The organism is Pseudomonas sp. I8001, from assembly GCF_013385345.1.
In the GTDB taxonomy this organism is placed as follows: domain Bacteria; phylum Pseudomonadota; class Gammaproteobacteria; order Pseudomonadales; family Pseudomonadaceae; genus Aquipseudomonas.
The window spans coordinates 1-42,493 of record NZ_JACAQC010000065.1 but is presented as its reverse complement, the minus strand read 5'-3'; the positions used below and the strand labels follow the sequence as shown (position 1 = coordinate 42,493).

At 61.1% G+C, this 42,493-nt stretch carries 31 protein-coding genes; 9 read left to right on the top strand and 22 right to left on the bottom strand.

Annotation, left to right across the window (positions count from 1 at the left end; translation table 11 throughout):
• Window positions 1–67 precede the first annotated feature (67 nt).
• The 3 genes from HX839_RS31175 to HX839_RS31165 are packed head-to-tail and all read right to left on the bottom strand — an operon-like array spanning window position 68 to window position 2,526.
• Entirely contained in the window at window positions 68–619 is a 552-nt protein-coding gene (locus tag HX839_RS31175) for a GNAT family N-acetyltransferase (RefSeq protein ID WP_087694381.1), read from the bottom strand.
• A gap of 4 nt (window positions 620–623) precedes the next feature.
• Complete coding sequence (locus HX839_RS31170) at window positions 624–1,085, bottom strand: LEA type 2 family protein (RefSeq protein ID WP_003214086.1); 462 nt, start codon at window positions 1,083–1,085, stop codon at window positions 624–626.
• Between the two features lie 13 nt (window positions 1,086–1,098).
• Window positions 1,099–2,526 (bottom strand): nucleobase:cation symporter-2 family protein, encoded by a 1,428-nt coding sequence (locus HX839_RS31165; RefSeq protein ID WP_177068203.1) that lies wholly within the window; start codon window positions 2,524–2,526, stop codon window positions 1,099–1,101.
• Window positions 2,527–2,761: 235 nt separating this feature from the next.
• On the opposite strand from HX839_RS31165, the gene HX839_RS31160 reads away from it, so the two are divergent.
• Window positions 2,762–4,387 carry a methyl-accepting chemotaxis protein gene (locus HX839_RS31160; RefSeq protein ID WP_177068202.1) on the top strand — a complete coding sequence of 542 codons (1,626 nt, stop codon included), beginning with the start codon at window positions 2,762–2,764 and terminating at the stop codon, window positions 4,385–4,387.
• 148 nt (window positions 4,388–4,535) lie between these two features.
• On the opposite strand, the gene HX839_RS31155 is transcribed toward HX839_RS31160, so the two are convergent.
• From HX839_RS31155 to HX839_RS31135, 5 genes are all read right to left on the bottom strand, one after another.
• On the bottom strand, window positions 4,536–5,513 hold the full coding sequence (locus HX839_RS31155; protein ID WP_177068201.1) for a D-glycerate dehydrogenase: 978 nt from the start codon (window positions 5,511–5,513) through the stop codon (window positions 4,536–4,538).
• The gene (locus HX839_RS31150; protein ID WP_003214078.1) at window positions 5,513–6,808 is read right to left on the bottom strand and encodes an MFS transporter; all 1,296 of its coding nucleotides are present in this window, start codon (window positions 6,806–6,808) and stop codon (window positions 5,513–5,515) included. Before HX839_RS31150 ends, HX839_RS31155 begins: the two co-directional genes overlap by 1 nt.
• Window positions 6,809–6,863: 55 nt before the next feature.
• Entirely contained in the window at window positions 6,864–7,808 is a 945-nt protein-coding gene (locus tag HX839_RS31145) for a sugar kinase (RefSeq protein ID WP_087694383.1), read from the bottom strand.
• The gene (locus tag HX839_RS31140) at window positions 7,801–8,583 is read right to left on the bottom strand and encodes a sugar phosphate isomerase/epimerase (RefSeq protein ID WP_177009633.1); all 783 of its coding nucleotides are present in this window, start codon (window positions 8,581–8,583) and stop codon (window positions 7,801–7,803) included. The genes HX839_RS31145 and HX839_RS31140 overlap by 8 nt, the downstream gene beginning before the upstream one ends.
• Before the next feature lie 88 nt (window positions 8,584–8,671).
• Complete coding sequence (locus tag HX839_RS31135; protein WP_003214073.1) at window positions 8,672–9,730, bottom strand: LacI family DNA-binding transcriptional regulator; 1,059 nt, start codon at window positions 9,728–9,730, stop codon at window positions 8,672–8,674.
• 276 nt (window positions 9,731–10,006) lie between these two features.
• Between HX839_RS31135 and HX839_RS31130 the strand changes: the two genes are divergently transcribed.
• The 3 genes from HX839_RS31130 (at window position 10,007) to HX839_RS31120 (ending at window position 16,670) form a co-directional block, all read left to right on the top strand.
• Window positions 10,007–11,995 (top strand): hypothetical protein, encoded by a 1,989-nt coding sequence (locus HX839_RS31130; protein ID WP_177068200.1) that lies wholly within the window; start codon window positions 10,007–10,009, stop codon window positions 11,993–11,995.
• 144 nt (window positions 11,996–12,139) lie between these two features.
• Window positions 12,140–14,170, top strand: coding sequence for a hypothetical protein (locus tag HX839_RS31125; RefSeq protein WP_177068199.1), 2,031 nt, complete (start codon window positions 12,140–12,142; stop codon window positions 14,168–14,170).
• A gap of 232 nt (window positions 14,171–14,402) precedes the next feature.
• On the top strand, window positions 14,403–16,670 hold the full coding sequence (locus tag HX839_RS31120) for an autotransporter outer membrane beta-barrel domain-containing protein (RefSeq protein WP_177068198.1): 2,268 nt from the start codon (window positions 14,403–14,405) through the stop codon (window positions 16,668–16,670).
• Window positions 16,671–16,737: 67 nt separating this feature from the next.
• Here the strand turns inward: HX839_RS31120 and HX839_RS31115 are convergent, their stop codons facing one another.
• The 9 genes from HX839_RS31115 to HX839_RS31085 all read right to left on the bottom strand — a co-directional run bounded on the left by HX839_RS31115 (window position 16,738) and on the right by HX839_RS31085 (window position 31,710).
• A complete protein-coding gene (locus HX839_RS31115; RefSeq protein WP_177068197.1) occupies window positions 16,738–20,604 on the bottom strand; it encodes an Ig-like domain-containing protein in 3,867 nt (1,288 codons plus the stop codon).
• Window positions 20,605–20,729: 125 nt separating this feature from the next.
• On the bottom strand, window positions 20,730–21,329 hold the full coding sequence (locus HX839_RS31110) for a LysE family translocator (protein ID WP_177068196.1): 600 nt from the start codon (window positions 21,327–21,329) through the stop codon (window positions 20,730–20,732).
• 188 nt (window positions 21,330–21,517) lie between these two features.
• A complete protein-coding gene (locus tag HX839_RS31745) occupies window positions 21,518–23,965 on the bottom strand; it encodes a YncE family protein (protein WP_256344781.1) in 2,448 nt (815 codons plus the stop codon).
• A gap of 42 nt (window positions 23,966–24,007) precedes the next feature.
• Window positions 24,008–24,937: a hypothetical protein gene (locus tag HX839_RS31740; protein WP_256344780.1), complete on the bottom strand. Its 930-nt coding sequence runs from the start codon at window positions 24,935–24,937 to the stop codon at window positions 24,008–24,010.
• Complete coding sequence (locus HX839_RS31735; protein ID WP_256344779.1) at window positions 24,915–25,715, bottom strand: hypothetical protein; 801 nt, start codon at window positions 25,713–25,715, stop codon at window positions 24,915–24,917. The genes HX839_RS31740 and HX839_RS31735 overlap by 23 nt, the downstream gene beginning before the upstream one ends.
• Window positions 25,716–25,840: 125 nt before the next feature.
• On the bottom strand, window positions 25,841–26,680 hold the full coding sequence (locus tag HX839_RS31100; RefSeq protein WP_008431232.1) for an AraC family transcriptional regulator: 840 nt from the start codon (window positions 26,678–26,680) through the stop codon (window positions 25,841–25,843).
• An 82-nt stretch (window positions 26,681–26,762) separates the two neighbouring features.
• On the bottom strand, window positions 26,763–27,404 hold the full coding sequence (locus tag HX839_RS31095) for a DUF1345 domain-containing protein (RefSeq protein WP_003214055.1): 642 nt from the start codon (window positions 27,402–27,404) through the stop codon (window positions 26,763–26,765).
• A 43-nt stretch (window positions 27,405–27,447) separates the two neighbouring features.
• Window positions 27,448–30,540, bottom strand: coding sequence for an efflux RND transporter permease subunit (locus tag HX839_RS31090; protein WP_003214052.1), 3,093 nt, complete (start codon window positions 30,538–30,540; stop codon window positions 27,448–27,450).
• A gap of 12 nt (window positions 30,541–30,552) precedes the next feature.
• A complete protein-coding gene (locus tag HX839_RS31085) occupies window positions 30,553–31,710 on the bottom strand; it encodes an efflux RND transporter periplasmic adaptor subunit (protein WP_177068195.1) in 1,158 nt (385 codons plus the stop codon).
• Between the two features lie 305 nt (window positions 31,711–32,015).
• On the opposite strand from HX839_RS31085, the gene HX839_RS31080 reads away from it, so the two are divergent.
• The 4 genes from HX839_RS31080 (at window position 32,016) to nudC (ending at window position 35,892) form a co-directional block, all read left to right on the top strand.
• A complete protein-coding gene (locus HX839_RS31080; RefSeq protein ID WP_008430287.1) occupies window positions 32,016–32,717 on the top strand; it encodes a response regulator transcription factor in 702 nt (233 codons plus the stop codon).
• A 3-nt stretch (window positions 32,718–32,720) separates the two neighbouring features.
• Window positions 32,721–34,016 carry an ATP-binding protein gene (locus HX839_RS31075; protein WP_003214046.1) on the top strand — a complete coding sequence of 432 codons (1,296 nt, stop codon included), beginning with the start codon at window positions 32,721–32,723 and terminating at the stop codon, window positions 34,014–34,016.
• Between the two features lie 223 nt (window positions 34,017–34,239).
• On the top strand, window positions 34,240–35,052 hold the full coding sequence (locus tag HX839_RS31070) for a crotonase/enoyl-CoA hydratase family protein (protein WP_177068194.1): 813 nt from the start codon (window positions 34,240–34,242) through the stop codon (window positions 35,050–35,052).
• A gap of 6 nt (window positions 35,053–35,058) precedes the next feature.
• Entirely contained in the window at window positions 35,059–35,892 is an 834-nt protein-coding gene (gene nudC / locus HX839_RS31065; RefSeq protein WP_008430294.1) for an NAD(+) diphosphatase, read from the top strand.
• On the opposite strand, the gene HX839_RS31060 is transcribed toward nudC, so the two are convergent.
• The 3 genes from HX839_RS31060 to HX839_RS31050 all read right to left on the bottom strand — a co-directional run bounded on the left by HX839_RS31060 (window position 35,860) and on the right by HX839_RS31050 (window position 38,719).
• Complete coding sequence (locus HX839_RS31060) at window positions 35,860–36,639, bottom strand: TSUP family transporter (protein WP_177068193.1); 780 nt, start codon at window positions 36,637–36,639, stop codon at window positions 35,860–35,862. The genes nudC and HX839_RS31060 overlap by 33 nt on opposite strands.
• A gap of 288 nt (window positions 36,640–36,927) precedes the next feature.
• The gene (gene pcsA / locus HX839_RS31055) at window positions 36,928–37,644 is read right to left on the bottom strand and encodes a phosphatidylcholine synthase (RefSeq protein WP_003208507.1); all 717 of its coding nucleotides are present in this window, start codon (window positions 37,642–37,644) and stop codon (window positions 36,928–36,930) included.
• A gap of 148 nt (window positions 37,645–37,792) precedes the next feature.
• The gene (locus tag HX839_RS31050) at window positions 37,793–38,719 is read right to left on the bottom strand and encodes a class I SAM-dependent methyltransferase (RefSeq protein WP_102369233.1); all 927 of its coding nucleotides are present in this window, start codon (window positions 38,717–38,719) and stop codon (window positions 37,793–37,795) included.
• Window positions 38,720–38,910: 191 nt separating this feature from the next.
• On the opposite strand from HX839_RS31050, the gene mdeB reads away from it, so the two are divergent.
• The gene (mdeB, locus tag HX839_RS31045) at window positions 38,911–41,589 is read left to right on the top strand and encodes an alpha-ketoglutarate dehydrogenase (protein ID WP_177068192.1); all 2,679 of its coding nucleotides are present in this window, start codon (window positions 38,911–38,913) and stop codon (window positions 41,587–41,589) included.
• 124 nt (window positions 41,590–41,713) lie between these two features.
• Here mdeB and HX839_RS31040 read toward each other — a convergent pair whose 3' ends face one another.
• Together HX839_RS31040 and HX839_RS31035 are read right to left on the bottom strand one after the other, a co-directional pair.
• Window positions 41,714–42,202: a DUF1289 domain-containing protein gene (locus tag HX839_RS31040; RefSeq protein WP_003208512.1), complete on the bottom strand. Its 489-nt coding sequence runs from the start codon at window positions 42,200–42,202 to the stop codon at window positions 41,714–41,716.
• Between the two features lie 52 nt (window positions 42,203–42,254).
• A partial coding sequence (locus HX839_RS31035; RefSeq protein WP_177067331.1) for a ribonucleotide-diphosphate reductase subunit beta occupies window positions 42,255–42,493 on the bottom strand: 239 nt, incomplete at its 5' end.

Below are 42,493 nucleotides of genomic sequence, written 5' to 3'. Positions count from 1 at the left end.
AGCCGCTGTAAGAGCGGAACCCCTATCAGCCGTTACCCAAATAACGGATATACACCCAAAACCCACCTCAGCCCCGCCGACTCCCCAGCCATTCCTCCCGGGTAATCTCCCAGATATCCTTGGGCAAACTCCCAGCGACAAACTGCCCCTCATCGGTCCTGACCAACCGCATCCCCGTCCGCTCGGAAATCCTGCGAGACGCCACGTTCGGCGCCGCCTTGGGCACGCGCATCACGGGCCGCTCCAGCACCTCAAACCAATACTCAGTCACCGCCGCACTGGCCTCGGCCATCAACCCCTGGCCCTGCCACTGCGGCGCCAGCCAAAAGCCGCGGTTGTTGTCCACCTCATCCATCAGGCTGACATTACCAATCAACACCCCAGGCGCGCTTTTCAGGCGAATCGACCAATGCCACTCCTCACCCCGAGCCATCGCCGGCAATGCAACCTGCTCCAGATAGCTGCGCGCACCGTCCGCCGGGTACGGCCAGGGCACCAGGGCATTCAGGTAACGCACCACTTCCCAGTGCGGAAATTGCTGCTGGACACCCTCGGCATCCTCCAGCGTCAACGGCCGCAGGATCAGCCGTTCGGTATACAGCGTAGGTTGCGCATCCATGTCGTTACCAAGTGGCAGTGTTGGGAAAGTCCAGGGTCCCGCGATCCACAAAACGCATGGTGCCGAACAGGCCACCTGCGAGTTTCCCGCGCAACACGTACGGCAGGTTATTCAAACTCTGGGTCTGGCTCAAGCCAAGGGTCTGGCGCAAAACGGAAAACGCCGAAACGCTCACCGGCACCGTCAGCACCGTCTCCGAAAAGCGTGGGATCGAGCCACCCTGGTCACTCACCCCGGACGCCAGCGGCCGGCCATTGACCTCCAGGTCCAGGGCCACGCCGCTGTAGTCGATGGCGGTTTCATTCGGATTTTGTATCCGCAGCTTCACCGCGAAACGCACTTCCAGGTCCTGGCTCTGCAGCGGCTCGATGCCCACCACGTTGATGTTCACCGGGTCGCGATTGGGAAACAGCGCGCACGCGCTCAGGGTGAGTAGCAGCAGTGACAAAACCATGAGCTTGCGCATAAAACGGGTTCTCCTATTTCGTGACGTCCGGGTCCTGCATCACTTTGAGGGTGGAGGCTTCCGGATCAAATTCATCTTCTTCCAACTCTATGAACTCCTCAGGCAGGAAGATGTTCAGCACGATAGCGCAGAACGCCCCCACGGTGATCGGCGACTCGAAGATGTTGTGCAGTGCCTTGGGCAGCTCGCGCAGTACTTCCGGCACTGCCGCCACACCCAGGCCCATGCCCAGGGAGATCGCCACGATCAGCACATTGCGCCGGTGCAGCCCGGCTTCGGCGAGGATCTTGATCCCGGCCACGGCCACGGTGCCGAACATGATCAGCGTGGCGCCACCGAGTACCGGCTTGGGCATCAGTTGCAACACCGCGCCGATCATCGGGAACAGCCCCAGCAGCACCAGCAGCCCGGCAATGAAGTACGCCACATAACGGCTGGCCACGCCGGTCAACTGGATCACCCCGTTGTTCTGGGCGAAGGTCACCATCGGCAAGCTGTTGAAGGTGGCCGCCATCACCGAGTTGAGGCCGTCGGCCAGCAGGCCGGACTTGATGCGCTTGATGTACAGCGGGCCCTTGACCGGCTGTTGCGAGATCATCGAGTTGGCGGTCAGGTCACCGGCGGCTTCCAGGGGCGAAATCAGGAAGATCACCGCCACCGGGATAAACGCCACCCAGTCGAACGAAAAACCGTACTTGAACGGCACCGGTATGCTGATCAGTGGCAACTGGGGCAGGGCGCCCAGGTCGACGCGGCCCATCCACCAGGCCACCACAAAACCCAGGGTCAGGCCGATCACGATCGAACCCAGGCGCAGGAACGGGTTGTTGAAGCGGTTGAGCACCACGATGGTCAGCAACACCAGGGCCGCCAGGCCCATGTTGCCGGCGGCGCCCAGGTCGCTGGCGCCATAACCGCCGGCCATGTCGGTGACGGCCACCTTGATCAGCGACAAACCCATCAAGGTAATGATGGTGCCGGTGACCACCGGGGTGATCAGCTTGCGCAGCTTGCCGATGAACTGGCTGAGCACCACTTCGATAAACGCCGCGAAGAAGCAGATGCCGAAGATCGTCGACAGGATCTCATCGGTGCCGCCGCCCCGGGCCTTGACCATGAAGCCGGCACTGAGGATCACGCTGATAAACGAAAAACTGGTGCCTTGCAGGCACAGCAGGCCCGAACCCACCGGGCCGAACTTGCGGGCCTGCACAAAGGTGCCGAGCCCGGACACAAACAACGCCATGCTGACCAGGTACGGCACTTCGCTTTCCAGGCCCAGCACGCCGCCGACGATCAGCGTCGGGGTGATGATCCCGACAAAGCTGGCCAGCACGTGCTGCAGGGCGGCAAATATCGCCGCGCTGAAGTGCGGACGGTCGTCGAGGCCGTAGATCAGGTCGGATTTATAACGGGGGCGAGGGGTTTGAGTGTCAGACAAAATACGGGCCCGGGTAGGAAAAAGGAGGCGCAGGATGCCAGAAAGTGCCAGTTGTCAGAAGTGTGAAAAAAAATTTCGAAACATCCCCCATTAAATCCTCAAGCCGGCCGATACCGTTTATAGGCCCACATACCTATTACAACAGTGGCGCCAGCCGGTCAGAGCGGCGCGTTGACGCCCACTGACCGTGTCGCGGCAGGGATGCTCGCAGCCACTACTTCTAAGAGCGCCCCCTATGTCCCTTCGTAACCTGAATATCGCACCTCGAGCTTTTCTCGGTTTCGCCTTCATCGCGTTGCTTGTCGTTATTCTTGGGGTGTTTGCGGCGAACCGCATGACTCTGATTCGTCAGGCATCGGTCGACATGGGCTCCAACCAACTGCCCAGCGTCGGGTATCTGGCGACCATGACCGAAAACGTCCTGCGCCTGCGGATTCTGTCGTTTCGCGTGTTAGTGAACCGTGAACCGGCGGCCTTGCAGGAAGCCCAGACCCGCATGGGCGTGCTGGAAGGCAAGGTCAAGACCGCCCAGGCGGCTTATGCCACCATGCCGGCGGGGGATGAAGAGGCGGCGCTGTACAAGACGTTTGCCCTCACGCTCGACAATTACCTCAAGGCTCAGGCCGAGATGGTGAGCCTTTCGCAGCAGAACAAAGTGGAAGAGATGCGCGCCCTGATCAACAGCCGCATCAAGGACGGCACCGACCAGATGGGCGAGCAGTTGAATAAACTGATCGCCATCAACGCTGCTGACGCGAAGCAGGCCGACACCGAGGCCGGGCAAAGTTATCAGGATGCAATCACTGGCATCATCGCAGTCTCCGTGATTGCTGCGTTGATGACCGTAGTGCTGGCCTGGCTGCTGACGCGCAGTATCGTGACGCCCTTGCGCAAAGCGCTGGAGGTTGCTGAAACCATCGCTGGCGGTAACCTGAGCAAAGCGATCGAAGACGACGGCAAGGACGAACCGGCCCGCCTGATCGGCGCCTTGGCCGCGATGCAGAACAACCTGCGCCAGACCATCCAGCACATCGCCGGCTCAGCCACGCAGTTGGCCTCCGCCGCTGAAGAGCTCAGCGCCGTCACCGAAGAAGCCTCCAAGGGCCTGCAACAGCAAAACAACGAAATCGACCAGGCCGCCACCGCGGTCAACGAAATGACGGCCGCCGTGGAAGAAGTGGCGCGCAACGCGGTGTCCACCTCCGAGGCGTCCAGCCAGTCCAACCAGGCTGCGCGGGAAGGGCGCGACCGAGTGGTGGAAACCGTCGGCGCGATCCAGACCATGACCCAGGACGTGCAAAACACCTCGGTGCTGATCGAAGGCCTGGCCACCCAGGGCCGTGATATTGGCAAGGTACTGGATGTGATTCGCGCGATTGCCGAGCAGACCAACCTGTTGGCCCTCAACGCGGCGATTGAAGCGGCGCGTGCCGGTGAAGCCGGGCGTGGTTTTGCGGTGGTGGCGGACGAAGTGCGGGCCCTGGCCCATCGCACGGCGCAGTCGACCCAGGAAATCGAGAAAATGGTCGCCGGCATCCAGAGCGGTACGGGTGAAGCGGTGCAGTCCATGCAGCAGAGCAACCAACGCACCCAAAGCACCCTGGAAATGGCACGTGCCGCCGGGGTGGCCTTGGAGCAGATCACCCAGTCCATCAGCCTGATCAACGAGCGCAACCTGGTGATCGCCAGTGCGTCGGAAGAACAGGCTCAGGTGTCCCGCGAAGTGGATCGCAACCTGGTGAACATCCGCGACTTGGCGACGCAGTCGGCGGCGGGTGCCAATCAGACCTCAGCCGCCAGTCACGAACTGTCGCGCCTGGCAGTGGATTTGAACGGGATGGTGGCGCGCTTCGTCATCTGACCTGAAATACGATCAAAAATGTGGGAGCGGGCTTGCTCGCGAAAGCGGTGTGTCAGTTGATGCATTCGGTGGCTGACACACCGCCTTCGCGAGCAAGTCGAATCGTCGCACCGCCGCTCCCACATTGGCTTCTGTGGTGCTTCAGGAATCAGTGTTTCCAGGCCGCCGGATTCACCAGGTTCTTCGGCTTTTCACCGGCCAGCGCCGCCAGCAGATTGTCCACCGCACACTTGGCCATCGCCTCCCGCGTCTCGTGAGTCGCTGAACCGATATGCGGCGTCGCCACCACATTGTTCAAACGCAACAACGGCGAATCATGCTGCAGTGGCTCCTGCACAAACACATCCAGCCCCGCCGCACGAATCGTGCGCTGTTGCAACGCCTCGATCAGGGCCGCCTCGTCCACCACCTTGCCTCGGGAGATGTTGATAAAGATCGTCTCCGGGCCCATCAGCGCGAACTCTTCGGCACCGATCAAACCTTCGGTTTCAGCCGTCAGCGGCAAGGTCAGGCACACAAAGTCGGCTTCCCGGAGCAGGTCCGGCAGGCTGCGGTATTGCGCGTCAAACCGCGCCTCCACCGCAGGTTTTGGCGAGTGGCTGTGGTAGATCACCGGCATGCCGAATCCGAAGTGCCCACGCTGGGCCAATGCTTCACCAATCCGGCCCATGCCGATAATGCCCAGGGTCTTGCCATGCACGTCGCTGCCGAAATGCAGCGGGCCGATGTTCTGGTTCCAGTTGCCGGCACGCACCATATTGGCCAGCTCCACCACTCGCCGGGCGGTCGCCAGGATCAGGGCGAAGCCGGTATCGGCGGTGGTTTCGGTCAGTACGTCGGGGGTATTGCTGAGCAGGATGCCGCGCTCGGTCAGGTAGTCGATATCGTAGTTGTCGACACCGACCGACACGCTGGCCACCGCCTCAAGGTTTGGCGCCAGATCCAGCAGTTTGGCATCCAGGCGCAAGCTGGCACCGAGCAAGCCCTGAGCGGTCGGCAAGGCTTCACGCAGTTTGGCCAGGCCGCTTTCATCCAGCGATTCAATAAGCGTGACCTGGGCCTGTTCATGCAGGCGGGCCATCAGCGGTGCAGAGAGTTTCTTGTAGAGCACGACAGACTTTTTCATCAGGTCTTTACCTTCAATTCAAGGGATTGCAGCGGGGCGCGTTCGCGGTCACTGGCGCCGGGCTTGAGAAAGATCGTCAACACCACCGACACCAGCAGCGCACCACTCATCAGCAAGTACGAGGCGCCGGGCGATCCGGTGCTGCTGTTGAGGTAGCCCACCAGGTACGAACCGCCGAACGAACCGAGGGCGCCCATGCTGTTGATCAGCGCCATGGCGCCGCCGGCGACGTTGGCCGGAAGGATCTCGGGGACGATTGCGAAAAACGGCCCGTACGGCGCGTACATACAGGCCCCGGCGATCACCAGCAGGGTGTACGACCACCAGAAGTGTTCGGCGCCGAGCACGTAGGACGCATAAAACGCGATGGAGGCGATCAGCAACGGTGGCCACACAAAACGTTTACGTTTTTGCAGTTTGTCCGAGCCCCAGGACACCGCCAGCATGCCGATCACCGCCGCCAGGTACGGCAGCGCCGAGAGCCAGCCGGCCTCGACCATGTCCATTTTCAGGCCGGCCTTGAGGATCGACGGCAGCCACAGCACGAAGCCATACACGCCAATGCTCCAGCAGAAAAACTGCAGCGCCAGGATGATCACCTTGGGTGAGCGAAAGGCCTCGGCGTAGTTCTTTACCGCCTTGATGCCCACTTGTTCTTCGGCGAGGGCGGTTTCCAGGTCTTTTTTATGCTGGGCGCTCAGCCATTTGGCGTCTGCGGGTTTTTCATCCGCCAGCTTCCACCAGATAAACGCCCACAGCACCGCCGGCAAACCTTCGATGATAAACATCCAGCGCCAGCTGAAATGCTGTACCAGGTAGCCCGAGACCACCGACATCCACATCATGGTCACCGGGTTGCCGAGGATCAGGAAGGTGTTGGCCCGCGAGCGTTCCGCACGGGTGAACCAGTGACACAGGTACACCAGCATCGCCGGCATCACGGCGGCTTCGACCACCCCGAGCATGAAGCGGATCACGATCAGCATGTAGGCGTTGGACACCATGCCGGTCAGGGTGGCCAGGCCGCCCCACAGGATCAGGCTGACGAAAATCAGCTTCTTCACGCTGCGTTTCTGCGCGTAGATCGCACCGGGCACCTGGAAGAAAAAGTAGCCGAGGAAGAACAGCGCGCCGAGCAATGACGACATGCCCGGGGTGATCATCAGGTCTTCGGCCATCCCGGAGGCGGCGGCAAAACCGTAGTTGGCGCGGTCCAGGTACGCCAGGCTGTAGGTGATAAACACGATGGGCATGATGTACCACCAACGGCGGGTGGCGAGTTTCAACGGTTCCATAAGGTTGCTCCTGAGCTTGTTGTAGTTGTGGCAACAGGTAACTCGGTGATGCTGATTAACCGGCTTTCTGGGTGTGGGGCAGATCGGTCCTGAACGGCAAGCCTTCCATGTCGCCACGGCTCTGCACCGCGCGGCTGCCGATCCAGTTGCCGCGCTGCACGGCTTCGCTGAAGCTCAGGTTTTCCAGGAGCGCGCTGATCATGCCCACGGCAAATCCATCGCCGGCGCCGACCGTGTCGACCACCTTGGCCACTGGCACGGCGGCGACAAACCCCTGGTCCAGCTGGGTGCGGTAATACGCGCCGTGGGGCCCGAGCTTGATGGCCACGGCTTCCACGCCCTGGTCCAGGTAAAACGCGGCGATGTCGGCCGGGTCTTCAAAACCGGTGAGCAAGCGGCCTTCGCTCAAGCCCGGCAACACCCAGTCCGCCAGGCAGGCGAGGGCGTTGATTTCGCTGATCATGCGTTGCTCGTTCGCCCACAGGGACGGGCGCAGGTTCGGGTCGAAGGACACGCTGCGCCCGGCCTCGCGCATTTGCGTCATCAACTGGCGCGACAGGTCGCGGGTGGCGTCCGACAGCGCCGGCGGAATGCCGGTGGCGTGCAGGTGCCGGGCTTGCAACAGCTCAGGCTTGATCGCCTCGACCGACAGATGGCTGGCGGCCGAGCCACGGCGGAAGTACTCCACCTGCGGATCATCGCCGGCTTCCTCGCGGGACTTGAGTTGAAAGCCCGTGGGGTGCAGCGGGTCCACCGCCACATGGGTGCAGTCCAGGCCTTCGTTCTGCAAGGTGTCCACCACAAAGCGCCCGAGGGAATCGGCACCCACGCGGCTCAGCCATGCGACGTTGAAGCCCAGGCGTGACAGGCCGATGGCGACGTTGCTGTCGGCGCCGGCAATGCGCTTGTGAAACTGGGCAACCTGGGCCAGGTCGCCGGTCTGTTCGGCGACAAACATCGCCATGGTTTCACCAAACGACAGGATATCGATCTCAGACATGTGCGTTCTCCACGCGGGGCTGGCCGAGGACGGCGAGGGTGGCGACCTGCTGGGCGGTGACCGGCACCAGGTCATTGCCTTGCAGCGGAAATTCCACGGCCCGGGTAATACCTTGAGTCATGTGCTTGAGCAGTTGTTCCCACAGATGCAGGTCGGCGGCGCCCGGCGGCAGGGCCACCAGCTTGCCGTCGGCGCGGCGGGCCACGGCCTTGCAGTGCAGGTAGTCCACATGCCGGCCCAGCAGGCGCGCGGCGGTGGTCGCGGATTGGTCCTGCCATTGCCAGTTGCCGATATCGAAGGTCATTTTCACCGGCACCGCCAACCGTTCGATTTCGTTGAAAAAGCGCTGCATCGGCTCGATGCGCCCGCCGTGCAGGGTCTGGTCGTTTTCCACCAGCAGCTTGACCGGATGCCGGTTGAGCAGGGCGCTCAAGCTGTCGAGGTCGTTGGTGTCGGTGAAATAGCCCAGGGAGACTTTCAGCCAGCGGGCGCCGAATGCCTGGGCGCGGTCGAGGGTGACGGCCAGTTCGGCATTGGGCTGTGAGCGACCGGCCACCCAGAGTTCCAGGGGCGATGAGAACACGCACTCCAGGCCTTGATCGGCTGCAGCTTGCGCCAGCTCATGGGGTTGTTCGGTGGTCAGCAGCTCTTCGCGCCATTCGATGCGTTGCGCGCCGGCGGCAGCCAGCACCTCGACGAAACTCAACTGGCCTTGCTGGCGGACCAGGTCGGCGCCGTAACTGGAAAGGCTGATGGAGACGGGGTATTTATGCATTGTTGTGGACCTCTGAAACCGGTTTCATTTTTATTCGCAAAATAAACGTGTGGGAGCTGGCTTGCCTGCGATGGCGGCGGTCAGCCGCCTACTGCTTCGCCGGAGAAACCGTTATCGCAGGCAAGCCAGCTCCCACAAGGGATTGGGTCGAGCCCCGGATAATCAGTTGTGGCAAGAAATCCAGGGTGCGTGGGGGCTGGCTATCGCCGCGCAAACGCTTGAGTAAACAGTCAAACGCACTGGCGCCAATGGCCTCGGTGGGCTGGGCGAGGGCGGTGATGCCGTTGCCCACCAGCGGGTACCAGTCGAGGTCATCCAGGGCGATCAGGCCCACGTCATCAAACAGGTCGCAGCCTAGATTTTTCAACGCGCGGGTACACGCCAGTGCCGCGATTCCGTTGGCGCAGAACAACGCCTTGGGGCCGGATTTGCCTAGAAACTTTTGCAGACGCTGTTCCAGTTCGCCATCCAACTCCAGTACGGCGCCGGTCAACGTCGGACGGTTGGTCATCTCCGCCTTGAAACTGTCCAGGCGCTCAAGCCGCGAGCTGGTGCCGTCGGTGGCTTCAGTCACCAACAGCAGGTCGCGATAGCCTTGCTGTTCCAGATGCTCCACGGCCATGCGCACCGCCACCGGGTTGTCCAGCCCTACCAGGTCGCTGTGCAGCGGTTCGACCTTGCGGTCCACCAGCACCAGGGGCATTTCCCGTTGCAGTTCCAGCAATTGGTCCAGGTGATGGCCGAGGGTATTCACGATCAGCCCTTCGATATTGTAGGCACGCAGTGCCGCCAGGTGCTGGCGCTCCTGCTCGTCATCGCGGTCGGTGTTGCACACCACCAGGCTGTAGCCGTGCTGGCGGCAGGCGGTTTCCACGCCATGCATCACGGCAATCGAATAGGGGTTGCGGATATCGGCTACCAGCATGCCGATCAGGCGGGTGCGCCCGCGTTTCAGGCCGCGGGCCATCTGGTTGGGGCGATAGCCCAGCTCATCGATGGCCTGCTCGATGCGCAGGGCGATGGCATCGGAGAGCAGGGCACGGTCGTCGCCGATAAAGCGCGACACGCTGGCCTTGGACACACCGGCGCGCTCGGCGACGTCCAGCATGGTCACGCGGCTGCGTTGGGCGGCGGAAAAAGTAGTCACGGCGGCGGGCCTTTCTTATTGGATTTATCTGGGTTCCAAGGCGAAACCAATCGCTGAAACCGGTTTCAGGAAACACCAAGTAGGAAATTTCGTCAAGCGCTGCTCAGTAACCGCCCTGACAGCAAGGCCGAGCAAAAGCGACGAATGGAGGGGTCTACCTGTTAATTCTGACAGTATCCGGACGAAGGAATCGGGCGCTTAATTCTCTCAACGCCACTTGGTATACACACGCCGCCTGCCGGCAGGCCACTGTCCACCGTGTTGAGGATTAAACCCATGTCTGACGTCTCTGAATCCACTTACCTGATCAAACCCTTGGGCGCAGACGACGGGGGCACTGTGTTGCTGGACCCGATGGACATACCCGGCGTCGACAGTGGGGACCCCCGGGGCCTGATCCCGCGCTCGCGCCTGCAGGGCCCGCTGCAGGTCAACATCCCGATGTGGAACCCGCGCCCCGAGGCGCTGGATGAGCCGCACACCGTGCGCCTCCACTGGGTGTGGGCGGGTGTCGATGAGGTGGTTGATTCGCGGCAGGTGTTTGGCCCGCCACCCCCTCTGCCTGCGGTGATCTCACTGGAGGTGCCCCTGTCACGATTGACTGATGAGGGCTCCGGCACCGCGCAACTCTACTACACGGTTGAGGACTCCTTTGGCGGCGTCGGTGTGTTGAATCCCAGGAGAACACTCACCATCGATCTGGACTCGCCTGAGTTACTGAACCCTCTGGATACTGTGGGTTTTGTAGTTGCCCCGACCCCGAACGTCGATGAGCAATACCTGCTCGATAACGTGCCGCTGGCGTTCAATATTCCGTTCTACACCGTGCGCTCGGACAAGGACCGGATTGAATTCTACCTGTCCAACCGGGATAACCCGCCGCTAAGCGCGGCGGACGCCGAGTACGTGATCGCGTTAGCCTCAGACCCGCTGGTTGCTTACGTGGACCCCGATATTTTTCGCAGGTTGAACAACGGTGACGCCTATATTTTCTACCGCATTTTTGACGAGGCAGGCAATTTCAGCAGCCAGAGTGCCGGACTGCTGTTTCAGCTGGCACTGACGCCGTTGCCGAGCAACTTGCCGCGTCCGCAAATTCGGCCACCGGCATACGACGACGGCCTGATCAAGCGCGATGATGCACGTCGTGGCGTGTTCATGCGCATTGACCCCGCCTACGACGATTGGGCGCCGGGGGACCAGGTAATCGCCTATTGGAATGCCCGTCCGACAGTCCCGCAGCCGGTACTGGGCTTCCCTTGTGATGTGGAAATTCCATGGCTGACCCTCAGGGGGCCTGCGCCTGTACCGGTTCCCGAAGCGGCGGTGGTGCGCTACGAAATCATTCGCGGAGCCCTGCCTCCATTTCGTTCCTTATCGGAACGGTTCAATGTCGACCTGACGATTGCCGGCCAGGACCATCCCAATGCGCCCGCATTGCTTAACCCGACCCTGGCCAGCGTCACGGTGATAGGGCGCGGCTCCAGGACTCCCAATCAGCTCAATCATCTGGATCGTGGGCTGGCTGCCCAGGCATATGTTCCTTTGTTTGCAGATCCGGTTGCGGGTCAATTGCTCAGTCTGTTCTGGAACGGTGTTGGCCCGGTGGCCAGCCATCCCGTGCAGTTGGGGGAGGTAGGAGGGCAGTTGGTGTGGTTTACCGATATTCCCTGGAATCTGATCGAGGGGACGGTCAATCCACGTCTGCCGGTCCATTACCTCACCAGTAATGGTGTCAACGAACAACAGTCGCCGCCAACTTTTGTGAATGTCGATGTGACGGCGCTGATTGATTTTACTCCTCCGCAAGTTCAGCACACCCTGACTAACGAGTATGTGACCTGTTGTTCTTCGCCTTCGCCTTTATATGGCGTGCATTGGTTGATTCCGGGCAATATCGGCCTGCAACTTAACGACGAGGTGCGTTTTCACTGGCAAGGCTATGCGCGTAATAACTGGGTTGATCCTATTGCTGGCACTGAATACGAAGAAACCATCCAGGTGCTGCAACCCCATATTGATAACGGTATTAACGTTGTGGTGGAACCGTTCGACCGGACCCTGGAGCCTATGCGCGAATACGGTTCAGCTGTCGCCAGTTTCGAAGTGTGGCGCAACCTGGGCAAGGTGGGTGACTCCCGGCCAGACGTCAAGGGGAGCGGACATATCCGTGTCGACCTGACCTTTCCAACGGGTGGGTTTTGTAAACCCGGGGATGTCATTAGTTGCACTAGTGATGGAAAGGCAACGTTGGTCAAAGATTAAAGGACTGGGTGAATTTGTTGTTGTGCAGGGAATAGTCGGCGTGTGATAGGCGTGCAAGCGCTTTGTCTCGCGACGCGAACGGCTACGTCAATGGTAGGGAAGTGTGGGTGAGATGTAATTCGTCTTAATATCTGGAGACACGTAATGAAAAAGGACACGATCGACTTTATCCGTAACTATGCGAAGAATCGAAGTGCCAATACGACTGACGCCTTGCCTGATGGTCTTCTTGAAGGTGAGGTGCCTGGCTACCCTGGATTGCTTTCACGGGAGTACAACCTGCGTGAGAATTTGAATTTCTCTATTCCACTATGGCCTGACGCCGATACCCATCCGTTTCTTGACGATCTTGTCACTGTTTGGTGGAAAAATTTCGATGACACCGAGTGGGGCGCGCCCATTTATAGTTTCACCGTTGTTGCCCCAGGGCCTGAGACAGTGGTGAACATTGCTCAAGGTCGGCGGCCCGCGGGGCGGTACCAAATCAAGTACGGAATTAACGTACGTGGCGTTGACAACTATTCCGAATCAGATCCGCAGACCGTTGTCGTTGACCTGACACCACCGTATGCCATTTCCCCCGATGCACCGCCGGCACCGATTCCGCCTGCCGACCTGCCGACACCTGCCGACCGCGACTACTTTGAAAGCAAGCCCAATGAGTCTGCAGTGTTTACGATCCCGGATTATGTGGCGCATGGTCGGGCCGCGGGCGATTGGGCGTATCTTTACTATAATGGCTCCGATACGCCCTATGCACCCAACCCGCCCGATCCTTCGCCACGCTGGAATCTGCCTGCGGACCTGAGCTTTCCATTGCCATTATCCGTGGTTGACGCCAATCCGGATGGCCTGCGCAATTTGCGGTATGAGTTGTTCGACGCGGCAGGGAATTGGGCGCGGCTTTCGACTGCCTACGAGATGGACGTGGGCCTGTTTCCAGCGCCCGAGAACCTGCTGGCCCCCCTGGTTGACCGAACCTCACCCCCCGGCGATGTATTGATTGATCGGGCGGACGTTGCGCTGGACGGCGGCATGATCGTGCGTATTCCTGAATATACGAACTTTCTGCGCGGCGTCGATGGAGATGAATTCCTCGTCACATTGAGGACAAGCATCACCACCGTTAACTTGGAGGCCCAGCCACTGGGCAACAGCCGTTTCCCGGCGGAGGTTTACGTTCCGTACAGGGTGCTGGAAATCCTGTATGGCGCCACTCGAGGGCTATTGCCGTTGACCGTTTCCTATGTGGTGCGGCGGCGGTCTGTCAACAACCCGGCGACACCGACCACCACCGTCAACCTGGACCTGTTTGTTGTCGGCCCCACTCCCATTGGCCCGGACCCGATCAACGATGACCTGCTGCCCGTAGTCGTGAAGGGGGTGGACGCAACCGGTACCGAGGGCCCCGACGACGAGCTGGAGCGCGACCACGCCAACCGGCCTGCAATTGCTCGGGTAACGTTATGGAGTACCGCACCCACACCGGATGCCAGCGACTTTACGATCCGCCTTTACTATTCGGGCGAACTCGTTGCTACCCAACCGGTGACCGGCGCCTCGGCTGGTCAGGTGATTCCGCTCTCAATCCCGTGGAGCTTCATTGAGCGTCATGGCAATGGCCGCAAGACGGTGTTCTACACCATTGCCCAAGGGGCCAGCACCAACCGCCAGTTTTCCCCTGAAACCACGGTGACGGTGAATGCCAACTTCAAAGAGCTTGCCCCGCCGGTGGTACGACATCTGTCGGACGCAGGGGCGATCAACTGCACTACGTTCAGGCCTGAAAATCCTCCCGGAAACGTTGTGGTGTTTATCCCGTCTTCGGAGCACTTTGAACTGAGGATGGTAGTTACGCTGCACTGGCAGGGCTACAGCGACAATGCAGGAATGGTAGCGGTCCCGGCAGCAGTGGGTCGAGTGGACTCCATACCGCTCACGCAAGCCATGATCAATTCTGGGTTCGAGTTGCTCCTGGGGCCCTATGAGACCATCTACAAACCCATCCAGCCCAACTCGGGTGCAAGGCTGGCCGGCTCCGCGCGGATCTGGTACACCATCAACCTGCCTGAAGGACCATTACCTTCCGATGAAGCGCATCCTCTTGTTCGCGGGGTTCGGATAGGTGGAACGAATGGCTTTTTCTGCGACGGTACTGCCGTCCCGCTTCCTTGATACTTGTTTGAGCCCTATTGCCAAAGAGGAGCCTTGCTCCTCTTTGGCATTTTTGCCCTTGGGTCGACTACAAACTGCATTCACTTTCAGCACAGCACCTTGGGATTAGTCCTACAGATGTTGGGAACAGCTCTGGGTACCTTGGGCGCCGCTTGATTGGCAGGGTCCACACGCTTTTCGGAACCGGCCAGTTTTTTTCCGTAAAGGAACGCCAACCCAGAGGTCCGTAAAGATGTCAGCTCCATTCAATTTCAAACCAACTCCCTTAAGCCTTGCCTTCAAGGCCAAGGCCGTCACACTGCTGATGCTCATGGCGCAGCTGTCCGAAGCGCGTGTCGTGACCGGCCCGGATGAAATGGCGGGGCCTGGCCCGCGCCCTGACACTTTTGAATTGCGTGCAGGTTCCCGCCTGACGGTTCTGGGAGTGCCCACCCTGCAAATCACTGCCAACTCCGCAACCCTGCTTGTCAATGCCGGCAGCAGCACCCGGGACATTGCCGCAATCAACTCCGACATCCGCATCGATGGTTCGGACGTCGTTGCGCGGGATTCGGCAAGGGCCGGGGTTCATGTCACGGGCAGCAACGTGCTGATCACCAACAGCAACATTACCCACAACAACGGAACCGGGCTGGCAGCGGCCCGTTCCCTGGGCGCCACCAATGGTTCCAGCGTCACGGTCGTCAACAGTCACATCACCGGCAGCACCCGCGGTGCCTCGGCCAGTGCCCACAGTGTGCTGGACCTGACCGATTCGCGTGTCGAGGCGACCGCAGATGATGGCGTGGGTATCGAACTGTTCAATGGCCAGGCCCGTGCGTTCAATACCAGCATCGTTGGTGGAGACATTGGCGTGAAGATGGGCGTGGATAACGACCCGACTTTGGCCAGCAGCCTGATCCTCGACCGCTCGAGCGTCGAGGGCAACACCGGTTCGGCGATTCAGGTCGGCTCGTTCAGGCCCGGGGAATCCACCCTTGCTGATATTCATGTACTCAATGGCTCCACGCTGACCGGCGCAAACGGTGTGCTGCTGGAAGTCATGAACGGCGCCACCGCCAACATGAACGTCGACCGCAGCTTCCTGGTCGGTGACGTGGTGGTCGAAGACGGCAGCACCGCCAGGTTGCAGCTCAACAATGGCTCCTGGCTCACCGGCAAACTGCAGAACGTCGCCGAGTTGAGCGTCAATTCAGCGTCCCACTGGATGCTGGTGGATGACAGTTCAGTCGGCGACCTGATCATGGGCGGCGGCACCGTGCACTTTGGCGGCGCCGATGAGTTCTTCCAGTTGGACGTCAACAGCCTGTCGGGTGACGGCAGCTATGTGATGCACACCGACTTCAGCACCGGCCAGACCGACTTGCTCAACGTCAACGGGGTTGCCACGGGCAACCACAGCCTGCTGTTGGCGGCGACCGGCTCCGAGTTGGCGAGTGCCTTGCCGATTCGTGTGGTGCACACCGAAGGTGGCGATGCGCACTTCTCGCTGGACGGCGACACCGTGGATGTGGGCGCCTATTCCTACGGGCTGAAGAAGGAAGACACCGACTGGTACCTCGACCCTAACCGTCGTGGCACCAGCAACAGCACCAAAACCGTGATGGCGTTGTTCAACACGGCCCCCACCGTGCTGTACGGCGAGATGTCCCTGCTGCGTACCCGCATGGGTGAACTGCGTTTCAGCGACGGCCAGAGCAACGGGTTCTGGATGCGTGGCTACGGCAACAAATACGAGGTAGCCGGGAACAAGGACGGTGGTGGCTACACGCAAAACCAGCGTGGCCTGAGCCTGGGGGCCGATGCGCCATTGTCGGGCGGAGATGGCCAGTGGATGGCCGGTGTCATGGCGGGTCACAGCACGTCCGACATCAGCGCCAACACTTCCGGCAGCGGCAAGGTCAACAGCTACTACCTGGGGGGGTATGCCACCTGGATCGACGACGAGAGCGGGCTGTACTTCGACGGCGTGGTCAAGCTCAACCGCTTGCACAACGAGGTCAACGTGACCATGAGCGACGGCAAGCGTGCCAAGGGCAACTACACGCAGAATGCCGTGAGCGCATCGGCGGAAGTCGGCCGGCATATCAAGCTCGACGATGGTTACTTTGTAGAACCGTACTCGCAACTGAGCACAGCGATTATCCAGGCGCAAAGTTACGAGCTGGACAATGGCCTGCAGGCCAAGGGTGATCGCACCGCCTCCGTGGTGGGCAAGCTCGGCGTGACAGGTGGCAAGAATATCCAGCTGGAGAGCGGCGGGGTGCTGCAGCCCTACCTGCGTACAGCGTTGGCCCATGAGTTCAACCACAGCAACAAGGTCAAGGTGAACGACCAGCGCTTCAACAACGATGTGTTCGGTTCGCGTATTGAAGTGGCAGCGGGCGTGGCGATGTCGGTGTCGAAGAACGTCAAGCTGCACGCTGATATTGAACATGCCCAGGGCAAGAAGGTGGATCAGCCGTGGGGGGTTAATGTGGGAGTGCGTTACGACTTCTAGGAAACAGGGGTAAAGAAAAAAGGAAGCCGAGGCTTCCTTTTTTTGTGGGGTTACGTATCTTGATTTTTTAATAGGGAGTCATACACCACGCCGACATGTTGTAATGCCCGCGCACAGCCACCCAGTATAGCGGTCCGGTTCCTATCGTTATGAAGTTGTACCAACCACCATTGAATGAACAAAGTCCATACTCTCTGAGTCTTGGAGGAGGGTTGTATATAGAGCTTAACGCGGAAATTATCGATCCATTTCCGCTGTTGCCTATTACAAGTGGGCGTCCTCCTATTGAGTTCATCCAGTTAATAGCAGCAGTAGGAGACTGGTGTGTTTCATTGACTTGTAGTTGGAAGATGTTAGAGACAACGACCGTATAGGACCGCGAAATATTATTTCTGTCTCTCGCGGTGATCGTGGCCGTACCATTACGATTGCCTGTTACTTTTCCCGTGGTTGAGTGTACTGAAGCAATAGTAGGTGCGCTGGAGGCATAGGAATAAGAACCAACCCCTCCGCTGGCTACTCGTGTCTGCGTATTGCCCGCCCAATCCCTCCCGGTTGCGGGCCAGTTGGTGAGCACCCTTGTACCGTTCAAGTTCATTTGACTCTGATCAATCCTCAGCGAAGTGATTACCGTATAGGTCGCAGTGGGGAACGTAATGGCCGTGGATTCAACGCTGCTGCCATCAAACGTTACCTTGCACGTTACGGTGATGATGCTGTTGTTAGGCAGCCCGTCCAGCCATGTGCGCAGTACCGCCTTGTTCACCAAGCCGGTCGATACTTCTCCCGCCAGCAGGCTGTAGTTTGTCAGCACATTCAACGGCGCGCTGCCCGCCCTGGTCAGTTGCACCCAGACCTTCTGGCCCGTTTCGGCCAAAGGCCAAGGGGCAACACTCAAGGTGGCATTGGTGCTGAAGTTATTGAGGTTCAACTCACCGCCTGTAGGGACGCCATTGATCAGCGGCCGAGGCAGCGCCGAGGACGGAACACGGTTGACGGTCAGCTTCTGTGTTTCTGACGGGACAGTAGTCGTCCCTATCGTCGCCATATAACGGAGCTCAATCAATTTGCCCGCGCTGTTGGCGAGGATGTCCCGGCTGATCTGAAAGTCGACGCGCTTATTGGTGTTACCGTTCTGCGCCGGGATGGTCGCCATGGTGCCGTTCGGGTAAATCCACTCGAGGGCGATGCGGTGGGCCGCGGTCATTTCGTTATAGGCCACCGCCACATAGGCGTTGTTCTGCCAGTCCTGTGGGTCGATGGTCAAGGTCGCGCCTTGCAGATTGGCAAAGGCCGGGCGCGGCAACGTGGCGGGGATCGACTGGATAATATGCTCGCGCACACCAAACAGTACTGCGGTGTTTTTATCAGTGCTTTCGGCCAGGCTGACCCAGAAGCGAATGGTCAGGTGCGACTCATTTTTGAGGCCTTGCAGCTCCGCCAACGGTATGGGTTGCGAGACACCCAGGGTGGCGCTTTCTCCAACGGGGGCGGCGATAAAAGTGTCCAGGTTGAACGCACTGCCGTCGGTGTTGGTACCCGTGTATTGCAGCCACATGAACTGCTCTTCAAAGGCCAAAGGCCAGGCCGCCACACGGATGCGGGCTTGAGCGACGAGCTCGTTCGTCGGCAGGATCACGCTGTTGCCGACCCCGTCGATGGTTGGTGTGGGTAACCCACTCAACGGCAGCAGGTCCAGGTTCAGAATATCCGAGTCATGGGGAAACCCGCTGCGGGTAAAACTGTATTGCACACTGATGCGGTTACGCTCGTTGCGAATGCCCTTGGCAATGGTACGGGCCTCTATCGGCACGCTAACTTCATTGGTGTCGGGGTTGCCCCAACCCGTTTCGACGGTGCTGCCCAGCAGATCGGCCGTCACCCATTTCACCGAAAACGATTCGCTCTCGCGCATGCGCCGGTATTTCACCAGCACCGTTGCTCCCGATTGAGCCGCCAGCGGGTCAAGCCGGTCAGGGTACTGCTCGGCTTCCACGACTTCAGGCGCATCCAGTTCCACGCCACGGCCCACGGTCAGGAGGGTTGTAAACGAGCGCAAGGTGAGTTTCGGCAGCGGGGTTTCGCGTTCCAAGCTGTAGGTGATGCGCAGTTGGCCATCGAAGTTGTTATCCAGCACTGCACGGCTGACCTGCAGTACCAGTGGCTGGCCCTGTGTCGCACCGTTGATCGTCACCGAACCGCTGGCGGAACCGCCTGTGCCCGTGCCCACAATGTTCCATTGGATATGGTCGCGGCTCCTGGTTGCCGTATAGGGTAGCGTCAGCAGCACGCTGTCGCCCACTACGTCAACCGGGTCAACGTTGTCGTCAATCGCGCCCTGCAGGGTGGGGGCAGGCATGGTTTCGAGGCGTTCGTCGATGCGTACTGTCAGCACCCGTGATTTGCGTTCAATCAGCGCACCGTAGGCATGCAACTGGGCATCCGCGCCGTCGTCGACAAGGTAATACACTGCGACGTCACCCAGCCCCTTGAATTGTTGAAGCGCTTCACTGGGCACGCGGCGAGTGCCGCCCTGGTCTCCGGCCAGTTGCGGGTCGGAATAGCGAATTCCACCGCCCCCTGGAACAATTTGCTCGATGACCAGGGTTTCCAGCGAGTCGTAGGCGTGGGGCTGGTAGGACGGGATGCTGATAAAGGCATCATCGTCCGGGTTGATCAGGCCCAACTCGCTCGGGGTCACGGTCACTGCCGGCATCGAGGTCGGTGTACCCACCACCGTCACGGTGACACTGCCAGACTGCCCGAGGTGGCCACCGGTGGCGGTGTGCCAGACGAATGAAGCCCTGAACGAGCCGCCGATGACGCGCTCGATCAAATCGCGGTCCACCGGGAAGATCTCTTCCCGACCGTTCCTGACTTCGACAGGATCAAGCACCAGTTCTTCGATCGTGCCGTCCGCCAGCGTGGCCGTCAGGGTAATCGTGACCTGATTTGGGGGCAGCGGGGCCGGTGTCACCCGTGGGGTCTGCAACAGGATTTCGAACAGTGAATTACTTTGCGTGTCGTAATCGATTTGCCGGCTTTCCGCGTCATCCACCAGGAAAAACGGCGCGCTCATCAAGCTGGGGTCCAGTTCGGCGACCAGTCCATACGGCTTGGAGTACTGGTATTTTTCCCCTGAGTAATTCTGAACCACATCGAACACCCTGAAGCGCAGGGTGAGTGCGCCGTTGAGGCCGCCCTTGAGAATATTTTCCTTGCTGATAAATACCCTGATCGGCTGGATACCGCCAGCCTCGGCGGCCGTGACCAGGTGCCTGATCTCAATTCCGTCCCAATAGAACTCAATGGTGTCGTTCTTGCGCACGTTCGGATAGGGCGCAATCACGGCGTATAACCCGCGACTGATCGTGTCCATGTTGATCGTGCTGCTTTCGGGCAAACCGTCGACACTCAGGCTGAGTTTACTGTGCCATTTGTCGTCACCATTGTTCTCAATCCCGCCGGGACGGGTGGTCTTGATCAATATGCTTTGCGGCGGCGAGGTGCTTTCCTGGCCGCTGCCTGCGCGCACTACCCGCGCGCGCACTTGAACTTCACCTTCAGGCATGCGTTCGGCGATGACGTACATGCCATAACGATCCTGGTCCATCTCGACGACACCAGATACCTGAAGATCGTTATTGAGGTACAACTCAAAGGCGTCGAAGATGGCCCAGGTGTGCCATTTTTCCAGGACGAAATACGCATAGGGCTGAACATGCCGAATGCCCAGGCCATAGGCGTAAGGTTCATCGGGATACCGGTCAAGCGAGACCGGCGGGAACGCCGAATAGGGTGGGGCCAGGTCTTCAGCCGTGATCACCGGCAGGGGCGCGGGCTCAAGGAGGGCCAGGGGGCTGTCGGAAACAGGTACACCTGGGTCGTCAATGACCGAGGCATTGTCATCGGGGTCGATCGGTTGGTTGGGCATGCTGACCACTCCTTGCTGGAAGTCACGCACAGCGCTGGCTGTGCATATAGGCAAGGGAAATCAAACACCCGCAGCCCCGATAGCGGATAGCTGTGAAAACTGACAGTGCCGACGAACGGTTGTGTCTACACCCAGACGCTCAGCCAGCTTGAGACCAGCAACAACACCGCCATGCAGCGGTTGAACCGTTGCATGGCCTTGGGCGAGCGAAACACCCGGCTGCTTCCAACCCCCAGCAATGCCCACGCGCCGAGGCATGGCAAGGCGATCACAAAGAACGCCAGCGACAGGTACAGCACATGGCTCTGGCGTTCATCGCCATCGCCGGCAAACACGCTCACCACCGCCAGGGCCATCATCCAGGTCTTGGGGTTGACCAGTTGCAGGCTGGCGGCGCCGGCCAGGCCCAGGGGTTTTTGCACGGCAGCCGGGTCGATTGACTCGGCGGGGGCGCTGAAAATCTGCCAGGAAAGGTAGCTGAGCCAGGCGACCCCCAGCCATTGCATCGCTGCCTGCACCCGGGGCCAGTGCGCCAGCGACTGGCCAACGCCGGAGCCTACCAGCAGCACAATCCCCGCCGCCCCCGCGCATGCGCCCAGCACGATAGGCAGTGCGGCTTTGAAGCCATACCGTGCGCTGTTACTCAGCACCAGGATATTGGTGGGGCCAGGGGTGATGGAGGCTACAAAAGCGAATAAAAGGAAGGGCAAGAGGGTAGGGAACATGGTGGGGCGACTCCGTAAGTGGGGCGATGGAGTCGATGGTTGCAGGGGCGTGGTGGCGTGTCTGGAAGGTTTGAGCAGGGGCGTGCGGACACGGGGAGGGGATAGTGGCGGGAGAGTTATAGGGGACAAAAAAAGGGACAAGTCCATGGTTTAGATGCACCTGTCCCGGTTATACCTCGGTTAGTTAATTAATAACGCATGACGTAGAGTCCTTGCGAGTCACGGCTGGTGAAATAAGCTTTTGAACCGTTTGGTAGTACTGCAATAGCGGCAGAATCAAACTCAATATCCACGGGTACAGTCGCTATAAGCCTGTCCGTATTTGTGTCAAATATGTTGAAGGCCCTGTACCCTGCCGTATAGGCATGAGGAAGTACCGGGTTGACTGCAACCGACGTTCCCGATCCCGCCTCAATCACGGTCACCAAGCTGTTGGTGTTGGTGTTTATTATCCCCAAGCCATCACCTCTCGCAAAATAGAGGCGAGGGGTGTTGGTACTTAAAGCCATCGGCCCGCGCGTTCCCTGAATGACAGTCACAACACTATTGTTTGCAGTATTGATAACAGTCGTATCAACCGGGTTGAAGCCGCCGCCATAGGTCGTCAGATAGGCGCGCGTATTATTAGGTGAGCGGGCGATGAAGTAAGACTGACCCGCTATTTGAGCTATCCGATTGCCGGTGGCGGCGTCGTAAGTATAAGCACCGCTCCTCGCAGTGACATATAGCCGAGTGCCTGCAGTATTGATCGCCATGTCCACTATATGTTCATTTCCGGTGGCATAGGTCGCAACTCTGGCGAAGGAGGTTGTACTGATTACCGCTATACCGATGTAGATTAGGTCCAAGTAGAGTCTTGATCCGTCCGGGTGAATTGCAAGGTGCCCACTGGACTGAATGTCATACGAAGCCGAGTGAATAATGGCGTCCGTTGCTGTGTCGATAACGTAAATCGCAGTTCTACCACCCCCGCCAACAGCGACATAAACGCGGCGCCCGTCAGGGCTGACGACGACCCCGTTTGATGAGTGGAGGAGGATAGGAATAAATTTGACCTCCGCTAGCCATGTCACGGTATAGGTACTTTGCAGGAGCGGGATGGCTTTTGACTCATCGTCACTGCCGTCATACGTCACTTTGCAGGTCACCGTGAACGTAGTGTTTTTCCCCAGGCTTGCCAGCCAGCTGCGGGAGACAGCTTGGTTGGTGATGCCGTTGGCCGCTTGAGCAGCAGTAATGGCGTGTGCCCTCAGCACCGACAAAGGTTCTACACCTGCCGCCTCCAGCGTGATCCATACACGTTGACCTTGCTTGCTCAATTCCCATTTGGCTATAGAGGCGTGTGCATCCCCGGTGAACGCCTGGAGGTCCAGGGTTGTGCCGCTGTTCATGTTATTGATTCGCGGTTGTGGCGGTCTTCCCGCCGGGATCCTGGCCACTGTCAATACCTGCGTTTCTGAAGGCACCGGGCTGCCATTGATGGTGGCGACATAGCGCAACTCAATGGTTTTGCCGACGCTGTCTGCCAGCACTTCATTGGTAATGACGAAATCCACACGACCGCCGTCCAGGCCGTCCTTGGCGCCAATATCCGCAACACCGCCATCCGGGAAAATCCATTGCAACTGGATGGAATGGCTTGGATTCATGCCGCCATACGCCACCGTGACACTGGCGTTGTCTACGTGGTCCAGCGGCTGAATGGTCAGCGTTGCCCCGGGCTGGTCGTTGAACCGTGGGTGCGGCAGCACGGCGGGCAGGGTTTGCACACGGTGTTCACGCACGCCAAACAGCACGGCGGTGTTCTTGTCGGGGCTTTCTGCCAGGCTGACCCAGAAGCGGATGGTCAGGTGCGAGCCATCCATCAAGCGCTGCAGTTTGTCCACTGGCGCGGGTGGCGAGATACCGTTGGCGGCACCGTTTTCGGTGACCAGGTTGGCGGTGTAGGTGTCCTCGCGGTACGGGCTGCCGTCGGCAAACGTGCCCTCCCAACTCATCCACATAAACTGCCCGGCATCGATAAACGGCCAGACGGATACACGGGCGCGGGCCTGGTCATTGAGTTTCGACAGGTCGAGCAGGGTGCTGTCGCCAATGCCGTCGATCGTCGGTGTGGGCAGCCCGGTGAGGGGAAGCAGGTGCAGGTCGACAGTGTCCGAAGGGTACGGAAAGGCGCCACGGTTGAAGTGGTATTGCACGCTGATCTGGTTGCCACCGGGGCGAATACCCCTGGCGATGGTGCGCGCCGGGATGGTCACGAATACTTCGTTGGTGGACGGGTTGCCCAGGGTGTACTCGGTGGCACTGCCCAGCCCGTCGCGGCTCAACCAGTCGACCTTGATCTGGTCGGTGGCCTGCATCGGCCGGTATCTCACGATGACCTTGGCGCCGCTCAATGCGGCCAGGGGGTTGAGTGCGTCGGGGAACAGGGTGGCGCCGTCGATAACCGGACGGTCCAGTTGCACGCCGCGGCCCACGGTCAGGTTGAGCACCTCGGAGCGCAATACCAGGCGTGGCGGGCCGCTGCGTTCGAGGCTATAGGTAATGCGCAGGCTGCCATTATTGTTGTTGTCGAGGATCGCCCGGCTCACCGGGAAAACCAGGGGCTTGCCTGCCGTGCCGCCGTTGATGCGCACAACGCCACTGGCCGAGCCGTCAAGGCCGGAGCCGATGGCGTTCTAGTGGATCAGGTCACCTTCTTCGGTCTGCCCGTGCGGGGCGGGCAAGGTCAGGGGCAGGGTCAGCAGCAAAGTGGGCGTGGTCACATGGCTGGGGTCGATGTTGTTGCCCAGGGCGCCTTCCAGGTGTGCAGTCGGCATGTTGCCGATGCGCTCACCCACGTGGGCGAACAGCTCGCGAGACTTGCGAATGGTCAATGCGTTGCCGTCCAGGACGTGTCCGGCGCCATCGTTGACCAGGTAATAAAATGCGATGTCGCCCACGCCTTCAAACTGTTTCAGGTGCTCTTTGCTGACGTAGCGCGTGCCGCCCTGGGCGCCCGCCAGTTGTTCTTCCTCGTAGTCTTCGCCGCCGCCGCCCGGGCGGATATGTTCAATCACCAGGGTTTCCAGCCAGTCCGGGTTGTGGGGTTCGTAGAAGGGGATCTGCACGGTGATGTCCTGATCGGGCTCGATCAGCCCCACCTCGATCGGTGCGACCGTCACTGCCGGCATCGCCACCGGCGTGCCCACCACGCTGACGGAGGTACTGCCGGATTGCTCCACGCGGCCGTCGTTTTTCAGCCACTGGAACGAGACCCGGAAGGACCCGCCCACCAGTTGTTCGATAATCTCGCGGTCGACGGTGACAAATTCAACGCTGAGGTTTCTGTCCACCACCGGGGCCAAGGGGAACACCTGGGTCGAACCGTCGCCCAGGGTACCGAACAAGGTCACCGCCAATTGGTGCCGCGGCAGGGGCGCCGGGGTTTGCCGAGGCACCGTCACCAGCACTTCGAAGGTTGCCTCGCTCTGGGTATCGAAGTCGATCTGGGTCGCCTCTTCGCCATCCACCAGGAAGATCGGTGCAGAAAGCAGGTTCGGATCCAGCTCGCTGTCCAGGAAGTAGGGTTTGGAATACTGGTATTTATCCCCGGAGAAGTTTTGCACCACGTCCGAGACCCGAAACCGCAGGGTCAGCTTGCCGAAATGCCCCCCCCTGCAAAATGATGTCCCTGGAGACAAAGACGCGAATCGGCCCTGAACCCGCGACTTCGGCCGGGCTGACGATATGCGTGACTAAAACCCCATCCCACGACAGCTCGATCTGGTCATTCTGGCGCAGGTTTTCATAGCGCTGGATCAGGCACCAGACCCCGCTGTTGGCATTATCTATATTAACGGTGGAGCCCTCAGGCAGGCCTTCCACCGTCATCACCAAGCCCGGGTGCCATTTGCTGCCGGGGTCGTTATCGCGGCCACCGGGGCGGGTGGTCTTGATCAGGATGGTTTGCAGCGGCGACGTACTCTCCTGGCCGCTGCCGGCCCGCACTACGCGGCCGTATATCTGGACGTCGCCTTCGGGGATGAATTCTTCGGGGACGAACAAGTCGTAACGGTCCCGGTCTTCAAGCGCAATATCGGCGGCGACTGCATTGACCAGGTCGTTGAGGTAGAGGGCGTAGAAGTCGTAATTGAAGTTGAACCAGCGTTCGAAGGTCCACTGGGCAAAGGGGCGCACGTGGCGGATGCCCAGGCCGTAGACCCCTCTTTCAGGATACAGCGTGGCATCCAGCGGGACCGACGGATAGGCTGACTTGGGCGGGTCGAGGTCTTCGACGCGGCGCGACGCCAGGCCTGACGATGGGTTATGCAGCACGAGGGCGTTGCCGGGCGGGTTGTTGTCGCCCAGCGGCGCATTATCCGGGGCTATGGGAAAATTGGGCATGGACAGGCTTCCTTGAATGAGGCGCGGCCCTGAGTGGCCGACTGCTGACAAGGAGATCAAACACCTATCGGGGGGCGTGGCGAACCTGTGAGAATTGACAGTGCCGACGAGTGGTGGTGGCGCAGCTAGCGCTGCAAAACGCTTGAACACCGCTTGCGATACGCCGCCGGCGTCAGGCCATACGCCCTCACGAACCAGCGCCCCAGGTGACTCTGGTCGGCAAAGCCCAGGGCAATCGCTACGTCGGCGGGTTGCTTGCCGTTGGCCAGCCAATGCCGGGCGCGGGCCAGGCGCAGTTGCACCAGGTAGGCATGGGGTGGCAGGCCGAAGGCGCTCTTGAAGGCGCGGGTAAGGCGAAAGCGATCGACGCCGCAGGCCAGCGCCAGTTCATCCATACCCACATCTTGCTGCAGGTGCGCATGCAGGTATTCCCGGGCCTTGTGCGCCACCCGTGGCAGGCGAGGGTCTTCATGGTAGCGGGTGCGCCAGTGCAGTTGCGCAGTGAGGCGTTCGAGCAGTTGGTCCATCGCCTGTTGCCGCACGATGCGCAGCTCACCTCCGTGCAAGGTCTGGAAGGCCCGGCTGGTGGCCAGGGCCAGGCGCGGGTCGCTGGCCAGGGTGCTGGCAAACCCCAGCTGGCTGTCGAGCGGCGCTTCTTCGAACACTGCGCTGACTTCCCGCGCCAACCACTGCGGGTCGAGGTAAAGCATGTGGTAGGTAAAACCGTCCGCCGTGGGCGCGTCGCCGTCGTGCAGCTCGCCGGGCTCCACCAGGAACACCTGGCCGGGCACGCTGTTATGGCGGGTGCGCCGGCAGTTGAACTGCTGCACACCTTGTTCCGTGACGCCCACCAGGTAGCTGTCGTGCCAGTGCGGGTCGTAGGCGTGGCCCTCGAAATGCGCGCGCAGGGTCTCGATGCCGGTGTCGGCGTCCTGAGCCAGGTCGATCCAGTTGTGGGCGGCCATAAAATACCTATGGGGTAAAACACTGCAAGAGCGAACAAGCTCGCTCCTGCAGGGGCTTAGCGTCTAGAAGGTTTGTGCAGCTTCATCCAAACAATCCGGCGGCGATGTTGATCGAGAACCCCAGGATCGCCGTGTTGAACAGAAACCCGATCAACGATTGCCCCAGCACCACCTTGCGCATGGTACGCGTGGCAACCCCGACATCCGCCGTTTGCACCGCCACGCCGATGGTGAACGAGAAGTACAGGAAGTCCCAGTAATTGGGCGTGCGTAAATCCTCGGCAAAGCGCAGTGCCGGCTCGGGGCCGTCCCAGGTGTAATACAGGCGCGCATAGTGCACGCTGAAAATCACCCCGATCAGCAGCCATGAGCCAACCACCGTCAGGCCGGTGAAGCCGTAATGCAACAGGCGCTGGCTATCGCTCAGGTCCTTGGTGCCCACCAGGTTCAGGGTGATGGTCGCCAGGCTGGCAATCGCTGCGATGCACACCATGAACAACACCAGGCCGGCGTTTTCGTCCTCGATCTCGGCGATGCGTTTTACGTCGTCGGCGCGGGAGTGGCTGGTGAGCCACAGCATCAGCACCAGGTAGGTCCAGACCCCGGCGTTCCAGCCGATGAGGATTTTGCTGATGATCGTGTCGGCGGGAGCCAGGAGCCCCACCGCCAGGCCCAGGACGGCGGCGGAGGACAGGCGAGGGTGGGTGCGTGCGAGGAAGGGCATGGCGCTCACAAATCAGGGATGTGTAAGCACCATAGCGCATTTATTACGTGTGGCGCTTGCGCACCAGCTTCATGACCACGACGAAGAACACCGGCACAAACACCACCGCCAGCGTCGCGGTAATCATGCCGCCGATCACCCCGGTACCGATGGCCTGCTGGCTGGCCGAGCTGGCGCCCGTGGCAATCGCCAACGGCACCACGCCGAGGATGAACGCCAGGGAGGTCATGATGATCGGCCGCAGGCGCAGGCGTGCGGCTTTCAACGTGGCGTCGATCAGGTCTTCACCCTGGTCATACAGGTCCTTGGCAAACTCGATGATCAGGATCGCGTTCTTCGCCGACAGCCCAATGATAGTAATCAGGCCGACCTTGAAGAACACATCGTTGGGCATCCCGCGCAAGCTTACGGCCAATACCGCGCCGAGCACGCCGAGGGGCACCACCAGCAGCACCGAGGTCGGAATCGACCAGCTCTCATACAGCGCCGCCAGGCACAGGAACACGATCAGCAGCGACAAACCGAGCAGCAGCGGTGCCTGGGAGCCGGACAAGCGTTCCTGCAACGACAGGCCAGTCCATTCCTGGCCCAGGCCGGCGGGCAGTTGGCTGACCAGGCGCTGGATTTCCTCCATCGCCTCGCCGGTACTGTGGCCCGGTGCCGATTCACCGGAAATCGCGATGGCCGGGTAGCCGTTGTAGCGGGTCAACTGGGCGGGGCCCTGAATCCAGCGCGCCTCGACGAAGGCCGACAGCGGCACCATCTTCCCGGCATTGTTGCGCACATGGATCTTCATCAGGTCGGCCACCTGGCTGCGCTGATCACCTTCGGCCTGCACCACCACCCGCTGCATGCGGCCCTGGTTGGGGAAGTCGTTGATATAGGCCGAACCGATGGCCGAGGACAGCACATTGCCGATATCGGCAAAGGAAATGCCCAGGGCATTGGCTTGCTTGCGGTCCACCTCAAGCTGTACTTGCGGAGCTTCGGCCAGGGCGCTTTCACGCACGTTGGCCAGGATCGGGCTTTTCTCGGCAGCGGCCAGCAGTTCGGTGCGGGCCTCCATCAACGCGGCATGGCCGACGCCACCACGGTCCTGCAGGCGGAACTCGAAACCACTGGAGGTGCCCAGGCCATCCACCGGCGGTGGCAGGATTGCATAGGCAATCGCGTCCTTCAGCTCACTGAAAGCCGCGTTGGCACGGTCCGCAATGGCCGCGGCGGAATCCTTGCTGCTGCGCTCCGACCAGTCCTTGAGCGTGGTAAACGCCAGCGCGGCGTTCTGCCCCGAACCGGAGAAGCTGAAACCCATGATCATCGTGGTATCGCCCACGCCCGGCTCGCCGGCGTTGTGTGCCTCGATCTGCTCGGCGACCTGCACCGTGCGGTTTTTGCTGGCACCCGGCGGCAGCTGGATATCGGTGATGGTGTAGCCCTGGTCTTCCACCGGCAGGAAGGAGGAGGGCAGGCGGGCGAACAGCACCCCAAGCCCCACCACCAGCACCAGATAGATCAACAGGTAACGCCCGCTGCGCTTGAGGGCGTAGGCCACCCAGCCTTCATAGCGGTCGGTGAACTGCTCGAAGCGCCGGTTGAACCAGCCGAAGAACCCGCCTTTCTCATGGTGCTCGCCCTTGGCAATCGGCTTGAGCAAGGTCGCGCACAGGGCTGGGGTCAAGGTCAGGGCGAGGAATGCCGAAAACAGGATCGAGGTGGCCATCGACAACGAGAACTGCTGATAGATCACGCCTACCGAACCCGGCATGAACGCCATCGGCAGGAACACCGCCACCAGCACCAGCGTGATGCCGACAATCGCCCCGGTAATCTGGCCCATTGCCTTGCGGGTGGCCTCCTTGGGCGACAGGCCCTCGGTGACCATGATCCGCTCGACGTTCTCTACCACCACAATCGCATCGTCCACCAAAATGCCGATGGCCAATACCATGCCGAACATGGTCAGCACGTTGATCGAGAAACCCAGCAACAGCATCGTCGCAAAGGTGCCCATCAGCGCGATGGGCACTACCAGCGTCGGGATCAATGTGTAGCGGATGTTTTGCAGGAACAGGAACATCACCGCAAACACCAGCAACATCGCTTCGCCCAGGGTGTACACCACCTTGGTGATCGAGACCTTCACGAACGGCGAGGTGTCGTACGGAATTTTGTATTCGACGTTGGCCGGGAAGTAGCGCGCCAGTTCGTCCATCTTCGCCCGCACCAGGGTCGCGGTGCTCAAGGCGTTGGCGCCGGGCGACAGCTGCACGCTGACGGCAGTGGACGGCTTACCGTTCAGGCGGGTGGAGAACTGGTATTCCTGGCTGCCGATTTCCACCCGCGCCACGTCACCGACGCGCACGGTGGAACCGTCCGGGTTGGCCTTGAGCACGATGTCGGCAAATTCGGCCGGGGTCGACAGTTGGCCTTTCACCAGGATCGACGCGGTGATCTCCTGGGTCTTGGTGCCCGGCAAATCGCCGATGCTGCCGGCCGACACTTGGGCGTTCTGCGCCGCAATCGCCGCGTTGACGTCGGCCGGGGTCAGGTTGAAGCCGATCAGCTTCTGCGGGTCGATCCAGATGCGCATTGCGCGTTCGGCGCCGTACAGCTGGGCCTTGCCCACACCGTCCAGGCGCTTGAGTTCGTTCATCACGTTGCGCGCCAGGTAATCGCTGAGCGCTACGTCATCGAGCTTGCCGTCGCTGGAGGTCAGGGTCACCAGCAGCAGGAAGCCGGCGGAGACTTTCTCCACTTGCAAGCCTTGCTGCGTCACGGCTTGGGGCAGGCGCGGCTCCACCGCCTTGAGACGGTTTTGCACGTCAACCTGGGCCATCTCCGGGTCGGTGCCCGGCTGAAAGGTGGCGGTGATGGTGGCCGAACCGAGGCTGCTCTGGGATTCGAAATACAGCAGGTGATCGGCGCCGTTAAGCTCCTGCTCGATCAGGCTGACCACGCTTTCGTCCAGGGTTTGCGCGGAGGCACCCGGGTACACCGCATAGATCTCGACTTTCGGCGGCGCGACGTTGGGGTACTGCGCCACCGGCAACTGCGGGATGGCGAGGGCGCCGGCCAGCAGGATAAACAGGGCGACCACCCAGGCGAAGATCGGGCGGTCAATAAAGAACTGCGGCATGTTTAACGATCCTTATTGGCCGGATGCCTGGGCGATGGGCGCGGGGCTGTCGTCGACCTGGACTTTCTCGCCAGGGCGGGCGTGTTGCAGGCCTTCGACGACGATACGGTCACCGGCCTTGAGGCCGCTGTTGACCACCCAGCGGTCATTGACCACCGAACCCAGTTCTACCGGCTGCTGGCTCACGGTTTGCTCGGCGTCCAGCAGCAACACCATCGGGATCCCGGCGCTGTCGCGGGTGATCGCCCGTTGCGGCACGCTGATCCCTTGCTGGTCCACGGCTTGCTCCAGGCGCACGCGGATAAAGCTGCCGGGCAGCAGGTCGAGGTCCGGGTTGGGGAACTCGCTGCGCAAGATGATCTGCCCGGTGCCCGGGTCGACGCTGATCTCGGCGAACAGCAACTTGCCCGGCAGCGGATACAGGCTGCCGTCATCCTGGATCAGCGTGGCCTTGGCCTGGTCCTGGCCGACTTGCTTCAAGTGCCCGGCGCGAAAGGCCCGGCGCAGGTCGTTCAGCTCGCGGGTGGATTGGGTCAGGTCGGCGTGGATCGGGTCCAGTTGCTGGATCAGCGCCATCGGTGTGGCTTCGTTCTGGCCCACCAGCGCACCTTCGGTCACCAGCGCACGGCCAATCCGACCGGAAATCGGCGCAGTCACGGTGGCATAACCCAGGTTCAATTTGGCGCGCTGCACGGCGGCCTGGTTGGCGGCCACATCGGCGGCGGTTTGCCGGGCGGCGGCGCGGGCGTTGTCGTATTCCTGGCCGCTGATGGCGTTGCCTTCCACCAGTTGGCTGTAGCGCTGCTCTTGCAAGCGCGCCTGGAATGCATTGGCCTCGGCCTTGCGCAGGCTGGCCTGGGCGCTGTCGAGGTCGGCCTTGAACGGCGCCGGGTCAATCCGGAACAGCACATCGCCCTGTTTGACGTCATGGCCTTCCTTGAACACCCGTTGCAACACCACGCCGGCCACCCGGGCGCGCACTTCGGCGATGCGTGGCGCGGCAATCCGTCCGCTCAACTCGCTGGTGATGGACAGGGGCTTGGCTTCCAGGGTTTCGATCCGCACCTTGGCCAGCGGCGCCTCGGCGGCGTCGTCCGCCGACTTGCCACACGCGCTCAACGCCAGTGTCAGGGCCAACAGGCAAAACGGCGCAAACAGATTCTTCGACATGCTCATATCCCAATATTGACTGGCGCATCCTACGGGCGCCCCCGCCACAGTGCTGTGAAGCTCTGTAGGTGGTGTGTGAAGAAATGTAAGGTGCGACCCACAGATGCACGCGGGCGTATATCCTTCATAACCGCCGAACCTTACACGATCTTCCTGACACCGAAGATCAAATGTGGGAGCGGGCTTGCTCGCGAAGGCGGTGTGTCAGTCGCCGTGTGCGTTAACTGAAACACCTCTTTCGCGAGCAAGCCCGCTCCCACATTGGATTTGCGTACTACTCAGAAATTGTATTATTTGGAAATACCATGCCCAACATTCTTCTGGTGGAAGACGACGCCGCGCTCTCCGAATTGATCGCCAGTTACCTGGAACGCAACGGCTATCACGTCAGTGTGCTCAGCCGTGGCGACCACGTGCGTGAGCGTGCGCGGCTCAACCCACCGGACCTGGTGATTCTCGACCTGATGCTGCCGGGCCTCGACGGCCTGCAGGTCTGCCGGTTGCTGCGGGCCGACTCGGCCACGCTGCCGATCCTGATGCTCACCGCCCGCGACGACAGCCATGACCAGGTGTTGGGCCTGGAAATGGGCGCCGACGACTACGTCACCAAACCCTGCGAGCCGCGGGTATTGCTGGCGCGGGTGCGAACCTTGCTGCGCCGCAGCAGCCTCACCGAACCCCAGGTGGCCAACGACCAGATCCTGATGGGCAACCTGTGCATCGACCTGTCGGAACGCACCGTGACCTGGCGCGGCCAGCCGGTTGAGCTGTCCAGCGGTGAATACAACCTGCTGGTGGTGCTGGCCCGGCACGCCGGCGAAGTGCTCAGCCGCGACCAGATCCTGCAACGCCTGCGCGGCATCGAGTTCAACGGCACCGACCGTTCGGTGGACGTGGCGATTTCCAAGCTGCGGCGCAAGTTCGACGACCACGCGGGCGAGGCGCGCAAGATCAAGACGGTGTGGGGCAAGGGCTACCTGTTCAGCCGTTCCGAGTGGGAATGCTGAGCCATGTTTCGCGTCCTGATTCGGCTGTACCTGATCACCATCGTCACCTTCGCCGCCGCGATTTACCTGGTGCCCCGGGCGGTGATCCAGCTGTTTGAACACCGTTACATGAACTACAACATCGAGCAGTCCCGAGGCATGCAGAGCCTGATCGTCAAGGAGTATCGACGGGTGCCGATGGAGCAGTGGGCCAATGTCACCGTGCGACTGTCGGCGGATTTCGCGCCGCTGAAGGTGCAACTGCTGCGTATCCAGGACGCCAGCTACACCCCTGAAGAACAGCGCCTGCTGGAAAAAGACCAGATGGTGATTCGCCTGGGCGAGTGGGGCTGGGCGGACGACGTCAGCTCGGCCCTGGACGACCAGTTGGTGGTCAAGGTCTCGGTACCGCCGGACCCGCTGGACATGAACCTGCTGTACTGGAGCATGAACGTGCTGATCGGCGCGGCGCTGCTGGCATGCCTGCTGTTCTGGCTGCGGCCCCACTGGCGCGACCTGGAGCGCCTGAAAAGCACCGCCGCGCAACTCGGCCAGGGCAACCTTGCGGCCCGCACAAAAATCCCGCCCAGCTCCAACATCGGCAGCCTGGCGGCGGTGTTCGACACCATGGCCAACGACATCGAACAGCTGCTCAACCAGCAACGTGATTTGCTCAATGCGGTCTCCCATGAACTGCGTACGCCGCTGACGCGCCTGGACTTCGGCCTGGCCCTGGCGCTGTCCGACGACCTCCCGGCGGCCAGCCGTGAGCGGCTGCAAGGGTTGGTGGCGCACATTCGCGAGCTGGATGAGCTGGTGCTGGAGCTGCTCTCCTACAGCCGTTTGCAAAACCCGGCGCAAACACCCGAGCGGGTGGAAGTGGTGCTGGATGAGTTCATCGACAGCATCCTGGGCAGCGTCGACGACGAACTGGAAAACCCCGATATCGTGATGGACGTGGTGCTGGACTGCGCCGTGGAACGCTTCACCCTGGACCCGCGCCTGACCGCCCGGGCCCTGCAAAACCTGCTGCGCAACGCCATGCGGTATTGCGAGCGGCGAATTCAGGTGGGGGTGAAGGTGTGTCCCAGGGGGTGCGAGATTTGCGTGGATGATGACGGTATTGGCATTCCGGTTGACCAGCGGGAGCGGATTTTCGAGCCGTTCTACCGGCTGGATCGCAGCCGGGATCGAGCCACTGGCGGTTTTGGCCTGGGATTGGCCATCAGCCGGCGGGCGCTGGAGGCGCAGGGCGGAACATTGACGGCCCAGGCTTCACCATTGGGTGGTGCACGCTTCCGGCTCTGGCTGCCGAGTTAAAGAACACCACAAAACCATTGTGGGAGCTGGCTTGCCTGCGATGGCGGTGGGTCAGCTTGCATCTTTGCTAACTGATACACCGCCATCGCAGGCAAGCCAGCTCCCACATTTGATCTTCATCGTTCTTCAGTCCCGAATTTGGCGTTTGCACAGCCTTACCACCTCACGCGGTGCCTTGTTATAGTTCGGCCCCTATTCCAGCCGCCAGTCAAGGATCACTGCCATGTCCGAATACCAAGCCTTTGTCGTCGAACTCAGCGGCAACGTCGCCCATGTGCAGCTCAATCGCCCGGAAAAGATCAACGCGATGAACGCGGCGTTCTGGACCGAGATCATCGACATCTTCCAATGGGTCGAAGACACCGACGCGGTGCGAGCCGTGGTCATCAGCGGCGCCGGCAAGCATTTCTCCTCCGGCATCGACCTGATGCTGCTGGGCTCGGTGGCCAATGACTTCGGCAAGGACGTAGGCCGCAACGCGCGCCTGCTGCGGCGCAAGATCCTCGAACTGCAAGCCTCCTTCAACGCCGTCGACAACTGCCGCAAGCCGGTACTCGCGGCGATCCATGGCTACTGCATCGGCGGCGCCATCGACCTGATCAGCGCCTGTGACATGCGTTACGCCGCCGAAGATGCGCAATTCTCCATCAAGGAAATCGACATCGGCATGGCCGCCGACGTCGGCACCCTGCAACGCCTGCCGCGCATCGTCGGCGACGGCATGCTGCGCGAGCTGGCCTACACCGGCCGCCAGTTCGGCGCCGAAGAGGCGCGCAGCATCGGCCTGGTGAATCGGGTGTACAGCGATCACCAGAGCCTGCTGGCCGGGGTGCTGGACATCGCCCGGGAAATCGCCGCCAAATCGCCGATCGCGGTCACCGGCACCAAGGCGATGATCAGCTACATGCGTGACCACACGATCAATGACGGTTTGGAATACGTTGCCACCTGGAACTCAGCTATGTTGCAATCCAACGACCTGCGCGTGGCCATCGCGGCCCATATGAGCAAGCAGAAACCCGACTTCGTGGATTGACTGAACATGACCCCAGGCTGGATTACCACAACGCTGCTGGACAACGACGCCCCGGGCGGCTGGGCCGTGGCCCGCAGCCGTGAAGGCTTTTTACACGACCAGAACGGCCCGCTGTTTCCCCGGGAATGGCTCAAACGCCAGGACCTCTCGGTATTCGCCGAGCATGGCATCGGCCACCTGGACGGCGAGCCGGTGTACCTGCTGGAACTCAACAGCCCCGCCGATGTGCCGGGCTGCGGCTGGCAGGGCCTGCGGGCATTCATGCTGCAGGGCGATCACACGCTGTACAAAGTCCTGGGCTACGCCGCGCAAATCGGCACCTGGGCCCGGGAGCATCGTTTTTGCGGCAGTTGCGGCCAGGCGATGGTGCAGGTGCCACGGGAGCGGGCGATGTTCTGCCAGGCCTGTGACCTGCGCAGCTACCCGCGGATCTCGCCGAGCATGATCGTGTTGGTGACCCGTGGCGACGAGATCCTGCTGGCCCGTTCGCCGCGCTTTGTCACGGGGGTCTACAGCACCCTGGCGGGGTTTGCCGAGCCGGGCGAGTCGGCCGAGGACTGCCTGATTCGCGAGGTGCGTGAAGAAGTGCAGGTGGAGGTCAAGAACATCCAGTACATGGGCAGCCAGTGCTGGCCGTTCCCGCACTCGATGATGCTGGGCTTTCACGCCGAGTACGCCGGCGGCGACATTGTGCCCCAGGCTGACGAGATCGAAGACGCGCAGTGGTTCAACATCCATGAACTGCCGCCGTTGCCGGCGTCGCGCTCGATTGCGCGCTACCTGATCGACCTCTACCTGGCCCGTCGCCTAGGTCACGCTGAACCAGTGCTGCCAGGCTAGGCGCACCGTCAGGCCGAGCACCACGGTGATGAACACCGGGCGAATGAATTTGGCGCCGCCGCTGATGGCGCTGCGTGCGCCAAAAAACGCGCCGCACATCACCGACACGCCCATGCACAGGCCGACAATCCAGTCTACCGAGCCATTGAAAATGAACACCGTCAGCGCCGCCGCGTTGCTGACGAAGTTCATGCTGCGCGCCACGCCGCTGGCCTTTACCAGGTCGATGGGGTGCAACAGCATGGTACTCACGGTCCAGAACGCCCCGGTGCCCGGGCCGGCGACGCCGTCGTAGAAACCCAGGCCAAAGCCCTGGGTGGACTGCCATTTCTTCTTGATCGGTGCGTCGTTGTCCAGCGCCGCCTTGGGCGTGCCGCCGAACAGCAAATACAAACCGCAGCCGAACACAATCACCGGGAGCATCTTGTTCAGGGTTTCTGGCGGCAGGTAATGGGCCACGACCGCGCCGGTGAGTGCACCGACCAGGGTGCCGACGATGGCATGCACCCACTGGCGCGGATGAAACAGCTTGCGCCGGTAGAAGGTAAAGCTGGCGGTGGCCGAGCCGAAGGTGGAACTGAGCTTGTTGGTGCCCAGCACCAGGTGGGGCGGCATGCCGGCGGTCAGCAGGGCGGGCGTGGTGAGCAGGCCGCCACCGCCGGCGATGGCGTCGATGAAACCGGCGATAAAGGCAACCACGGCGAGGATCGCCAGGGTGGTGAGGTCAACGCTGAGTTCGAAAGGCATGGGCAAGACTTAGTCGGCAGGGCGCAGCAAGGGCTGCGCGAAAGGCCGGTATCTTACCGATTAGCGTGGGGGCCTGCGACTATGATCGTTCCCACGCTCTGCGTGGGAATGCCGCCTTGGACGCTCCGCGTCCTGCTGCCGCAAGGGTGACGCAGAGCGTCACGGGATGCATGCCCAATGTGGGAGCGGGCCTGCTCGCGAATGCGCAGTGTCAGTCACCGGATAGAGTGGCTGATCCACCGCGTTCGCGAGCAAGCCCGCTCCCACATTTCAACCGTGCCCGCTTGGCTATTTATGTGTTTCGACCCACTCCAGTGCGGTCCGCCAGATGCAGATCCCCAGGAAGTACGCCGACATCAGCAACCACAGGCCCAGGGTCAGGCGATTGGTGTACGGGAAGTCGATCACCAGCAGCAGGCTGCACAGCAACCAGATGGTGGTCACGGCAATATTGATCGGCATGAAGCGCTTGACCCGGAACGGGTGCAGGAACTTCATCGGCGTCACGGTCAGCAACGCCAGGCCGATCACGGTGAGCAAGGTGACCCAGGCTTCCGGCTGGATGATATAGACGCACAGCGCCACAACGTTCCATGCGGCGGGGAAGCCGACGAAGTAGTTGTCCTTGCTCTTCATGTTGACGTTGCAGAAGCAGAACAGCGACGACACCAGAATCACCGACACCGTAAACAACGGGGTGAAGTCCGGCAGGGCGATATAGCGATAGATAAACAGCGCCGGAATAAACACGTACGTCAGGTAATCAATCACCAGGTCCAATACCGAGCCATCGAAGCTTGGCAGCACTGTTTGCACATTCACCCGTCGCGCGAGAGAGCCGTCGACCCCATCGACGATCAAGGCCAGGCCCAGCCACAGCAGGCAAGCCTTGGGCTGGTTGTCGAGCAGTGCCAGGGTGGCCAGGAAGGCCAGCACCACGCCGGTGGCGGTAAAACCATGGGCGCCCCAGGCCTTGAGACGGGCTACATGCAGGGTCGATATCACAGGGGCGTTCTCCAAAAGGTGAAACAGGGCAGCCGACGGGGTAGCACCGTCGAATCTGGCCAGAGTGTGCAGGTATCGACCGGGAAGGGGGGGATAAGGTTCACCACCCGGCGTAGGTTAAGCGTAGCAAGCGCAGGACGTTTCGGCATCAGCCTTGACGAAACACCAGTGCCTTTAATCCGCTTTGCGGGTCGATATCGGGGAATTCCGGCGGGTTTTCCAGCCGCTGGTCAAAGCGCAGGCCAGGCGCTTCGCGGGTTACGCCGTCGATCAGGAAGTCTTCGCCGAACGCCGGGTCGTTCATGCACGCCAGCACCGTACCCTGGGCCGTGAGCAAATCCGGCAGGCGACGCAGCACCCGCTGGTAGTCCTTGGTCAAAAGGAAACTGCCTTTCTGGAACGAGGGCGGGTCGATGATCACCAGGTCGTACGGGCCGCTGTTGGTGACCTTGGCCCACGACTTGAACAGGTCGTGGCCGAGGAACGTCACCTTGCTCAGGTCGTGGCCGTTCAGGCGGTGATTGTCACGACCACGGCTCAGGGCGCCACGGGCCATGTCCAGGTTCACCACATGCTCGGCGCCGCCTTCGATGGCCGCCACGGAGAAACCACAGGTGTAGGCGAACAGGTTCAGCACCCGCAGGCCATGAGCCTGTTCGCGTACCCAGTTGCGGCCGTAACGCATGTCGAGGAACAGCCCACTGTTCTGCTTTTTGCCCAGGTCGATCAGGTAGCGCAGGCCGCCTTCGGTGATGGTCAGTTCGTCGACCACCTCGCCCAGCAGCCATTCGGTGGTGCTTTGCGGCAGGTAGCGGTGTTGCAGCGCCACGGTATGGGCGCCGAATGACCGCCAGTCGATCTGCACCAGCATCTGCTTCAAGGCCTCAAGCTCCGCGGCTTCAGGCTCCTTGAACAGCGAGACCAGCACCACGCCTTGCAGCCAGTCCACTGTCAGTTGCTCCAGGCCCGGCCAGCAGCGGCCACGCCCGTGAAACAGGCGCCGGGTCTCGGCGGGGACGGTTTGCAGGGCATTCAGCAAATGGGTGTGCAGGGTGGCGAGTGCGTCTGGGTTCATCGGGCAACGTCGGTCATTGAGCGGGCGGCATTTTAAACACAATTGCGGGGTGTTCGGGAGTTGAAGCACAACGTGCTTTGAATTTGCTGATTGGCAGTGATTTATGCTCAAAAGTCCCTGAGAGGCGGCGCACAACAGTCAAAAAATCCCTTGGCACCGACATAAACTGGAAAAAAAGCCCGGAGGTGCCCATGAACGGTTTCGCGAGTGCAGTGAGTCAGACAGCGATGGACCAGGAAGAACTGGCCGAATGGCGCGATGCCCTGGCCTCCCTGGTGGCCAACGCCGGCGCGGCGCGCGCACGGGAGATCCTCGACATGCTGGCGGATGCCGGCGGCGCGCCACACATCGCCTGGAAACCCCGGCATGGCACGCCCTACATCAATAGCATCGCCGTGGAGCAGCAACCGCCGTTTCCCGGCGACCTGGCCACTGAAGAACGCCTGGCCTCAGTGGTGCGCTGGAACGCCCTGGCCATGGTAGTGCGCGCCAACCAGGCCTATGGCGAACTGGGCGGGCATATCGCCAGCTACGCCAGCGCGGCGGATTTGTTCGAGGTGGGCTTCAACCACTTTTTCCGTGCCCGCAACGACAGTTTTGGCGGCGACCTGGTGTTCTACCAGCCGCATTCCGCCCCCGGCATCTATGCTCGCGCCTTCCTTGAAGGGCGCCTGAGCGAGGCCGACCTGGCCCACTATCGCCAGGAAATCGGTGCAGGCAAGGCGGGCGCCCGAGGTTTGTCCAGCTATCCCCATCCGTGGTTGATGCCGGACTTTTGGCAATTTCCCACCGGGTCCATGGGCATTGGCCCCATCAGCTCGATTTTCCAGGCGCGGTTCATGCGCTACCTGCAACACCGCGGCTTGCAGGACACCACCGACCGCCACGTATGGGGCGTATTCGGCGACGGCGAGATGGACGAACCGGAAAGCATGTCGGCCCTGACCCTGGCCGCCCGTGAAGGCCTGGACAACCTGACCTGGGTGGTCAACTGCAACCTGCAACGGCTCGACGGCCCGGTGCGTGGCAACGGGCGAATTATCGACGAGCTGGAGGCGTTGTTCGCCGGTGCCGGCTGGAACGTGATCAAGCTGGTCTGGGGCTCGGACTGGGACGCCTTGCTGGCCAAGGACACCGACGGCGAGCTGGCGCGCACCCTGTCGCAGACGGTGGACGGGCAATTCCAGACTTTCGCCGCCAAGGACGGCGCCTACAACCGCGAACATTTCTTCGGCCAGAGCGAGGCGCTGTCCAAACTGGTCGAGGGCCTGAGCGACGAGCAGATCGACCGGCTCAAGCGTGGCGGCCATGACATGGTCAAGATCCACGCGGCCTATCACGCGGCGCGCCGGGTCGCCGGCAAACCCACGGTGATCCTGGCCCAGACCAAAAAGGGCTTTGGCATGGGCGAGGCCGGGCAGGGCAAGATGACCACCCACCAGCAGAAGAAGCTCGACCGCGAGGCCTTGATCGCCTTCCGCAATCGCTTCCAGTTGCCGCTGTCGGATGAACAGGCCGAATCCCTGAGCTTCTACAAGCCCGCTGAAGACAGCCTCGAAATGCGCTACTTGCACCAACGCCGCGCCACCCTCGGCGGGTATGTGCCGAGCCGTGGCCAGCAGGCACCCACCGTGAGTGTCCCGCCGGTGTCGGGCTACGGCGCGTTTGCCACCCAGGCGGAGGGCAAGGAAATGTCCACCACCATGGCCTTTGTGCGCATGCTCACCAATCTGCTCAAGGACAAGGCCCTCGGCCCGCGCATCGTGCCCATCGTCGCCGACGAAGCGCGCACCTTCGGCATGGCCAACCTGTTCAAGCAGATCGGCATCTATTCCAGCGTCGGCCAGCGCTACGAGCCCGAAGACATCGGCTCGATCCTCAGCTACCGCGAAGCCACCGACGGGCAGATCCTTGAAGAAGGCATCAGCGAAGCCAGCGCCATCAGTTCCTGGGTCGCGGCGGCCACCAGTTATTCGGTGCATGGCCTGCGGATGCTGCCGTTTTACATCTACTACTCGATGTTCGGTTTCCAGCGCGTGGGGGACCTCATCTGGGCTGCGGCCGACCAACGTGCCCGAGGTTTCCTGCTGGGCGCCACTGCCGGGCGCACCACCCTGGGTGGCGAAGGCTTGCAGCACCAGGACGGCAGCAGCCACCTGATGGCCGCCACCGTGCCCAATTGCCGTGCCTACGACCCGGCGTTTGCCGGCGAGTTTGCGGTGATCCTCGACCATGGCATGCGCCAGATGCTGGAGCACGATGTGGACGAGTTCTACTACGTGACCCTGATGAACGAAAACTACCCGCAGCCGAGCCTGCCGGAAGGCGTCGAAGCCGCGATCATCAAAGGCATGTACCGGCTGAGCGGGCAGCCTGGCGGCAAGGTCCGGTTGCTCGGCTCCGGCACGCTGGTGCGCGAAGCCCAGGCAGCGGCGCAATTGTTGGCGGAGGATTGGCAGGTTGAAGCAGAAGTGTTCAGTGTCACCAGCTTCAGCGAACTGGCCCGGGACGCCCGTGACGTGGAACGCTGGAACCGCCTGCATCCGCAACAGCCGGCGCGGCGCAGCCACCTGGCGGAGTGTTTGCCCAAGGGCGCGCCGGTGGTGGCGGTATCTGACTATGTAAGGGCGGTGCCGCAGATGCTTGGGTCGTACGTGGATTCGGCTTACACCGTGCTGGGGACGGATGGCTTTGGTCGCAGCGATACCCGGGCGGCGTTGCGGGATTTCTTCGAGGTGGACCGCCATCACATCGTGCTGGCGGCGCTGACGGCGTTGGTGGAGCAGGGGAGTCTGGACAGGCAGGTTTGCCAGCAGGCGATAAAGCGTTATGGGGTGCAGACCGATCGCGAGCCGTCCTGGACCTCCTGAGCGACAAAGATCTAAATGTGGGAGCGGGCTTGCTCGCGAATGCGGTGTGTCAGTCAATATATCCGGCAACTGATACACCGCTTTCGCGAGCAAGCCCGCTCCCACACTGGTTCTGCGTGGTTGTCTAAATACTGGCTATCAACGGCGCCCCAAACGATTCCCGCAGAAACCCCGGCGCGATATACCGCTCGTAATGCGCCTCGGACAACAGGAAAAACTCCCGGTCAATCGCATCCCGCAAATCTGCCAGATTGCGCTCGCGAAACTCCGGCAACAGCGCCAACCCATACGCATCCAGCTTCGAAATCACCCGCGCGCCCCGGGCAATCAACTGGTACGCCCAGCAATACGGCGACTGGTGGGGCACAAAGCGGATCTTGCGATCTTCCAGTTGCTGGCGCAGGCGCTGCGGGTCCAGTACCTGCAGCTTGCTGGTCATCACCTGCACCAGCAGTTGTTCCAGGCGCAGCCACACCGCCTGTTTCTCCTCGGCGTTGTAGCCGTTCCACTGAATCACCTCATGGTGATAGCGCTTGCAGCCCCGGCATACCAGGTCTCCGTAGACGGTGGAGCACAGGCCGACGCAGGGTGTCTTGATGGTTTGATTGGGCATAAAAAAACATCGACAGGTGAAACAACACGGCCCCCGAAGGGGCCGCTTTAAATCAATCCCAGCTCAGCGCGCCGCCAGTCTGGTACTCGATCACACGGGTCTCGAAGAAGTTCTTCTCTTTCTTCAAGTCCATGATCTCGCTCATCCACGGGAATGGGTTAGTCGTCCCTGGATACTCTTCCTTCAACCCAATCTGCGACAGACGACGGTTCGCGATGAACTTGAGGTAGTCCTCCATCATCGCCGCATTCATGCCCAACACACCGCGTGGCATGGTGTCACGCGCGTATT

What these genes read in the sequence shown, in the direction of transcription:
- HX839_RS31175 (WP_087694381.1), bottom strand. Translation starts at nt 619, where the DNA reads ATGGATGCGCAACCTACGCTGTATACCGAACGGCTGATCCTGCGGCCG.
- HX839_RS31170 (WP_003214086.1), bottom strand. Translation starts at nt 1,085, where the DNA reads ATGCGCAAGCTCATGGTTTTGTCACTGCTGCTACTCACCCTGAGCGCG.
- HX839_RS31160 (WP_177068202.1), top strand. Translation starts at nt 2,762, where the DNA reads ATGTCCCTTCGTAACCTGAATATCGCACCTCGAGCTTTTCTCGGTTTC.
- HX839_RS31155 (WP_177068201.1), bottom strand. Translation starts at nt 5,513, where the DNA reads ATGAAAAAGTCTGTCGTGCTCTACAAGAAACTCTCTGCACCGCTGATG.
- HX839_RS31150 (WP_003214078.1), bottom strand. Translation starts at nt 6,808, where the DNA reads ATGGAACCGTTGAAACTCGCCACCCGCCGTTGGTGGTACATCATGCCC.
- HX839_RS31145 (WP_087694383.1), bottom strand. Translation starts at nt 7,808, where the DNA reads ATGTCTGAGATCGATATCCTGTCGTTTGGTGAAACCATGGCGATGTTT.
- HX839_RS31140 (WP_177009633.1), bottom strand. Translation starts at nt 8,583, where the DNA reads ATGCATAAATACCCCGTCTCCATCAGCCTTTCCAGTTACGGCGCCGAC.
- HX839_RS31130 (WP_177068200.1), top strand. Translation starts at nt 10,007, where the DNA reads ATGTCTGACGTCTCTGAATCCACTTACCTGATCAAACCCTTGGGCGCA.
- HX839_RS31125 (WP_177068199.1), top strand. Translation starts at nt 12,140, where the DNA reads ATGAAAAAGGACACGATCGACTTTATCCGTAACTATGCGAAGAATCGA.
- HX839_RS31120 (WP_177068198.1), top strand. Translation starts at nt 14,403, where the DNA reads ATGTCAGCTCCATTCAATTTCAAACCAACTCCCTTAAGCCTTGCCTTC.
- HX839_RS31115 (WP_177068197.1), bottom strand. Translation starts at nt 20,604, where the DNA reads ATGCCCAACCAACCGATCGACCCCGATGACAATGCCTCGGTCATTGAC.
- HX839_RS31110 (WP_177068196.1), bottom strand. Translation starts at nt 21,329, where the DNA reads ATGTTCCCTACCCTCTTGCCCTTCCTTTTATTCGCTTTTGTAGCCTCC.
- HX839_RS31735 (WP_256344779.1), bottom strand. Translation starts at nt 25,715, where the DNA reads ATGCCCAATTTTCCCATAGCCCCGGATAATGCGCCGCTGGGCGACAAC.
- HX839_RS31100 (WP_008431232.1), bottom strand. Translation starts at nt 26,680, where the DNA reads ATGGCCGCCCACAACTGGATCGACCTGGCTCAGGACGCCGACACCGGC.
- HX839_RS31095 (WP_003214055.1), bottom strand. Translation starts at nt 27,404, where the DNA reads ATGCCCTTCCTCGCACGCACCCACCCTCGCCTGTCCTCCGCCGCCGTC.
- HX839_RS31090 (WP_003214052.1), bottom strand. Translation starts at nt 30,540, where the DNA reads ATGCCGCAGTTCTTTATTGACCGCCCGATCTTCGCCTGGGTGGTCGCC.
- HX839_RS31085 (WP_177068195.1), bottom strand. Translation starts at nt 31,710, where the DNA reads ATGTCGAAGAATCTGTTTGCGCCGTTTTGCCTGTTGGCCCTGACACTG.
- HX839_RS31080 (WP_008430287.1), top strand. Translation starts at nt 32,016, where the DNA reads ATGCCCAACATTCTTCTGGTGGAAGACGACGCCGCGCTCTCCGAATTG.
- HX839_RS31075 (WP_003214046.1), top strand. Translation starts at nt 32,721, where the DNA reads ATGTTTCGCGTCCTGATTCGGCTGTACCTGATCACCATCGTCACCTTC.
- HX839_RS31070 (WP_177068194.1), top strand. Translation starts at nt 34,240, where the DNA reads ATGTCCGAATACCAAGCCTTTGTCGTCGAACTCAGCGGCAACGTCGCC.
- nudC (WP_008430294.1), top strand. Translation starts at nt 35,059, where the DNA reads ATGACCCCAGGCTGGATTACCACAACGCTGCTGGACAACGACGCCCCG.
- HX839_RS31060 (WP_177068193.1), bottom strand. Translation starts at nt 36,639, where the DNA reads ATGCCTTTCGAACTCAGCGTTGACCTCACCACCCTGGCGATCCTCGCC.
- HX839_RS31050 (WP_102369233.1), bottom strand. Translation starts at nt 38,719, where the DNA reads ATGAACCCAGACGCACTCGCCACCCTGCACACCCATTTGCTGAATGCC.
- mdeB (WP_177068192.1), top strand. Translation starts at nt 38,911, where the DNA reads ATGAACGGTTTCGCGAGTGCAGTGAGTCAGACAGCGATGGACCAGGAA.
- HX839_RS31040 (WP_003208512.1), bottom strand. Translation starts at nt 42,202, where the DNA reads ATGCCCAATCAAACCATCAAGACACCCTGCGTCGGCCTGTGCTCCACC.